General features: G+C 58.2%; 56 protein-coding genes, 1 tRNA gene, 1 pseudogene and 1 riboswitch (1 of these 59 only partly in view). Of the genes and pseudogenes, 41 read left to right on the forward strand and 17 right to left on the reverse strand.

The window, feature by feature from the left end:
* The first annotated feature begins 135 nt into the window (after positions 1-135).
* Positions 136-1134 carry a methyltransferase gene (locus QRN50_RS23865; protein ID WP_096126450.1) on the forward strand — a complete coding sequence of 333 codons (999 nt, stop codon included), beginning with the start codon at positions 136-138 and terminating at the stop codon, positions 1132-1134.
* A gap of 38 nt (positions 1135-1172) precedes the next feature.
* Positions 1173-1311: riboswitch (yybP-ykoY riboswitch) on the forward strand.
* Positions 1312-1380: 69 nt separating this feature from the next.
* Positions 1381-1965 carry a TMEM165/GDT1 family protein gene (locus QRN50_RS23870; RefSeq protein ID WP_024641248.1) on the forward strand — a complete coding sequence of 195 codons (585 nt, stop codon included), beginning with the start codon at positions 1381-1383 and terminating at the stop codon, positions 1963-1965.
* Between the two features lie 54 nt (positions 1966-2019).
* Here QRN50_RS23870 and QRN50_RS23875 read toward each other — a convergent pair whose 3' ends face one another.
* From QRN50_RS23875 to QRN50_RS23890, 4 genes are all read right to left on the reverse strand, one after another.
* Positions 2020-2838, reverse strand: coding sequence for a M48 family metallopeptidase (locus tag QRN50_RS23875; RefSeq protein WP_004406896.1), 819 nt, complete (start codon positions 2836-2838; stop codon positions 2020-2022).
* Positions 2839-3022: 184 nt separating this feature from the next.
* Entirely contained in the window at positions 3023-3652 is a 630-nt protein-coding gene (locus QRN50_RS23880; RefSeq protein WP_004406897.1) for an SOS response-associated peptidase, read from the reverse strand.
* 29 nt (positions 3653-3681) lie between these two features.
* The gene (locus QRN50_RS23885) at positions 3682-3942 is read right to left on the reverse strand and encodes a putative signal transducing protein (RefSeq protein ID WP_003318203.1); all 261 of its coding nucleotides are present in this window, start codon (positions 3940-3942) and stop codon (positions 3682-3684) included.
* A complete protein-coding gene (locus QRN50_RS23890) occupies positions 3942-4124 on the reverse strand; it encodes a CPXCG motif-containing cysteine-rich protein (RefSeq protein ID WP_004406898.1) in 183 nt (60 codons plus the stop codon). Before QRN50_RS23890 ends, QRN50_RS23885 begins: the two co-directional genes overlap by 1 nt.
* A gap of 103 nt (positions 4125-4227) precedes the next feature.
* On the opposite strand from QRN50_RS23890, the gene QRN50_RS23895 reads away from it, so the two are divergent.
* Both QRN50_RS23895 and QRN50_RS23900 read left to right on the forward strand, forming a co-directional pair.
* On the forward strand, positions 4228-5394 hold the full coding sequence (locus QRN50_RS23895; protein WP_003421706.1) for a 1-acyl-sn-glycerol-3-phosphate acyltransferase: 1167 nt from the start codon (positions 4228-4230) through the stop codon (positions 5392-5394).
* A 260-nt stretch (positions 5395-5654) separates the two neighbouring features.
* The gene (locus tag QRN50_RS23900; RefSeq protein WP_003346138.1) at positions 5655-5861 is read left to right on the forward strand and encodes a hypothetical protein; all 207 of its coding nucleotides are present in this window, start codon (positions 5655-5657) and stop codon (positions 5859-5861) included.
* Between the two features lie 75 nt (positions 5862-5936).
* On the opposite strand, the gene QRN50_RS23905 is transcribed toward QRN50_RS23900, so the two are convergent.
* Positions 5937-6518, reverse strand: coding sequence for a YajG family lipoprotein (locus QRN50_RS23905; protein ID WP_004406899.1), 582 nt, complete (start codon positions 6516-6518; stop codon positions 5937-5939).
* Between the two features lie 228 nt (positions 6519-6746).
* Between QRN50_RS23905 and QRN50_RS23910 the strand changes: the two genes are divergently transcribed.
* On the forward strand, positions 6747-6980 hold the full coding sequence (locus tag QRN50_RS23910; protein WP_004406900.1) for a hypothetical protein: 234 nt from the start codon (positions 6747-6749) through the stop codon (positions 6978-6980).
* A gap of 721 nt (positions 6981-7701) precedes the next feature.
* Entirely contained in the window at positions 7702-9210 is a 1509-nt protein-coding gene (gene mqo / locus QRN50_RS23915) for a malate dehydrogenase (quinone) (RefSeq protein ID WP_004406901.1), read from the forward strand.
* An 85-nt stretch (positions 9211-9295) separates the two neighbouring features.
* Here the strand turns inward: mqo and QRN50_RS23920 are convergent, their stop codons facing one another.
* Entirely contained in the window at positions 9296-10192 is an 897-nt protein-coding gene (locus tag QRN50_RS23920; RefSeq protein ID WP_058398340.1) for a homocysteine S-methyltransferase family protein, read from the reverse strand.
* A gap of 110 nt (positions 10193-10302) precedes the next feature.
* On the opposite strand from QRN50_RS23920, the gene QRN50_RS23925 reads away from it, so the two are divergent.
* Both QRN50_RS23925 and QRN50_RS23930 read left to right on the forward strand, forming a co-directional pair.
* Positions 10303-11124, forward strand: a complete 822-nt coding sequence (locus QRN50_RS23925; protein ID WP_054091882.1) for an ABC transporter substrate-binding protein — start codon at positions 10303-10305, stop codon at positions 11122-11124.
* Positions 11121-11954, forward strand: coding sequence for an amino acid ABC transporter permease (locus tag QRN50_RS23930; protein ID WP_024640145.1), 834 nt, complete (start codon positions 11121-11123; stop codon positions 11952-11954). The genes QRN50_RS23925 and QRN50_RS23930 overlap by 4 nt, the downstream gene beginning before the upstream one ends.
* Positions 11955-12253: 299 nt before the next feature.
* Here QRN50_RS23930 and QRN50_RS23935 read toward each other — a convergent pair whose 3' ends face one another.
* The 3 genes and pseudogenes from QRN50_RS23935 to QRN50_RS23945 form a co-directional block, all read right to left on the reverse strand.
* Positions 12254-12541, reverse strand: a complete 288-nt coding sequence (locus tag QRN50_RS23935) for a PA4642 family protein (RefSeq protein ID WP_004406914.1) — start codon at positions 12539-12541, stop codon at positions 12254-12256.
* A gap of 66 nt (positions 12542-12607) precedes the next feature.
* A pseudogene (locus QRN50_RS23940) lies at positions 12608-13110 on the reverse strand (hypothetical protein).
* 66 nt (positions 13111-13176) lie between these two features.
* Positions 13177-13734: a hypoxanthine-guanine phosphoribosyltransferase gene (locus QRN50_RS23945; RefSeq protein WP_003318214.1), complete on the reverse strand. Its 558-nt coding sequence runs from the start codon at positions 13732-13734 to the stop codon at positions 13177-13179.
* Between the two features lie 207 nt (positions 13735-13941).
* Here QRN50_RS23945 and upp point away from each other — a divergent pair, with 207 nt between their 5' ends.
* Together upp and QRN50_RS23955 are read left to right on the forward strand one after the other, a co-directional pair.
* The gene (upp, locus tag QRN50_RS23950; RefSeq protein WP_024642275.1) at positions 13942-14580 is read left to right on the forward strand and encodes a uracil phosphoribosyltransferase; all 639 of its coding nucleotides are present in this window, start codon (positions 13942-13944) and stop codon (positions 14578-14580) included.
* 4 nt (positions 14581-14584) lie between these two features.
* Positions 14585-15862 carry a uracil-xanthine permease family protein gene (locus QRN50_RS23955; protein ID WP_011266747.1) on the forward strand — a complete coding sequence of 426 codons (1278 nt, stop codon included), beginning with the start codon at positions 14585-14587 and terminating at the stop codon, positions 15860-15862.
* Between the two features lie 177 nt (positions 15863-16039).
* On the opposite strand, the gene hemH is transcribed toward QRN50_RS23955, so the two are convergent.
* Both hemH and QRN50_RS23965 read right to left on the reverse strand, forming a co-directional pair.
* Positions 16040-17062 (reverse strand): ferrochelatase, encoded by a 1023-nt coding sequence (gene hemH / locus QRN50_RS23960; protein WP_004406934.1) that lies wholly within the window; start codon positions 17060-17062, stop codon positions 16040-16042.
* Between the two features lie 27 nt (positions 17063-17089).
* On the reverse strand, positions 17090-17992 hold the full coding sequence (locus tag QRN50_RS23965) for a TIGR01777 family oxidoreductase (protein WP_024642389.1): 903 nt from the start codon (positions 17990-17992) through the stop codon (positions 17090-17092).
* 288 nt (positions 17993-18280) lie between these two features.
* On the opposite strand from QRN50_RS23965, the gene QRN50_RS23970 reads away from it, so the two are divergent.
* From QRN50_RS23970 to QRN50_RS24025, 12 genes are all read left to right on the forward strand, one after another.
* Positions 18281-19267 (forward strand): NAD(P)/FAD-dependent oxidoreductase, encoded by a 987-nt coding sequence (locus QRN50_RS23970; RefSeq protein WP_011266745.1) that lies wholly within the window; start codon positions 18281-18283, stop codon positions 19265-19267.
* Complete coding sequence (locus QRN50_RS23975; RefSeq protein WP_004406940.1) at positions 19264-19479, forward strand: TIGR02450 family Trp-rich protein; 216 nt, start codon at positions 19264-19266, stop codon at positions 19477-19479. The genes QRN50_RS23970 and QRN50_RS23975 overlap by 4 nt, the downstream gene beginning before the upstream one ends.
* A gap of 117 nt (positions 19480-19596) precedes the next feature.
* Positions 19597-20559 (forward strand): YbgA family protein, encoded by a 963-nt coding sequence (locus tag QRN50_RS23980; RefSeq protein WP_024640149.1) that lies wholly within the window; start codon positions 19597-19599, stop codon positions 20557-20559.
* Positions 20560-20562: 3 nt separating this feature from the next.
* Positions 20563-21465: a MerR family transcriptional regulator gene (locus tag QRN50_RS23985; RefSeq protein WP_096126451.1), complete on the forward strand. Its 903-nt coding sequence runs from the start codon at positions 20563-20565 to the stop codon at positions 21463-21465.
* A 9-nt stretch (positions 21466-21474) separates the two neighbouring features.
* Positions 21475-22923 (forward strand): deoxyribodipyrimidine photo-lyase, encoded by a 1449-nt coding sequence (gene phrB, locus QRN50_RS23990; RefSeq protein ID WP_004406945.1) that lies wholly within the window; start codon positions 21475-21477, stop codon positions 22921-22923.
* Complete coding sequence (locus tag QRN50_RS23995) at positions 22916-23338, forward strand: nuclear transport factor 2 family protein (protein ID WP_003433711.1); 423 nt, start codon at positions 22916-22918, stop codon at positions 23336-23338. Before phrB ends, QRN50_RS23995 begins: the two co-directional genes overlap by 8 nt.
* On the forward strand, positions 23335-24123 hold the full coding sequence (locus QRN50_RS24000) for an SDR family NAD(P)-dependent oxidoreductase (protein ID WP_004406947.1): 789 nt from the start codon (positions 23335-23337) through the stop codon (positions 24121-24123). Before QRN50_RS23995 ends, QRN50_RS24000 begins: the two co-directional genes overlap by 4 nt.
* A complete protein-coding gene (locus tag QRN50_RS24005; protein WP_024641570.1) occupies positions 24120-25367 on the forward strand; it encodes an NAD(P)/FAD-dependent oxidoreductase in 1248 nt (415 codons plus the stop codon). The genes QRN50_RS24000 and QRN50_RS24005 overlap by 4 nt, the downstream gene beginning before the upstream one ends.
* Positions 25364-26164: a DUF1365 domain-containing protein gene (locus QRN50_RS24010; RefSeq protein ID WP_004406949.1), complete on the forward strand. Its 801-nt coding sequence runs from the start codon at positions 25364-25366 to the stop codon at positions 26162-26164. The genes QRN50_RS24005 and QRN50_RS24010 overlap by 4 nt, the downstream gene beginning before the upstream one ends.
* Complete coding sequence (locus tag QRN50_RS24015) at positions 26151-27419, forward strand: SAM-dependent methyltransferase (RefSeq protein WP_024652616.1); 1269 nt, start codon at positions 26151-26153, stop codon at positions 27417-27419. The genes QRN50_RS24010 and QRN50_RS24015 overlap by 14 nt, the downstream gene beginning before the upstream one ends.
* Positions 27412-27921, forward strand: coding sequence for a DUF2878 domain-containing protein (locus QRN50_RS24020; protein WP_024641569.1), 510 nt, complete (start codon positions 27412-27414; stop codon positions 27919-27921). The genes QRN50_RS24015 and QRN50_RS24020 overlap by 8 nt, the downstream gene beginning before the upstream one ends.
* Positions 27876-28232, forward strand: coding sequence for a YkgJ family cysteine cluster protein (locus tag QRN50_RS24025; protein ID WP_046722219.1), 357 nt, complete (start codon positions 27876-27878; stop codon positions 28230-28232). Before QRN50_RS24020 ends, QRN50_RS24025 begins: the two co-directional genes overlap by 46 nt.
* 302 nt (positions 28233-28534) lie before the next feature.
* Here QRN50_RS24025 and QRN50_RS24030 read toward each other — a convergent pair whose 3' ends face one another.
* The 6 genes from QRN50_RS24030 to hemA all read right to left on the reverse strand — a co-directional run bounded on the left by QRN50_RS24030 (position 28535) and on the right by hemA (position 33934).
* Positions 28535-29053, reverse strand: a complete 519-nt coding sequence (locus tag QRN50_RS24030; RefSeq protein ID WP_002552154.1) for an acyloxyacyl hydrolase — start codon at positions 29051-29053, stop codon at positions 28535-28537.
* Between the two features lie 118 nt (positions 29054-29171).
* Positions 29172-29987, reverse strand: a complete 816-nt coding sequence (murI, locus tag QRN50_RS24035) for a glutamate racemase (RefSeq protein ID WP_054091877.1) — start codon at positions 29985-29987, stop codon at positions 29172-29174.
* Positions 29980-30750 (reverse strand): molybdopterin-synthase adenylyltransferase MoeB, encoded by a 771-nt coding sequence (locus QRN50_RS24040; RefSeq protein WP_162492729.1) that lies wholly within the window; start codon positions 30748-30750, stop codon positions 29980-29982. The genes murI and QRN50_RS24040 overlap by 8 nt, the downstream gene beginning before the upstream one ends.
* Complete coding sequence (gene prmC / locus QRN50_RS24045) at positions 30744-31577, reverse strand: peptide chain release factor N(5)-glutamine methyltransferase (protein ID WP_096126452.1); 834 nt, start codon at positions 31575-31577, stop codon at positions 30744-30746. The genes QRN50_RS24040 and prmC overlap by 7 nt, the downstream gene beginning before the upstream one ends.
* On the reverse strand, positions 31578-32660 hold the full coding sequence (gene prfA, locus QRN50_RS24050) for a peptide chain release factor 1 (RefSeq protein WP_003404940.1): 1083 nt from the start codon (positions 32658-32660) through the stop codon (positions 31578-31580). It lies immediately after the preceding gene.
* Positions 32657-33934 carry a glutamyl-tRNA reductase gene (hemA, locus tag QRN50_RS24055; protein WP_003404937.1) on the reverse strand — a complete coding sequence of 426 codons (1278 nt, stop codon included), beginning with the start codon at positions 33932-33934 and terminating at the stop codon, positions 32657-32659. Before hemA ends, prfA begins: the two co-directional genes overlap by 4 nt.
* Positions 33935-34160: 226 nt before the next feature.
* On the opposite strand from hemA, the gene QRN50_RS24060 reads away from it, so the two are divergent.
* The 19 genes from QRN50_RS24060 to QRN50_RS24150 form a co-directional block, all read left to right on the forward strand.
* The gene (locus tag QRN50_RS24060) at positions 34161-35888 is read left to right on the forward strand and encodes a tetratricopeptide repeat protein (protein ID WP_079998079.1); all 1728 of its coding nucleotides are present in this window, start codon (positions 34161-34163) and stop codon (positions 35886-35888) included.
* 4 nt (positions 35889-35892) lie between these two features.
* Positions 35893-36510, forward strand: a complete 618-nt coding sequence (gene lolB / locus QRN50_RS24065) for a lipoprotein insertase outer membrane protein LolB (protein WP_003365627.1) — start codon at positions 35893-35895, stop codon at positions 36508-36510.
* 2 nt (positions 36511-36512) lie between these two features.
* Positions 36513-37361, forward strand: coding sequence for a 4-(cytidine 5'-diphospho)-2-C-methyl-D-erythritol kinase (gene ispE, locus QRN50_RS24070; protein ID WP_096126453.1), 849 nt, complete (start codon positions 36513-36515; stop codon positions 37359-37361).
* 37 nt (positions 37362-37398) lie between these two features.
* Positions 37399-37473 (forward strand) — tRNA-Gln (locus QRN50_RS24075).
* 45 nt (positions 37474-37518) lie between these two features.
* The gene (locus QRN50_RS24080) at positions 37519-38460 is read left to right on the forward strand and encodes a ribose-phosphate pyrophosphokinase (protein ID WP_003317125.1); all 942 of its coding nucleotides are present in this window, start codon (positions 37519-37521) and stop codon (positions 38458-38460) included.
* A 124-nt stretch (positions 38461-38584) separates the two neighbouring features.
* Positions 38585-39199 carry a 50S ribosomal protein L25/general stress protein Ctc gene (locus QRN50_RS24085; RefSeq protein ID WP_003317126.1) on the forward strand — a complete coding sequence of 205 codons (615 nt, stop codon included), beginning with the start codon at positions 38585-38587 and terminating at the stop codon, positions 39197-39199.
* Between the two features lie 164 nt (positions 39200-39363).
* The gene (pth, locus tag QRN50_RS24090; protein ID WP_003317127.1) at positions 39364-39948 is read left to right on the forward strand and encodes an aminoacyl-tRNA hydrolase; all 585 of its coding nucleotides are present in this window, start codon (positions 39364-39366) and stop codon (positions 39946-39948) included.
* A 21-nt stretch (positions 39949-39969) separates the two neighbouring features.
* Positions 39970-41070: a redox-regulated ATPase YchF gene (ychF, locus tag QRN50_RS24095; protein WP_003404927.1), complete on the forward strand. Its 1101-nt coding sequence runs from the start codon at positions 39970-39972 to the stop codon at positions 41068-41070.
* Positions 41071-41376: 306 nt separating this feature from the next.
* On the forward strand, positions 41377-42450 hold the full coding sequence (rfbB, locus tag QRN50_RS24100) for a dTDP-glucose 4,6-dehydratase (RefSeq protein WP_096126454.1): 1074 nt from the start codon (positions 41377-41379) through the stop codon (positions 42448-42450).
* The gene (gene rfbD / locus QRN50_RS24105; protein WP_096126455.1) at positions 42450-43355 is read left to right on the forward strand and encodes a dTDP-4-dehydrorhamnose reductase; all 906 of its coding nucleotides are present in this window, start codon (positions 42450-42452) and stop codon (positions 43353-43355) included. The genes rfbB and rfbD overlap by 1 nt, the downstream gene beginning before the upstream one ends.
* On the forward strand, positions 43352-44242 hold the full coding sequence (rfbA, locus tag QRN50_RS24110) for a glucose-1-phosphate thymidylyltransferase RfbA (protein ID WP_096126456.1): 891 nt from the start codon (positions 43352-43354) through the stop codon (positions 44240-44242). The genes rfbD and rfbA overlap by 4 nt, the downstream gene beginning before the upstream one ends.
* A gap of 41 nt (positions 44243-44283) precedes the next feature.
* Complete coding sequence (locus QRN50_RS24115) at positions 44284-45195, forward strand: glycosyltransferase family 2 protein (protein WP_096126457.1); 912 nt, start codon at positions 44284-44286, stop codon at positions 45193-45195.
* Between the two features lie 691 nt (positions 45196-45886).
* Positions 45887-46432, forward strand: a complete 546-nt coding sequence (gene rfbC / locus QRN50_RS24120; protein ID WP_024652611.1) for a dTDP-4-dehydrorhamnose 3,5-epimerase — start codon at positions 45887-45889, stop codon at positions 46430-46432.
* Entirely contained in the window at positions 46432-47259 is an 828-nt protein-coding gene (locus QRN50_RS24125) for an ABC transporter permease (RefSeq protein WP_003404908.1), read from the forward strand. The genes rfbC and QRN50_RS24125 overlap by 1 nt, the downstream gene beginning before the upstream one ends.
* On the forward strand, positions 47249-48613 hold the full coding sequence (locus QRN50_RS24130) for an ABC transporter ATP-binding protein (RefSeq protein ID WP_003404905.1): 1365 nt from the start codon (positions 47249-47251) through the stop codon (positions 48611-48613). The genes QRN50_RS24125 and QRN50_RS24130 overlap by 11 nt, the downstream gene beginning before the upstream one ends.
* Positions 48606-53321, forward strand: a complete 4716-nt coding sequence (locus QRN50_RS24135; protein WP_024660557.1) for a glycosyltransferase — start codon at positions 48606-48608, stop codon at positions 53319-53321. The genes QRN50_RS24130 and QRN50_RS24135 overlap by 8 nt, the downstream gene beginning before the upstream one ends.
* A 63-nt stretch (positions 53322-53384) precedes the next feature.
* Entirely contained in the window at positions 53385-55262 is a 1878-nt protein-coding gene (locus QRN50_RS24140) for a glycosyltransferase family protein (protein ID WP_096126458.1), read from the forward strand.
* 14 nt (positions 55263-55276) lie between these two features.
* The gene (locus QRN50_RS24145; RefSeq protein WP_024652607.1) at positions 55277-56380 is read left to right on the forward strand and encodes a DegT/DnrJ/EryC1/StrS family aminotransferase; all 1104 of its coding nucleotides are present in this window, start codon (positions 55277-55279) and stop codon (positions 56378-56380) included.
* A protein-coding gene (locus QRN50_RS24150; RefSeq protein ID WP_024652606.1) for a glycosyltransferase family 2 protein crosses the window boundary here: on the forward strand, positions 56377-56883 show its 5' portion. Its footprint extends 444 nt past the window's final position; only the first 507 of its 951 coding nucleotides appear in the window; its start codon is at positions 56377-56379; its stop codon lies beyond the right edge, outside the window. Before QRN50_RS24145 ends, QRN50_RS24150 begins: the two co-directional genes overlap by 4 nt.

The raw sequence follows: 56883 nt of genomic DNA on the forward strand, positions 1-56883 counted from the left end.
AAAATGGCGGCGTAGCTTCTATAACTGTGTCCGGAATCAGTTGACCAGATCATCCGCGTCGCATGCTGTTCCGGACGCTCCGCGTCCTCCCGGCCCATATCCTGTTAGACTGCGCGCTTTTTCAGGAGCCATTCCATGGACCCGCGCAGTGAAGTGTTACTCCGTCAGGCCGAGCTGTTTCAGGGCTCGCTGTTGTTGGTCGGGCTGCCCGCCGATGACCTGCTCGGAAAACTGCCGGACGCACGTGGTTGGTGCTGGCACGCCGGTGATCAAGCGGCCCTGGATGCGCGTTTTGAAGGACGCGTGGATTTCGGCGTCGAGGCGCCACAGACTGACTTCGAAGCCGCCGTGCTGTTCCTGCCCAAGGCACGTGATCTGACCGACTACCTGCTCAATGCACTGGCCTCGCGACTGGCCGGACGCGAGCTGTTTCTGGTCGGCGAGAAACGTGGTGGCATCGAAGCGGCTGCCAAGCAACTGAGCCCGTTCGGCCGCGCGCGCAAGCTGGACAGCGCCCGCCACTGCCAACTGTGGCAGGTCACCGTCGAGCACGCACCGCAAGCCGTCAGCCTGGAAAGCCTCGCCAGGCCCTACCAGATCGAATTGCAGGACGGCCCGCTCACCGTCGTCAGCCTGCCCGGTGTGTTCAGCCATGGCCGGCTCGACCGTGGTTCAGCCCTGTTGCTGGAAAACATCGACAAGCTGCCCAGCGGCAATCTGCTCGATTTCGGTTGCGGCGCCGGAGTGCTGGGCGCGGCGATCAAGCGTCGTTACCCGCACAACGAAATCATCATGCTTGATGTCGATGCCTTCGCCACCGCCAGTTCGCGCCTGACCCTTGCCGCCAATGGCCTGCAAGCCCAGGTGCTGACCGGTGACGGCATCGACGCAGCCCCGATGGGCTTGAACACGATTCTGAGCAATCCGCCGTTCCACGTCGGGGTTCATACCGATTACATGGCAACGGAAAACCTGCTGAGAAAAGCACGCCAACATCTTAAATCAGGTGGCGAACTGCGCCTGGTCGCGAATAACTTCCTGCGTTATCAGCCGCTGATCGAGGAGCAGGTCGGGCAGTGCGAAGTCAGGGCTCAGGGCAACGGTTTCAAAATCTACAGCGCCAAACGCCCCTGAAATAAGCACTTGCCGAAACGTTTTCGCGGAGGCAGAATCCGCTCCGTCCTAGGGGAGTAGTCTCCCACGAGCGCCATGCTCGTCCGGCACGTATCAACATACTTGGTCCTCAGGCCATGGTACGTGCGACCCGGAATCCGCTCAGACGGATCGGTGGTTTGACAAGACCTATGACACGAACACCTTACCCGGGGCGGGGAGGTCGTACGTGTCATAGCCGTGTCGACCCGCCCCTCAGGAAGCCTGATGCTGGAATCATTCTTAATCCCCACCGCAGTGGTCGCGCTCGCCGAAATCGGTGACAAGACGCAGTTGCTCGCGCTCGTTCTCGCCGCGCGCTTTCGCAAGCCATGGCCGATCATTGCCGGCATCGTTGCCGCAACCCTCGCCAACCATGCAGCCGCCGGCGCAGTGGGTGCGTGGTTCAGCAGTTATCTGTCAGACGCAGTGCTGCACTGGATCCTCGCCGCCAGCTTTACCGCCACGGCGCTGTGGACACTGGTTCCGGACAAGATGGACGACGACGAAGCCAGCACGGCACGCAAGTTCGGCCCGTTCATGACCACGCTGATCACGTTCTTCATCGCCGAAATCGGTGACAAGACGCAGATCGCCACGGTGATGCTGGCGGCGCAGTATTCCTATCTGTGGCTGGTCATTCTGGGCACCACGGTGGGCATGCTGCTGGCCAACGTGCCGGTGGTGCTGGCGGGCAATTTCGCCGCCGAGAAGCTGCCGCTGACCCTGATCCGCCGACTGGCTGCCTGCGCGTTCTTCGTGCTGGCGCTGGTGGCGGTTTACAAGGCAATGCAGGTCAGCGGCTGGGTGTAATGCCGGCCCGTAGCGTTGCGAAAACACTCGCAACGCTACGGGCGACTCATCCACTCAGGATTTAGCGGCTTTCTGGTACAGCGGCATGACTTTCGGTATCGCAGCCTGCAACGAGGCGATGCGACTTTCCGAGGCCGGGTGAGTGCTCATGAACTCAGGCTGCGAACCGCCGGAGTTCTGGGTCATTTTCTGCCACAGGGTGATCGCTGCATTAGGGTTGTAACCGGCGCGTGCGGCCAGTTCCAGACCGAGCAGATCAGCTTCGTTCTCGTTACTGCGGCTGTTGGGCAGCGTCAGGCTGTAGTTGACCACGGTATCTGCCAACGCCAGGCTGTCCTGACCCAATCCCAGCAAGGCGCCTGCGCCCTGCTTGGCCATCGAAACACCGTACGCCTTGGACATCGCTTCACGCCCGTGCTCGCGCAACGCATGGGCGATCTCGTGGCCCATGACTGCAGCGATTTCATCGTCGGTCAGTTTGAGGGTGTCGATCAGGCCACTGTAGACAATGATCTTGCCGCCAGGACCACAGTTGGCGTTCAGCTCGTCGCTCTTGATCAGGTTGACTTCCCACTGCCACTGGGCCGAATCAGGTCGCAATTTGGGCGCCTGGGCAATCAGTCGATCGGCGATTGCATGGACCCGCCTGGCATTTGCGCTAGTGGTGTCCAGTACCCCTTTGCTGGTCGCCTCGCCAACGGTCTGCTGGTAGGACTGGGCGTACATTTTGTTGACTTCATCCGTCGAGAGCATGCTGAACATGTACTGTTTGCGCTCCACACCGACCGAGTCGCCACTCGTGGTATTGACTGCCTGACACCCGCCGAGCAGCAACGCAGCGCTCAAGGCACAGAAGGCAAATGAAGGACGCATGGTGTATCTCCTAGTGTATGAAACGGTCATTCCCGGGGCAGACCTCTGCGCCAGATACCGGCCAGCTGGCATCTTGGTCTTTGCACAGGGGCTGATGGTTCCCGCAGGTGTGTCCAGTTTGTATCAGATGTACTTCAACGCGGATATCGGATTTGTCCGATTCGGCGTTTTTTGCCTGGCCCGACTAGCTCAGAGGCGTAAGGCACTCAGGGGCATTGAGCTTGGGATCATTGACCAGATTGGCCAGTGGCCGCTCGCGCAGCGCCGTCTGCGGGGCAGCCAGCAACGCTTGCAGGGTCGGCAGCGGCGTGTCGGCGGCCAGCCAGTCTTTCTGGCCCTTGGCGTCCAGAATCAATGGCCGGCGCTGGGTTGCCGCGGCCTGGGTAACCACTGCGACGCTCAGGTACGTATGCCCCTGCACCGGATAGGCTTCCCAGATCGCGGCGAAAAACAGCGCGGCGCCCTCCCCCGGCGTCAGCCAGAACGGGCGTTTGCGCACCGTGCCGCGCCATTCGTAAAAGCCGTTGGCGGGGAGCAGACAGCGGCGATGGGTGAAGGCATCGCGAAACATCGGCTGCTCGGCCACCGTTTCAGCGCGGGCATGGGCAGGCGTTTTCGACAGGTCAGTGAGCCAGGCCGGCGTCAGGCCCCAGCGCGCGCGCACCAGCTCGATGCCCTCCGCGTTGTCGGCGGCACGCATGATCAACACCCAGTCGGCTGGCGAAATATTCCATTGCGCCTGCTGATCGGCAGGAAAACCGGGCAAGGCGGCAAAGGCAGGGGTCCAGCGAAACAGGGCGTAGCGTCCACACATGGGGGCTAATCAGACTCGTTTGAAGGTGCTCAGCACACCAGCACATCGGGGAAGTCGTCCGGCTCATCGCCAGACAGGGGCGAGGCGCTATTGTACGCAGTGATCAACGCTCGTGCGCGAGCGACCTGCGCATCTTCGACCTTGAGGGCCAGAAGCCCCAGCCCCGGCAGCTCGCCCATCGCCCCAAGCAGATCACGACCGGCCAGATGCGCGTTGATGCCTTCGCTGGCAAGCATTGCCAGCAGCAACTCGGCCTCCATCAGGTTCTCGGGCTCGTAGATCTTCTGCATCACTCGTTCTCGCTGCGAACATCCAGATTCCAGTCTTCGCCGTCGGTCTGCAGGTCGAAAACGATCGGGCGGCAACAGACCGGACAGTCTTCAATGTACTGTTGATCGCCGCCGGAAATATCCAGTACGGCTTCGACAGGTTCGCCGCAATAAGGGCAGTCGTAACTCTGTAATTCCTGCATCACGGTCTCCGGGATCAGTTATGCGTATAATTGACCCATTCTTCAGAAGGCAGTTTTAACAAATCCGTCTTCTTTTTACCCTATTCGATTCAAACAAGAGAGCATGATGGGCGAATTTGATGCCATCCGACCTTACAACGATGCAGAAGTCCCCGCCGTATTGGCACGTCTGCTGAGCGACAAAGCCTTTCTCGCCATTCTGACCCGGTTCCGCTTTCCCCGCCTGGCGGGCGCATTCGGCTGGCTGCTGCAGCCAACCCTGGCACGCAAGCTGCGCCGCGAATTTGCCGGTATCGACTCGGTCGCCACGCTGCAGGACAAGGTTGAATATTATGTCGACCACACCATCGAACGCGCCACCGACGGGGTCACCTACACTGGCGTCGAACAGCTGAAGTCCGGTTGCGCCTACCTGTTTCTGGCCAACCATCGCGATATCGTCATGGACCCGGCGTTCGTCAACTATGCCGTGTACCACGCAGGCCTGCCCACTCCGCGCATCGCAATCGGCGACAACCTGCTGCAAAAGCCATTCGTCAGCGACCTGATGCGCCTGAACAAGAGCTTCATCGTGCATCGCTCGATCACCGGGCGGCGCGAGAAGATGGCGGCTTATCAATTGCTGTCGGCGTACATCAATCACTCGATCACCCAGGACTGCCAGTCGATCTGGATCGCTCAGGCCGAAGGCCGCGCCAAGGACGGTGACGACCGTACCGAGTCGGCGATCCTCAAGATGTTCCACATGAGCCGCAAGGATGAGCCGTTTGGCGACGTGATTCGTTCGCTGAACCTGATCCCGGTGTCGATCAGCTATGAATATGATCCGTGCGACAGCGCCAAGGCCCGCGAGCTGTACATTCGTGCGACAACCGGCGCCTACACCAAGACGCCAGGCGAAGACGACGTGAGCATTGCTCTGGGGATCACCGGCTATAAAGGCCGTGTGCATGTGAACTTTGCACCGCCGATCACCGAGCACTTCGAGGACACCAAGCAACTGGCCATCGAGATGGACCGGCAGATTCTCGGCGGCTATCGGCTGTTCCCGGTGCATTACCTGGCGTACGCGCAGTGGAGCGATGCCGATCCGGCGCTTGAAGTGCCGAAGGCTGAAGCCCTGTTCCCGGCCGATGAACTCGAACGTGCCAGGGAGGAGTGGGAAAGTCGTCTGGCAGGCACGCCGATCGAGCACCGCCCTTACATGATTCAGCAATACGCGACTCCGGTGCGCAACCAGTACCGCGTCAAGGCAGGGCTGGCGCTTTAAGACCTGCGCCAGAATGCCTACCGTACCCATGCTCCGCGTGGGTACGCCGTTCCGGGCGCTTTGCGTCCGGTCGTGGGTGCGTCAGCGTGAGGAACGATAGGTGTACGGGAGAGCACGCATCCTGCTCAGGCTCCGCGTGGTCATACGCCCCCCCGAAACATCCTGCATGACAATTCTCTGCCGCTGTCACCCCAGCGTCATACTTCGCCTGCATTGTGTGGCTCCTCGAGAAACGGACTTCCCTCTCTTTGGAGCTTGTCATGCTGCATGCAAAAAATCAGGATCGCCTTTATCTCATTGCCCCAAGCGATGAGCAGCAGGAGTTGATCGATGGCCTGGCCTTCAATGTTCAGGACCGCCACTGGCTGGTCTACTGCGCACTGGGCGGGCATGTTCATCATGATTTGCCGGATCTGGATCAGGATACGGGGTTGAGTTTCCTCGACTTCTACCAGCAGGCAGCCTGATAGCAAACCCTGAACAGCAAAAAGCCCGGCCCCTTCAACAAGGGCCGGGCTTTTTTTATCGCGACGGTTAGAGGCTTACTGCGACAGGGTCGAACCGATGGTCGGGTCCTGGAAGACGCGAGTCAGCGCGTCGCTCAACACGTCGCTCACCAGCTTGGTGTTGGTTTCCTGGTTCGGCGCCATACCGAAACGCTGGTCCAGCGATGCGGCGTAACGACCACTGTAGGTGCGACCGTTATTGCGCACGTCAGCGCGGAACGTCGAGCTGATGGTGGCTTCAGTGACGTACAGACCTTCCTTCGGCGACTGGTACTTCAAGTCTGCCAGGGTCACGGTCAGCTGTGGAGCGTTGCCGCTCTGGGTTGGCGTAAAGCCCAGCAGGCGCACGGCCGCTTCAGCCTGAGCCTGAAGCTTGGGAACGATATCAGCACCGTTGACGCTGATTGCGCTGGTTTCCGGGTACATGCCACCGCGCGTACCCAGCGTCGGCCCAGGACGGCCGTCGACGACACGCACCACCACAGGCTGACCACGCCCTACGGCCGCCAGCTGCGCGTTGAGCTTGGGCGTGGGGCTGAGTTGTTGCGGACTGTGGGCACAGCCCACCAGGGTCAAACTGCTTACAGCAAGCAAACCGAACAAAATGCGACGCAGCATGCTCATTTCTCCATGGGCCAGACACTGAATGTGCCGCAGTATAGCGGCCTGTAACAGCCGCTAACCAGAGGCCACTGACCGTTAAGCCTCGGACATTCGACACGCATCGGGGTTCACGCAGCAACGCAGGGCAAGATTCATCCAGCACGGTGTAATCAGGGCGTCACATCCACGCGGCAGACTCGCCTCCATCGCCCAGACGCTCATTAAAGTCACAGGAGCTGCGCCATGAATCTGTTCCGGTCTCTGTTCACTGCACGCCCCCAGCATCGCCACTACGCGCGTATCGATCAGGCAGGCGTCTGCCGTGCGTTCAAACACTGCGCGCAACGTCCGACCGGCGTGGAATGGGTCGAAGTGACCGAGCAACGGCTCAGCTGGCTGAATCAGCCCCTGCCCGCCAGCGCCCGCGTGACGCAGCGTAGCGAACGCTCACCGCGCGGCCAGTTGCTCACCGCCTGACCGGGGAGCGAATAAAAGTCATTTAAAGCGATCAATTCCTGCCATTTCATCGCTATAATCTCCCCCCGATTATAAGGACGTCTCCTGATCGGGCCTCGCAGCACTGCTAATCGCCGTATTAGCGCCTTCGTAATGCCCACAGAGAGCCGCCCACACAGGTCATTTGCGCACGAGTGTGCTCGATGAAAGGTGAAGAATGCTCGAATCGTATCGAACCTTTCTCGCCGGCCAGCGCCTCACTCTTTATGCGCCTGACCTGCCAGCGCTGTCATCGCAGCCATTTCGAGGTTTGGTTCGCGTTCCCAAAAGGACGTGAAAAACGGGTTTCACTACTTCACAAGAGTGTGGCGAGCAAATGAATAGGTACGCGTTTGTAAATGCACCATCAGCGTCTGAACCGGCTCTCTTGAACAGGACTGACCGCAGCCGCGCCTCCATGACCGGAGCCTGACGCCATCGACAGGAGCCCGTTGCACAAGGGGCTCCCTGACGATGGTCGAATGGCCTCGCGGGCCTGGAAATGCGTTCATGAAGCATTGATGAACCATGACCGGGCCTGACCGGGACCTGCGCTTTGGATGCGAAAAATTGCGAAGAATCGGTCAGGCGATCCTGGCCAGGCAAGCGAGGGTAGAGAGTTGATCCAGCCCGCGAACACCTGGCAACCAGCCTCAGGATCGTATGCCGTCAATTTGGTGCTGCAGATTTTGGAGACGCGTTAATGGCGCATAACGAAGCAGTCGATGTAGTACTGGTCGGAGCGGGCATCATGAGTGCCACTCTGGCGGTATTGCTAAAAGAGCTCGACCCCGGCATCACGCTGGAAGTCGTTGAGCTGATGGATTCCGGTGCTGCGGAGAGTTCCAACCCGTGGAACAACGCCGGCACCGGCCACGCCGGTCTGTGCGAGCTGAACTACACGCCGCCTGCGGCTGATGGCTCCATCGACATCAAGAAAGCGGTGCACATCAATACCCAGTTCGAAGTCTCGAAACAGTTCTGGGCCTACCTGGCACGCAAGGGCACCTTCGGTTCAGCCCGCTCATTCATCAACCCGGTTCCGCACCTGAGCTTCGTGCAGGGCGAAAAAGGCGTCTCGTTCCTCAAGACCCGTTTTGCAGCCATGAGCAAGCATCACGCCTTCTCCTCGATGGAATACACCGAGGACAAGGCAAAGCTGGCCGAGTGGATGCCACTGATGATGCCTGGCCGGCCTGCGGACGAAAAAATTGCCGCAACGCGCATGATGAACGGCACCGACGTCAATTTTGGCGCGCTGACCAATCAACTCCTCGGCCACCTCACCAGCGCTCCAGGCACGCAGATCAAGTACCGCAGCCGTGTGACCAACCTGACCCGCAACGGCGCCGGCTGGACCGTCAGCGTCAAGGACGTGAATGGCGGCGGCACGCGTGAGATAGATGCCAAGTTCGTGTTCCTCGGTGCCGGTGGCGCAGCGTTGCCGCTGTTGCAGTTGTCGGGCATCGAAGAAAGCAAGGGCTTTGGCGGCTTCCCGGTCAGCGGCCAGTGGCTGCGTTGCGACAACCCGGAAGTGGTCAAGCACCACCAGGCCAAGGTCTACAGCCAGGCCGCCGTGGGCTCGCCGCCGATGTCGGTGCCGCACCTGGACACCCGCGTGGTCGATGGCAAGAAATCCCTGCTGTTCGGACCTTATGCCGGTTTCACCACCAAGTTCCTGAAACACGGCTCGTACCTCGACCTGCCGCTCTCGGTACGCGTGGCCAACATCAAACCGATGCTGGCGGTGGCGCGCGACAACATGGACCTGACCAAGTACCTGGTCAGCGAAGTGATGCAGTCGATGGAGCAACGCCTGGAATCGCTGCGCCGCTTCTACCCGGAAGCGAAAGCCGAAGACTGGCGTCTCGAAATCGCCGGTCAGCGCGTGCAGATCATCAAGAAAGATGCGAAAAAAGGCGGCGTCCTGCAATTCGGCACCGAGCTGGTGTCTGCACAGGATGGCTCGCTGGCCGCACTGCTCGGCGCTTCGCCAGGCGCTTCGGTGACTGTGTCGATCATGCTGGAGCTGCTCGAGCGCTGCTTCCCGGAGAAAACCCGCACGGAATGGGCGACCAAGCTCGAAGAGATTTTCCCGGCCCGGGAGAAGATCCTCGAAACCGATGCGCCGCTCTACGAGCGTATCAGCGCGCAGAACGACGAGGCGCTGGAACTGGTCGAGAAAAGCAGCCAGGAACACAGCTTCGCCTGATCCGGTCGCTGCTGTGCTGTAACAAAAAGCCCCGTGAGCCTTTACCAGCCACGGGGCTTTTTATTGCGTTTATTGCAGGTGACGGTCAGAGGCTTCTGGACAGTACGGCAATGTGCTCGGGGCCAATCCCGCAGCAGCCGCCAATGTGCGTGGCGCCGCGCTTGACCCAGTCTGCCGCCCACTGCTGATAGCCCTGCGGGTCAAGGTCTTCACGCAGCTCATCCAGACCGTCGTTGGCGGTGGCGTCCTTGGGTTGCGGCGGGAAGGCGTTGGCATAGGCGCCGATGGCAATGTCGACGTTCAGCGACGTGAACACCTCACGCGCTGCATCGATTGCGCCACCGATCACCTCTGGCTGACTGCAGTTGAACAGCAGCGTGGCGACACCCATTGCTGCGGCAGCCCTGGCGGCGTCGGCGACCGGCTCACCTGAGCGCAGGCGCGGGACCTCGTCAGTATCTTCATCCTGCAGGGTGAACGACAGCCAGAACGGTTTGCCGTCATTGGGCAGCCCGGCGCGGATGGTCTGCGCTTCGAGAATGCAGCTCTGGGTTTCGGCCAGCCACAGATCGACATACGGCGACAGCCCGGCAATCAGTGGTTTCAGAACGTCGGCAGCCAGTTGCGGCTGATAGAGATCAGGGCGATAGGAACCGAACAGCGGCGGAATGGAGCCCGCTACCCGGGCGCGTCCGCCAGAAGCATCGGCCGACTCGCGCGCCAGTTGCCCGGCCAGCGCTGCCAATGCCTGACCTTCACGGGCAAAACGCTCTTCGCCAATATGAAACGGCACGACGGCGTAGCTGTTACTGGTGATGACCTGAGCACCACTTTCGATATAAGCGGCGTGTACCGCACTCACCGCTTCGGGTGCTTCACTCAATGCCAGAGCCGACCATTCAGGCTGGCGAAACGGGGCTCCGCGACGCTGCAGTTCACGGCCCATGCCGCCATCGAGAATTACAGTTGTGCCTTGCGTCATATGTGATCTGCTTATATGTATATGAAAAAAACTCATTATGAGTCAGTCTTGTATAACGTATTTAATACGGCCCTTTCATCAAACTACAAACACTTTTTCAGGGGATATCTGTGAATTATCGCGCTCTGCTGGGCATCGGCCTGGTCACTCTGGCAGCCTCCACGCAAGTTCTGGCCGGCGCCACGCTGGATCGCGTGCAGAAAAACAAAGAGCTGGTCAACGTCCTCATGGAAAGTTACCCGCCCTTCTCTTTCCTGAATGACAAGAATGAACTGGACGGCTTCGATGTCGACGTCGCCAAGGCCGTGGCGCAGAAACTGGGCGTCAAGCTGCGCCTCGAAACACCGTCCTGGGACGTGATCGCCGCGGGCCACTGGAGCGGACGTTATGACATCTGCGTCTGCTCGATGACACCGAGCAAGGCCCGCGCCGAAGTGTTCAACTTCCCGGTCGAGTACTACGCCTCGCCTGCAGTGATCGTGGTCAACGCCTCGGATGATCGTATCCATTCGGCCAAGGACCTGAGCGGCAAGAAAGTCGGCCTGACCAGCGCCTCCAGCTACGAAAGTTACCTGAACAAGAACCTGGTCATCGATGGCGCCGAAGACAAGCCCCTGCAGTACCCGTTCGAAGACGTACAGATCGCCCCGTACGACAACGACAACGTGGCCTTTCAAGACCTTGGGCTGGGCGCTGGCAAGCGGCTGGACGCGATACTGACCAATCTGGTGACCGCAAAACCGCGTCTGGATCAGGACAAGCGCTTCAAACTGGCGGGCGAGCCGCTGTATGAAGAACCCAACTCCGTGGCCATCGAAAAAGACGATCCGGAATGGGACGCCAAGGTTCGCGAAGTCTTCGCCGAACTCAAGAGCGACGGCACCCTGAGCAAGCTGTCGCAAAAGTGGATCGGTGCTGACATCAGCAAATGACTTCCTTTCAGCCCCAGCGCCCACCCGAGCAGGCCGAGCAGAGCCTGCTCAAGCGAGTTTTCGGCTTCCGTACGCGGCTTTACCTGACCTGGCTGGTCATGTTCGTGCTGTTCGCCGGCTTCTTCCTGAGCTTCGATCTGAAGCTGTCGATCATCCTCGACAAGCTGCCGAACCTGATCGGGCTGCATATGGCCCCCAACGGCTTTCTGCAGGGAGCGGCGCTGACATTGTTCGTGTCAGTGTGCTCGATCGTGGTCTCGGTCGTGCTTGGCTTTGTCACGGCACTCGCACGGCTCTCCAGCAGCGCAGTGGCGTTTGGCATCGCCAGCTTCTACGCCTCGTTCTTTCGTGGCACGCCGCTGCTGATCCAGATCCTGTTGATCTATCTCGGTCTGCCACAACTTGGCATCGTGCCCGGAGCCATCACGGCAGGAGTGATCGCGCTGTCGCTCAACTACGGGGCGTACCTGAGCGAGATTTTCCGTGCCGGTATCATCGGTGTCTCCGTCGGGCAGCGTGAAGCCGCACTGGCCCTGGCGCTGCGCCCGACGCAGATCTTCTGGCGCGTCACCCTGCCCCAGGCCATGCGCACGATCATTCCGCCGACCACCAACCAGTTCATCTCCATGCTCAAGGACTCTTCCCTGATTTCAGTGATGGGCGTCTGGGAAGTGATGTTTCTCGCGCAGTCTTACGGCCGCTCCAGCTATCGATACATCGAAATGCTGACCACCGCAGCGGTGCTGTACTGGATCATGTCGATCGGGCTGGAGTTGTTGCAGTCACGACTGGAGCGGCATTACGGCAAGGCGTATCAGGCACGCAAGTGACTGCAGCGTTCGTCCTCACGCTTTGCGCTCAGTGTTATACGCAAGTCTGTTTTTGATTCTGGCCGAAGGCCGTGGGAGCGAACTTGTTCGCGAAGGGGGTCGTATAATCGCCGAAAATGCATCGCCTAAAACACCGTCTTCGCGAACAAGTTCGCTCCCACGCCCTCTGGGCAGAAGCTCGGAAGCCCGTTATTCCGGGCGCTCTAGGACGTGTGTATAACGACTGAGAGCTCCGCGTGGGAATGCAGTTCCGGACGCTCTGCGTCCAGCTCTGGCAATGCGGAGCATTGGCACGACAGTCAACTGCGGGCTTTTTCGATCAGTTCGATGTATTCGTCAGCATTGCGCTGATCCTTGATCAGGGCGATGAAGTCGTTGCCGTGCTCGTCCTTGCCATCGAAGTCATGGCCCGCTTCCTTGAAGAACACCAGAAAGCGTTCGAAATCGTTGATGCGCAGCCCACGATAAGCCTTGATCAACTTGTGCAGCGACGGCGAGGTAGCATCATACGGCTCGAAGTCGAGGAACAGTTTGATCTGCTCATCGCCGATCTCATCGCCAATCAACTGCTTCTTATCTTTACGCATTACAGGCTCCAGCAGGTCGCAGACACTTTCACGGGCGGGCAGTTTACCCTCCGGCGAGCGCCGCGCTCAACGCGCACGTGCAGAGGTGGTGTGCAGATCAGCCCAGATGTGTCCGTTGGCATAACTGAGGAACTGGCAATAGACCTTCTCGTTGCGCAGCAAGTCCACCAGCACGCGGTACTGGGACAGCGGGTAATACAGCGTCAACGTGCGCGACGGCTCATCATAGGTCGGCTTTTAAGGCTTTTGCTATCACCGCCATCGAAGTGCACGAGCACCTGGGAGATGGATGCGCCCTTGTTCAGCGACTTGCCCTTGAGGCGCAGCGACAAGGGCGAGGTGACCGGAATCGGCTGCTGACTCGATTGCCGCTGGTTACCGGCAACGATGGTGTACTCGGTGACCCGCATCAACTGTTGCTGCTCGGGCACACCATCGCGCAGGCTCAGGTCGTCAGGCGGCAGGTATTGATCGTGCATGGGGCTGGCCGATACCGGCGCAGCAGGTGCGGCAACGGCCAGACCAGACAACAGCACCAACGCTACGGCGCCGGTAATCAGTAGCTTCATTGAGGGTTTCCATATAATTGCCAATCGACGACCGCCCCTGTTCGCAGAAGCGGCCGTCAGAATGCCTTACATCCCTTTGACCGCATAGATACCGGCAGCATTACGCCAGTAACCTTTGTAGTCCATACCGAAGCCGAAGATATAACGGTCGATGCACGGCAGGCCGACGTAATCGGCTTTCAGGTCCGGGCGAGCCTTGCGGTCGTGGTCCTTGTCGATCAGCACGGCCGTGTGCACAGCGCGGGCACCGGCGTGTTTACAGAAGTCGATGATGGCGCCCAGGGTGTGGCCTTCATCGAGGATGTCGTCGATGATCAGCACGTCACGGTCCATGAACGAGACTTCCGGCTTGGCTTTCCAGAACAGATCGCCGCCGGTGGTTTCGTTGCGATAACGCGTCGCGTGCAGGTAGGACGCTTCCAGCGGAAAGTTCAGATGGGTGAGCAGCTTGCCGGAGAAAATCAGGCCGCCATTCATGACGCAGAACACGACAGGATTGCGCTCGGCCAGTTCGGCATTGATCTGCGCGCCGACGCGGGCAATGGCCGCATCCACTTCGGCCTCGGTGTACAGGCAGTCAGCTTCGCGCATGACTTGACGGATATGCTCGAGATCAGCGGACATGACGCTCTCCAGGTAAGGCAGTTTGAGAAAAGCGGGCAAAGGTACGCATCCGTTCAAGCCAGAGCAAGTGATTCTGGACTAACGTTGCGAGTGTCTTGCAAAAGCCGCGAACGTCGAAGCTTCGAGACGATACTGCACGCGCTTTAAGACAGTAACAGCTGAATAGATTAACCTAGACCGATTTTTGCCCCGCTGGAGCCTTTCCCCATGCCCATTCGTGAGATCCGTCACCCACTGATCCGCCACAAGCTCGGCCTTATGCGCCGCGCCGACATCAGCACCAAGAATTTCCGCGAGCTGGCTCAGGAAGTCGGCGCGCTGCTGACCTATGAAGCCACCGCCGACCTGACGCTGGAAAACTACGACATTCAAGGCTGGGCCGGTACGGTGTCAGTCGAGAAGATCGCGGGCAAGAAAATCACTGTCGTGCCGATTCTGCGCGCCGGTATCGGCATGCTGGACGGCGTGCTCAGTCTGATCCCGGGCGCCAAGGTCAGCGCGGTCGGCGTGGCTCGCAACGAAGAAACCCTGCAGGCGCACACCTACCTGGAAAAACTGGTCCCGGAAATCGACGAGCGCCTGGCAATGATCATCGACCCGATGCTGGCCACCGGCAGCTCGATGGTCGCCACCATTGATCTGCTGAAAAAGGCCGGCTGCAAGGAAATCCGCGCCATGGTTCTGGTCGCGGCGCCCGAAGGCATCGCTGCCGTAGAGAAGGCGCACCCGGACGTGATGATCTACACCGCTTCCGTCGACGAGCGTCTAAACGAACACGGCTACATCATTCCGGGCCTGGGCGATGCCGGTGACAAGATTTTCGGCACCAAACAGAAGGACGCGTAACCCGATGACGCAGCAGGAGTTCAACGATCCACTGTGGCGCACGATCCTGTCCGGCGCACAAATGCTCTTCGTGGCCTTTGGCGCGCTGGTGCTGATGCCGCTGATCACCGGGCTCGATCCGAACGTGGCGCTGTTCACCGCAGGCCTGGGCACGCTGCTGTTCCAGATCGTCACCGGGCGTCAGGTGCCGGTCTTTCTGGCCTCGAGCTTTGCCTTCATCACCCCGATCATCCTCGCCAAGGGCCAGTTCGGTCTGGCCGCGACCATGGGCGGCGTCATGGCGGCAGGCTTTGTGTATACCTTTCTCGGTCTGGCGGTGAAGATCAAGGGCACCGGTTTCATTGATCGCCTGCTGCCTCCCGTGGTGATCGGGCCGGTCATCATCTCGATCGGCCTGGCCATGGCCCCGATTGCAGCCAACATGGCGATGGGCAAGTCCGGCGATGGCGTGCAGTTGATTCCCTATCAGACCGCCATGCTGATTTCGATGCCGGCCTTGCTGACCACGCTGATCGTGGCGGTGTTCGGCAAAGGCATTTTCCGTCTGGTGCCGATCATCTCCGGCGTGCTGGTGGGCTTCGCGCTGTCGTTCTACTTTGGTGTGGTCGATACCAAAAAAATCGCTGACGCCGCCTGGCTGGCCTTGCCGCACTTCACCGCACCGGAATTCAACTGGCAGGCGATACTGTTCATTGTTCCGGTGGCCCTGGCCCCGGCCATCGAGCACATCGGCGGCGTGATTGCAGTCGGCAGTGTGACCGGACGCGATTACCTGAAAAAGCCGGGCCTGCACCGCACGCTGTTTGGCGACGGCATCGCCACCACCGCGGCTGGTCTGTTCGGCGGCCCGCCCAATACCACTTACGCCGAAGTGACTGGCGCGGTGATGCTGACCAAGAATTACAACCCGCAGATCATGATCTGGGCGTCGTTCTTTGCGATCACACTGGCGTTCATCGGCAAGTTCGGCGCGCTGCTGCAGAGCATTCCGGTGCCGGTGATGGGCGGCATTCTATGTCTGCTGTTCGGTTCGATTGCCGCGGTGGGCATGAACACCCTGATCCGCCACAAGATCGACCTGGCCGAAGCGCGCAATCTGGTGATTGTCTCGGTCACCCTGGTATTCGGGATCGGCGGCGTATTGATCGGCACCGGCAACGGCCCGAACGATTTCGGCCTGAAGGGCATTGCCCTGTGCGCCGTGACCGCCATCGCCCTGAACCTGATCCTGCCGGGCAATGACAGCTGGAAGAACAAGCAACTGGATGATCAGTTGCCGTAATCCTGCCCGGAGTGGGCTTGACCATCGTGCCAACGCTCCGCGTTGGCATGCAGTTCTGGACGCTCTGCGTCCGATCCTGAATGTGCGGTGCAGCGCAGATTTGCGACGCGGAGCGTCACGAAATGCATTCCTACGCGGAGCGTAGGAACGATCATCACCACCCTGGCGTTCGCAGCACTACAACATCAACGGCGCACGCTCGCACAGTCTGTTCAGCTCTTTCGCCCAGTTGGGGTCGTCGTTCAGGCAAGGGATCAGGATCAGTTCCTCTCCCCCCGCTTCCTTGAACTGCTCGGCACCGCGATCACCGATCTCTTCCAGCGTCTCGATGCAATCAGCCACGAACGCCGGACACATGACCAGCAGCTTCTTCACACCTTTCGCCGCCAGTTCGTCCAGATGCGCTTCGGTGTAGGGTTCGATCCACTTGGCACGCCCCAGACGTGACTGGAACGACACCGACCATTTGCCGTCAGCAATGCCCATACGTTTGGCGAATGCCGCCGCCGACTGTATGCACTGCGCGCGATAGCAGGTGGCGAGCACTTCGGCGGGGGCGGTCATGCAGCAGTCGTCCTTCAGGCAATGCTTGCCGGTCGGGTCGAGCTTGTGCAGATGCCGCTCGGGAAGACCGTGAAAGCTCAGCAGCAAATGGTCGTAAGGCTGCTCCAGATGCGGCCGCACGCTTTCCACCAGCGCACTCAGGTACTCGGGCTGATCGTAGAACGGCTGCAGCACCGAGAACTGCATTTTCAACGATTTGGCGCGCACCACACGTTTGGCTTCTTCAATGACCGTGGTCACCGTGCTGTCGGCGAACTGCGGATACAGCGGCGCCAGGGTGACCTTCTTGAAGCCCTGCTCTGCCAGGCGCGTCAGCACGGTTTCGATGGACGGCTCGCCATAACGCATGGCCAGCTCGACCGGCCCGTGCGACCACTCCTTTTTCATCGCCTGCTGCAGACGCTTGCTCAGCACCACCAGAGGCGAACCTTCATCCCACCAGATGGACGCATAGGCGTGTGCGGACTGCTCTGGCCGTTTGATCAGAATCAGCGAGACCAACAGCCTGCGCACTGGCCACGGCAGGTCGATCACATAAGGATCCATCAGGAACTGGTTCAGATAGCTGCGCACGTCTGCCACTTGAGTAGAAGCAGGCGAACCCAGATTGACCAGCAACAAAGCGTGATCGGTCATGCAACATCCTATTCATTTCAACAGCGTTCAGTGGCGACCCAGCAAATCCTGCAGGGCGGTGTCGAGTTCGGTGTACTTGAATGTAAAACCAGCTTCCTGCAAACGCTCCGGCCGCGCACGCTGACCACCGAGCAGCAATACCGAAAGCTCACCCAGCAATACCTTCAGGGCCAGCGCAGGCATGGGCATGAACGCCGGTCGGTGCAGAATGCCGGCCAGGGTCTTGGCAAACTGACGATTGCGCACCGGTGAAGGCGCGCAAACATTATAAGGACCCTTTGCTTCATTCAGATTTAACAAAAAATCAATTGCGGCGATTTGATCCTGGATGTGAACCCACGGCATCCACTGCCTGCCGTTACCGATCGGCCCGCCCATGCCGAATTTGAAAGGGGGCAACAGACGCTGCAGAAAACCGGCACGATCGGACAGCACCAGCCCCGTGCGTATCAGCACCACCCGCACCCCCAGCGCCTCGGCACGTTGCGCGGTTTCTTCCCAGGCATTGCACAGCTGGCTGGCAAAGTCTTCCTTGGCAGGCAGCGAGGTTTCGTCGATTTCGCGCTCGCCACTGTCGCCGTACCAACCGACTGCGGAACCGGAAATCATCAGCGCAGGTTTTTGCGCGCGAGTGCCCAGCCATTTCAGCAGTTGCTCGGTCAGGCCGACGCGACTCTCCCACAGCAACAGACGGCGCTTGCGGGTCCAGGGACGATCCGCAATGGGCGCGCCTGCCAGATTGATGATTGCATCCACCGGCTGCGTGCCCAGCTCATCAAGGCTGGCAATGCCACGCACTGAGGGGCCGCACAGCTCGACGACATCGGCGGGTGTTCGGCTCCATACCGTCAATTCATGGCCTTGAGCAGACCAGAAACGGCAGAGCGCTCGTCCTATCAAACCAGTACCACCGGTCAGCAATATGTGCATGGCAGATAACCTCGCGTGGTGTAGGTGACAATTGAGTAGTCTTATTTTTACCAGTGACGCTGTCCGTGACGTTGGTCCGGAAAACGAAACTGTCAGCTGAACCATAGGCCACAGCAGAATGAAGCGCAGCCTCGAGGCCTTCGCCCGAGTCGCTGAACCGTTCGACCTTGCCAGTGGCAGTGTGACTCAATCGCTAAATTGCAAAACCACTGCAAGTTATACCAAACAAGAAGATTGTACAGGTTTTAACTACGGCGTAGTCTGTACAGACAAGGTAACGAGGCCCCTATGACTGTCCCTATCGCAATCATCGGTACCGGTATCGCCGGACTCTCAGCAGCCCAGGCGCTTACAGCCGCCGGGCATCAGGTGCACCTTTTCGACAAGAGCCGCGGCAGCGGCGGTCGTATGTCCAGCAAGCGCAGCGACGCAGGTTCGCTGGACATGGGCGCACAGTATTTCACCGCCCGTGACCGGCGCTTTGCCACTGCAGTCAAGCAGTGGCAAACCCAGGGCCACGTCGCCGAGTGGACACCCTCGCTCTACAACTTTCATGGCGGCAGACTCAGCCCTTCACCGGATGAGCAAGTGCGCTGGGTGGGTACGCCTGGCATGAGCGCTATTACCCGGGCGATGCGCGGCGATCTGCCAGTGTCGTTCTCGTGCCGGATCACTGAAGTGTTTCGCGGCGAACAACACTGGAACCTGCTTGATGCCGAAGGCGAAAGCCACGGCCCTTTCAGCCATGTGATCATCGCCACCCCGGCCCCTCAGGCCACTGCCCTGCTGGCTGCCGCGCCAAAACTGGCAAGCGTCGTGGCAGGCGTGAAGATGGACCCGACCTGGGCTGTGGCGCTGGCCTTCGAAACCCCATTGCAGACGCCCATGCAGGGTTGCTTCGTGCAGGACAGCCCGCTGGACTGGCTGGCCCGCAACCGCAGCAAACCCGGGCGCGACGCCACGCTCGATACTTGGGTACTGCACGCCACCAGCCAGTGGAGCCAGCAGAATATCGACGCCTCCAGAGAACAGGTCACCGAACAGTTGCACGGCGCCTTCGCGGAATTGATCGATTGCACCATGCCCGCGCCAGTGTTCAGCCTCGCGCATCGCTGGCTGTATGCACGGCCTGCCGGCTCTCACGAATGGGGCGCTCTGTCGGATGCCGATCTGGGCATTTACGTGTGCGGCGACTGGTGCCTGTCCGGACGCGTGGAAGGCGCATGGCTGAGTGGGCAGGAAGCCGCGCGTCGATTGCTGGAACACGTGCAATGAATCAGATCAACCCGCGCAAGCTGCTGCTGTCGAAATGGACAGCAGCCACCCCGCTCAACCGGGAAAAACACTTTCTGGTCACCGAGCTGTTCAAGGACGAAGAAGGCACCGTCCTGGAAATAGAGCTGCAGGCCGTGCTGACCCAGCGCAGCGAGCGACTGCCGTGGCAAGTGCTGCAACAGTCAGATACATGGCGGATGGGCTGGAAGTAGCTGGAATCAGCCCTTACCGCCCTCTACAAAGAATTTGACTTGTACAATTACACCCCTATGATGAAGACAAGTTGTACAGCACGAACTATCTGTACAAGTCTTCTGTAGAGGTGACTGATGGCGGCGTCCGCAATCGAAAAACCCAAACTCGGCATCAGTGCCTGCCTGATGGGTGCCGAGGTTCGCTTCAATGGCGGACACAAGGAATCTCATCTGTGTACGCAGGCGTTGAGCAAGTACTTCGATTTCGTCCAGGCGTGTCCTGAAGTTGCTATCGGCATGGGCATCCCACGCGAGCCGATCAGGCTGGTGGGCGACGCAGAAAATCCCAAGGCGCTTGGTACGGTCAATCGTGACCTGGACGTTACCCAGGCCTTGGCGGATTACGGCATACAGATGGCCGCTGAGCTGGGCGATATCTGCGGCTACATCTTCATGCAGAAATCCCCTTCATGCGGCCTGGAGCGGGTCAAGGTCTACCGCGAAAACGGCGCCCCGGTCGATGGCGGCGGTCGCGGGATCTATGCGCAGGCCTTTTGCGAACGTCACCCCGATCTGCCCGTCGAGGAAGACGGCCGGCTCAACGATGCCGTGCTGCGCGAAAACTTCGTCACCCGCGTGTTTGCCTACGCGGCCTGGCAACAGTTGCTGAAAGAAGGCGTCACCCGGCGCGCCCTGACCGAATTCCACTCGCGCTACAAATACCAGCTGATGGCCAACGACCCGGTGCAATACAAGGCGTTGGGCAAGATGCTCGGCAGCATGGGCCGCACCGACCCGAACGAAATCGCGCCGCTGTACTTCAGCCAATTGATGGCAGCCTTGAAAAAGTGCGCCACGCGCAGCACTCACACCAACGTCCTGCAGCACCTGTGTGGTTATTTGAAACAAACCATTACCAGTGAAGACAAGCAGGAAATCCAGCAGGTCATCGCCCAGTATCACCAGGGCATCGTGCCCCTGATCGTGCCGCTGACGCTGCTCAAGCATCATTTTCGCCAACATCCGGACCCGTATGTGGCGCTGCAGGTGTACATGCAGCCCCACCCGGAAAACCTCAGCCTGCGCAATGCGATTTGACTCATGAATGAAACAGACACAGAGGTGCCGGGCGACTGGTTGCCGATCCGCGAGGTTGCACGGCAGACAGGCGTCAACGCCGTCACCCTGCGAGCCTGGGAGCGTCGTTACGGGCTGATCGTCCCGCACCGCACCGCCAAAGGTCATCGGCTGTATTCGGACGCGCATGTGCAGCGCGTCATGAAGATTCTGACCTGGCTTAACCGCGGTGTGTCCGTCAGTCAGGTCAAGGGGCTGATCGATGACAATCGCAAGGACGCCCTGCCGCCGACCAACGACTGGGACGCATTGCGTCAGACCTTGCTGGTCGCGATCGGCGAGCTGGCCGAACGCCGGGTCGATGACGTGTTCAATCAGGCGATGTCGCTGTACCCGCCGCGCACGCTGTGTGAGCAGTTGCTGCTGCCGCTGCTGGCCGAGCTGGAACAGCGCTGGCAAGGCAAGTTCGGCGCACAACTGGAGCGCACGTTTTTCTACTCCTGGCTGCGCAGCAAGTTTGGCGCACGCATCTACCACAACAACCGTCAGCTCAATGGCAGCCCGTTGCTGCTGGTCAATCAGTCCGATCTGCCGCTGGAACCGCACCTGTGGCTGGCGGCCTGGCTGGTGAGCAGCGCCGATTGCCCGGTCGAGGTGTTCGACTGGCCGTTGCCGGTCGGCGAGCTGGCGCTGGCAGCCGAATACCTGAAGCCACGCGGCATATTGCTGTATTCCAGCAAGTCGCTGAACGTGCCCCATCTGCCCCGATTGCTGGCCAATATCACCTGCCCTGTCGTGCTGGGCGGACCAACGGTGCAGATCCATAATGCCGAGTTGCTCGTACAGGCCAAGGAGATATCTGGACTGACCCTTGCCCACGACGTACTCAGCGCTCAGATCGAGCTGGGCAAGCTCGGACTTATCTAAGGACTTCTCATGCAACTGATCTGGCTGCGCAGCGACCTGCGCGCTCAAGACAACACTGCCCTGACCGCCGCCATGGAGCGCGGTCCGACGCTGGCGGTCTACCTGCTCAGTCCTGCGCAGTGGCGCAGCCATGACGATGCCGACTGCAAGGTAGACTTCTGGCTGCGCAATCTGGTCGAGCTCGAGAAGGCGCTGGGCGAGTTGAACGTTCCTTTGCTGATCCGCGAGGCGGACACCTGGGATCAGGCGCCTGAAGTGCTGGCAACACTGTGCACACAGTTCAAGGTCGAGGGCCTGCACCTCAATCAGGAATACGGCATCAACGAAACCCGCCGCGACCAGGCGGTGCAGAAGGCAATGGAAAAAGCCGGTGTGCACTTCAACAGCTACCTCGATCAGCTGTTATTCAAGCCTGGCAGCATCCTGACCAAGACCGGCAACTATTTTCAGGTATTCACCCAGTTCAAGAAGGTCTGCTACACCCGACTGCACGAGGCCATGCCGCACCCGGTGCGCACCCCGCAAGCGCAGGCGGCACAGTCGATGAAAAGCGATGCGGTTCCCGAGCAGGTCAAGGGCTTTGCCACGCCCTCGAAAGCCTTGCGTGACCTGTGGCCGGCCGGTGAGGCCGAAGCCAGACGGCGCATGGACGCCTTCGCCGACGAGCAGATCAGCTACTACAAGACCGAACGCGACTTTCCGGCCAAGCCCGGCACCAGCCAGTTGTCGGCCTATCTGGCGGCCGGGGTGATTTCGCCGCGCCAGTGCCTGCACGCGGCACTGGCCAGTAATCAGGGCGAGTTCGAGACTGGCGACGTGGGCACCGTGACCTGGATCAACGAGCTATTATGGCGAGAGTTCTATAAACACACGCTGGTCGGCTACCCACGCGTCTCGCGTCATCGCGCCTTTCGCCCGGAAACCGAGGCGTTGAAGTGGCGCGATGCACCTGAAGAACTGCGCGCCTGGCAAGAAGCGCGTACCGGGCTGCCAATCATTGACGCAGCGATGCGCCAGTTGCTGGAAACCGGATGGATGCACAATCGGCTAAGGATGGTCGTTGCGATGTTTCTCACCAAAAATCTTCTGATCGACTGGCGTGAGGGCGAGCGCTTTTTCATGCGCCACCTGATCGACGGTGATCTGGCATCCAACAACGGCGGCTGGCAGTGGAGCTCGTCCACTGGTACCGACTCGGCGCCCTACTTCCGTATTTTCAATCCGCTGTCGCAGTCGGAACGCTTCGACCCCGAGGGCGTGTTCATCAAGCGCTGGCTGCCGGAACTGGCGGATATGAATAAAAAGCAGATTCACGACCCGTCGTTAATCGGTGACCTGTTTGGCGCTGCCGACTACCCGAAACCCATCGTCGACCTGAGCAAGAGCCGCGCCCGCGCCCTGGCAGCGTTCAAGGCGCTCCCGGCTCGACAGCCGGCCGCAGGAGTCGAACATGGCTGATTTCCTGCATCGCTTCGCCGAGGGTTTTGCCGCGCTGAACAAGGACAACCTTGATCAGGTTGCCGAGCTGTACAGCGAAGACGTGTCGTTCAGCGACCCGATGCACGATATCCACGGCCTTGCCGCCATGCGCCGCTATTTCGGCGAGCTGTACGCCAACGTCCAGGACCTGCATTTCGACTTCCACGCCTTCGACGAGGTGCGCCCCGGCGAGGGCTATCTGGTCTGGACCATGAGTTATTCGCACCCGCGTCTGGCCGCCGGCCGGACAATTCAGGTAGAAGGCTGTTCGCACCTGAAGTGGCGCGACAAGGTTTATCGACACCGGGACTACTTCGATGCCGGTGCATTGCTCTACGAACATCTGCCCATCATGGGTCGAGTCATCCATTGGTTGAAGAAGAGGTTGGGATGAGCACTCCTGTTGCACGACGCATCTGGTTGACCGGAGCAAGCAGCGGCATTGGCCTGGCACTGGCCAAAGAACTGCTCAACGCCGGTCACCGGCTCGCGCTGACCGCCCGCACGCTTGAGCCATTGCAGAACCTTGCGAACGTTTATCCCACGCAGGTGCTGCTGGTGACCGGTGACATCACCGACCCCGAGCAAGTCAAGGCGATTGCCGACGACATCGCCCGGCAATGGGGAGCCCTGGACACGGCCATCTTCAACGCGGGCACCTGCGAATACATCGACGCCCGACAGTTTGAAGCGGCCATGGTCGAACGCGTGGTACGCACCAACCTGCTGGCCAGCAGTTACTGCATCGAGCACGCGTTGCCGCTGCTGCGCAAAGGTCATCAGCCGCACCTGGTCGGCGTGGCCAGTGCGGTGACCTACCTGGCCCTGCCCCGCGCCGAAGCCTACGGCGCGTCGAAAGCCGGCCTGCGTTATCTGCTCGAAGCGCTGCGGCTGGACCTGGCCAGCGAAAACATCGACGTGACAGTGGTCAGCCCCGGGTTCGTCGACACACCGCTGACGCAGAAAAATGATTTCCCCATGCCCATGCGCTGGCCTGTCGAGAAGGCAGCCAAACATATCGCCAGCAAGCTGGGGCGCAACAAACGTCCACTGGATATCGCCTTTCCGGCGCTGTTCATCTTCAGCATGAGCTTGCTGGCCCTGCTCCCGGCACGCGCCCGACTGGCCCTCGGCAAACGCATGGCGCGCAGCGAATCGTCGAATAAGGACGCGCAATGAAGATCGCAGTCATTGGCAGCGGGATTTCTGGCCTGACCAGTGCCTACCTGCTCAACCGCGCGCATGAGGTGACCGTGTTCGAGTCTTCGGACTGGATCGGCGGGCATACTCACACGGTGGATGTGCAGGTCGAAGGCCGCGCCTACGCGATCGACACCGGTTTCATTGTCTTCAACGACTGGACCTACCCCAATTTCATTCGCCTGCTAGGCCAGCTGGGTGTCGGCTTCCAGCCTGCGGAAATGAGTTTTTCGGTACATGATCCGCGTACTGGCGTGGAATATAACGGCAACAACCTCAACAGCCTGTTCGCCCAGCGCAGCAACCTGCTGTCGCCGCGGTTCTGGGGCATGCTGCGCGATATCCTGCGCTTCAATCGTCAATCGGTCGATGATCTGGAAAACCAGCGCATCGCGGCAGACACCACGCTGGGCGAGTACCTGAAGAACGGCGGTTATGGCCAGCGCTTCATCGATCATTACATCGTGCCCATGGGCGCGGCGATCTGGTCGATGTCGCTGGCCGACATGCTCGGCTTCCCGCTGCAGTTCTTCGTGCGCTTTTTCAAGAATCACGGCCTGCTCTCGGTCACTCATCGGCCGCAATGGTGCGTGATCGAAGGCGGTTCCAGAAGTTATGTGGAACCGCTGACAGCCTCGTTCCGCGAGCGCATTCGTCTGTCCTGCCCGGTCACACGTGTCGAGCGTGACAGCGAAGGTGTGACGCTGCACAGCGCCATGGGCAGCGAACGTTTCGACAAGGTGGTGTTTGCCTGTCACAGCGATCAGGCCCTGGCCCTGCTGGCACAGCCATCGAGTGCCGAGCAGTCGATTCTCGGCGCGCTGCGCTATGCCGAAAACGATGTGGTGCTGCACACCGACACGCGACTGCTGCCCAAGCGCAAACTGGCCTGGGCGAGCTGGAACTATCGCCTGGGCGGCGGCGAACAGCAGTCGGCCGCCGTCACCTATGACATGAACATTCTGCAAGGGATCGAGAGCGACACGACGTTCTGCGTCAGCCTCAACCAGACTGCGGCCATCGACCCGGCCAAAATCCTTGGCCGCTACCGCTATGCCCATCCGCAATACAGCCTCGATGCGATCACTGCACAGGCGCGCTGGGAGGAAATCAACGGTGTCGACCACACCTGGTACTGCGGCGCCTACTGGGCCAATGGCTTTCACGAAGACGGCGTGGTCAGCGGCCTGCGTGTCGCCCAGGCCTTTGGTGAAACGCTGTGAACAGCGCCCTCTACAGTGGCTGGATCAGCCACCGGCGGTTTGCACCGCGCGCCCATGAGTTCACCTATCGGATAGGCCTGCTCTATCTGGATCTGGATGAACAGGACAGCGTACTGGGGCTCTCCCCACTGGCAGGCCGGGGGCGTTTTGCGCCGTTCTCGTTTCGTGAGCGAGACTATCTGCCAGAGCTGACCGGGCAAGGACTGACGCTCATCGAGGCGGTCCGCGAGCGGGTCGGCAAAGCGTTGGGGCGCATCCCGTCTGGCCGCGTCTGCCTGCTGACGCAGGCGCGCAGTTGGGGGCTGTCGTTCAACCCGGTGAGTTTTTTCTACTGCCACGAAGCTGACGGCACACTGGCCGGCATTCTGTGTGAAGTGACCAATACCCCGTGGGGCGAGCGCTACAGCTATGTGCTGCCCGCCACCGGCGAAGGCCATCAGCATTTCGCCGTGGCCAAGGCCTTTCATGTTTCACCGTTTCTGCCACGTGATCTCGAGTACCGCATGAGCTTCAGCCAGCCCGCCGAACGGATCGGTGTACACATGGCTGACTGGCAAGGCGAACTGAAGATGTTTGACGCCACGCTCAATCTGACCCGCCAGAGTCTCAACCGCAAGACGCTGCATCGCTATCTGATCGCTTATCCATGGATGACCGCGAAAACCTGTCTGGCCATTTATTGGCAGGCCATGCGCCTGTTGGTCAAACGCATACCCATCTTTTCCCATCAGGCCGCTGACGGCGAGTACCGTGCTGCCGCCGCGCAATCCAAGGACTCACTCCATGAAAAGCAGTAGCAGTAGTTTTTCTGCCAATCTGGGCACTAATGGTTTGACTGCCAACCTCCTGCGCCGAGGCGTGCTGCGGCAACTCGCCGGACTGCGCAACGGCCAGTTGGTGATTGTCGAACGGGGTGAGCGCCATGTGTTCGGCAAGAACGGCGCGCTGATTCAGGCTGAAATCCACCTTCTCGATTCGGCAGCCTGGGGCATGGTCGCCAGTAACGGTTCCATCGGTGCGGGCGAGGCCTTCATTCATGGCTACTGGACGACACCAGACCTGACGGCGGTGATCAGGGTGTTTGTCAGCAATCTGGATGTGCTGGATGCAATGGAGGGCGGAATGGCGCGCCTGACCCGCCCGCTGATTCACGCGTTGCACTGGCTCAACCGCAATACACGCGAAGGCTCGCAGAAAAATATCGCGGCCCACTACGACCTGGGCAACACGCTGTTCGAGCAGTTTCTCGACCCGACCATGATGTATTCAGCCGCACAGTTCCTCAGCGAAGACGACACGCTGGAACAGGCGCAGTTGAACAAGCTCGAGCGCATCTGTCAGAAACTCGCCCTGAAGCCCACCGATCACTTGCTGGAAATCGGCACCGGCTGGGGCAGCATGGCTATTTACGCGGCGCAGCACTACGGCTGCCAGGTGACCACTACGACCCTGTCCAAGGAGCAGTTCGCCTACACCGAGCGACGACTGATCGAACTGGGCCTGCAGGATCGCGTGACGTTGCTGCTGACCGACTACCGGGACCTGACCGGTGAGTACGACAAGCTGGTGTCCATCGAGATGATCGAAGCGGTCGGCCATCGCTTTCTGCCCACCTACTTCAAGCAATGCGCGAACCTGCTGAAAAGCAACGGCATGATGCTGCTGCAGGCGATCACCATCCGCGAACAGCGTTACGCACAGGCCAAGCGCACTGTGGACTTCATCCAGCGTTACATTTTCCCCGGTGGCGCCCTGCCCTCGGTGGCGAAGATGCTCGACATCGTCGGCAGCGATACCGACATGAACCTGCTGCACATGGAAGATTTCGGCTTGCACTACGCGCGCACCCTGCGCCTGTGGCACGACAACTTCAAAAACGCCCACGGCAAACTCGCCGAGCTGGGTTACGACGAGCATTTCCTGCGCCTGTGGGAGTTTTACCTGTGCTACTGCGAAGGCGGCTTCCTGGAGCGGACCATCGGCACCGCGCAACTGCTGCTCGCCAAGCCCGAAGCGCTGCGCGAACCGCTGCTTGGGCGCTTCAATGCTTAAATCCATTGCCAACGCGCTGTTGTTTCAGATCGGCTGGTTCGCCTGCGTACTGGGCGGCAACAGCTTCTGGCTGCTGATCGCCGTGGGCGTGCTGGCGGTGCATTTTCTGTGGATCAGCTCATGGGCAGCGGAAGGCCGGCTGATTCTGACGGTGACCTTGATCGGTATCGTGCTGGACAGTACCTTGATGACACTCGGCGTTTTTGATTTCGGCACGGGCGGCTACCTCTTGCCGTTGTGGCTGGCGCTGTTGTGGGCGGTGCTGGGCACCACGCTCAATCATTGCCTGGCCTGGACGGCGAAGCCGCTATGGCGTGCAGTCGTGCTGGGCGCTATTGGCGGCCCGATGTCGTACTATGCCGGCTCGCAACTGGCCCAGGTCCACCTTCCCCTCGGAGTGTGGCCAGGCATGCTGGTGCTGGGGCTGGTCTGGGCGGGTATATTTCCCCTGCTGCAATGGCTGGCAGCCCGCGCCGCCAGACACTCGGGAGAAACGCTCTGAACGCTACACTCATTCCGCTCGCCGAGGTCCACGGCGAACCGGCAGTCACTTGTTCGACCTGCGCAGCCTGCTGCTGCCAACTGGAAGTGATGCTGATCACCGACACGGGCGTGCCTGAGCGTTACATCGATACCGATGAGTGGGGTGGCGAGGTCATGTTGCGCCTGGATGACGGCTGGTGCGCTGCGCTGGATCGCAACACGATGATGTGCACGATCTACGAGAAACGCCCGTTGATCTGTCGTGAATTCGAAGCGGGTGCGGAAGACTGCCTGAACGAACGCAAAGGGATTGCGACGGCTTATCTTTGATTCATCACTATCGTCCCCACGCGCTGTGCTAAGCGTTATACACAAATCTGTTCTTGATTCTGGCCGAAGGCCGTAGGAGCGGACCGGGCGACGCTTCGCTTGTTCGCGAAGGCGTCAGTTCAGACGAAGTATTTTCGGTGAATATACCGGCCCTTTCGCGAACAAGTTCGCTCCTACGCCCTGCGGGCAGAAGCCTGAAAGCGCCGTCACCCGGGCTCTTCTGCGGGGGGGGGATGGTCCGGAGCGGAGCGTCACGAAATGCATGCCAACGCGGGGCGCTGGCATGAGAGGCAGCTGTTTTATCAGAACGGCATCTTGTAGTGCAGTGCGTAGCTCTCTATACCGTCGTTCGGCTCTTTGATGCCGGCGTTGGAGTAGTGGGTCGCACGGATACCGACTTCATGCCCGCCCGCGAAGCGCAGACCGAAACCGATACGGTCTTCGAAGTTGAAGGCAGAACCGAACTTGCGGTCTTCGACCTGGGTGTTGGAGAACACCGAGACGCCGATACCGGCTTCTACGTATGGCTTGACGTTGCCGTTGCCGAACTCGTAGACCAGAACCGGGGAGAACGACAGGCTGTGGTTATCCTTGTAGTCCTTGCCATCCCAGTAGGTGTAAGCGCCATCCCAGTAGCCGGTCAGACGACCGATGTCGCTTTGCAGCCAGGTTTTATCCCAATCAAACTGCACGCCCAGACGATAAGTCATGGTCGACTCGCCGGTCTGACCGACCGAAAACTCAACACCATCAGCCTGCGCGATTGAAGCTTGCCCTGCCAAAGCGGCCGCAATCACGGCCAGGCAAAAGAGTCTCTTCATGAGAAACGTCCTAAATATATTAAATTGTACGAAAAGTGTTGGAATTCATCAGCCGCTTTTATAGAAGCCGCGGAGGCGACGTAAGTTCACCCCAAAAGCGCTTTTTTTCACGTTTTTTTTACAAACGGAAGCTTCTCACATTGCCGACGTTTTGCGACAAAAAAGGTAGGATTTTTCTGAAATTGTCCGGTATGTCACTAGACCAATACACAGTGTCTCGGGCGACACCACTGGCAAGCAGGCCGGACCGCGCCAAAAGACGCTGCAGCTGCCGCGCCACTGCGGCTCCGGTATCGATCAGGGTGACCGATTCGGGGAGCATTTCGCGCAGCAATGGCTTGAGAAACGGGTAATGAGTACAGCCCAGAATGATCGTGTCACAGCGCGCTGCCAGCAATGGCTCGACATAGTGCTGCAGCAGCTGACGGATTTGCGGACTGACCAGGTCGCCGGTTTCGATCAGCTCGACCAGCCCGGGGCACGGCTGGGTCACGACCCGCACATCGTTGGCAAAACGGTCCAGCAAGGCCGCAAAGCGGGCGCTTTGCAGCGTTCCGGTAGTCGCCAGCACACCGACAACGCCGCTGCGGGTCGCCTCGGCAGCCGGTTTGACCGCTGGCTCCATACCGACAATCGGCCAGTCCGGGTAGCGCTGACGTAGGTGCGACACACCTGCGGCAGTAGCCGTGTTGCAGGCGACGACCAGCGCCTTGGCCCCCTGCTCGCGGAAAAACCCGGCAATCGTCAGGCATCGCTCGATGATGAATTCGGGAGTCTTTTCACCGTAGGGAATGTGCCCGCAGTCCGCCAGATACAGCAGCGACTCGCTGGGCAACAGCTGGCGGATTTCATTGAGCACCGACAGACCACCGACCCCGGAATCGAAGATTCCGACCGGTGCATCGCTGCCATGGCTCATATGCACGTCACGCATGCTCGCGCTGCACACTGGCCGGACCACAGACGCTGCACGCCGGGTCACGCTTGACCTTCAGTTCACGGAAACGCGTGCTCAAGGCGTCGATCAATAACAGTCGACCGACCATGGGTTCGCCAAAGCCGGCCAGCAGTTTCAACGCCTCCAGCGCTTGCAGGCTGCCAACCAGACCGACCAGCGGGCCGATGACACCGGCCTCGCTGCAGGTCAGTTCGGCTTCGCTGCCATGCCCGTACAGACAATGGTAACAAGGGCTGTCCGCACGACGCGGGTCGAACACCGACAACTGCCCTTCAAGCCGAATGGCCGCACCACTGACCAACGGCTTGCCGGCAGCGACACAGGCGGCGTTGACCGCTTCGCGAGTGGCGAAATTATCCGAGCAATCGAGCACCAGATCGACAGCCTGTACCGCCGCATCCAGTGAGTCGGTATCCAGCGCTGCACGATGAGCGACAAGGGTGATCTCGGGATTGATCGCATTGAGCCGGGTGATGGCCGAATCTACCTTGGCCTGCCCGATGCTCTGAGTGTCGTGGATGATCTGGCGTTGCAGGTTGGTCAGGTCGACGTGATCGAAATCCGCCAGATGCAGCTCACCAACCCCAGCGGCGGCCAGATACAGGGCCACCGGCGAGCCAAGCCCGCCGACGCCCACGACCAGCGCACGACTTTGTTTGAGTCTTAGCTGGCCATTGATATCAACATGTTGCAGCAGAATCTGGCGACTGTAGCGCAGCAGCTCCTGATCACTCAGCACAGCTTGCATCCGAACGTGATGCGCTCATGCTCGCCCAGATCACGGCGCGTCTGAATACGCTCGAAGCCCTGGCGAATCAGCAGCTCACGCACCGCAGGTCCCTGATCGTAGCCGTGCTCCAGCAGCAGCCAGCCATCCGCATTTAGATGTGCAGGCGCCTGTTCGATGATCGTGCGCAAGTCATCCAGCCCGTCGGAACCGGCCACCAGCGCACTGCTCGGCTCAAAACGCACGTCGCCAGCCGACAGATGCGGATCTGCGTCAGAGATGTACGGCGGGTTGCTGATGATCAGGTCGAACTGTCGACCTTGCAGGCCACCGAACCAGTGGCTTTCAAAGACTTCGGCGTTGTTCAGTTGCAAGCGCTGCCGGTTACGCTCAGCCAAGGCGACGGCCTCTGGCACACGGTCAACCGCGGTGACCTTCCATTGCTGGCGTTCGTTGGCCAGCGCCAGCGCAATTGCGCCGGTGCCGGTGCCGAGGTCCAGCACCTGAGCGGGTGCGAAGGCAGGCACCAGTTCCAGTGCCGCCTCGACCAGCATTTCGGTTTCGGGCCGCGGGATCAACGTGTGCGGGGCGACTTCCAGATCCAGCTTCCAGAAGCCCTGCTGGCCGAGGATGTAAGCGACCGGCTCGCCTTTGCGGCGGCGCTCCATGTAGCCGGCGAATGCCACGGCGGCTTCGGTGCTGACGATGCGCTCGGGCCAGGTGTGCAGGAAACTGCGTGGTTTGCCCAGCGCCGCCGCCAGCAGCAGCTCGGCATCAAGCCGTGCAGTCGGTGAATCGGGAAGCTCGGCGCTTCTGAGTACACTTGCGATGATGGTCATTTACTCACCCAGTGCCGCAAGTTGATCAGCCTGATATTCAGCGAGTAGCGGCTCTATCACTGCATCGACTCCGCCCGCCAGAACTTCATCCAGCGAATACAAAGTCAGGTTCACGCGGTGATCCGTCACTCGCCCCTGAGGGAAGTTATACGTACGTATGCGCTCGGACCGATCGCCCGAGCCGACCAGCAGCTTGCGCTCGCTGGCAATGGCATTGGCCGCCGCGCTGGTCTGCTGATCATTCAGTTTGGCAGATAGCCAGGACATTGCCCGGGCTCTGTTCTTGTGCTGCGAACGCTCTTCCTGGCACTCGACGACAATACCCGACGGCAAGTGGGTAATGCGGATCGCCGAGTCGGTTTTGTTGACGTGCTGTCCACCAGCGCCCGAAGAGCGGTAGGTATCGACCCGCAGGTCGGCAGGGTTGATCTCGATCGCCTGCTGCTCGTCAGGCTCCGGCAATACCGCAACCGTACAGGCTGAGGTATGGATACGGCCCTGGGACTCGGTCTCCGGAACACGCTGCACACGGTGCGCACCGGACTCGAATTTCAGCTTGCCGTAGACGCTGTCACCCTCGACGCGCGCAATGACTTCCTTGTAGCCGCCATGCTCGCCTTCGTTTTCGGAAAGAATCTCGACGCGCCAGCCACGCCGCTCGGCGTAACGCGAATACATGCGGAACAGGTCGCCGGAGAAGATCGCCGCTTCATCACCACCGGTGCCTGCGCGGATTTCCAGAAACACGTTACGACCGTCGTTCGGGTCCTTGGGCAACAGCATGCGCTGCAATTGCGCTTCCAGCTCGACCAGTTGCTGTTTGGTTTCGCGAACTTCCTCGACGGCCATTTCGCGCATGTCCGGATCGCTGTCCTTGAGCAGCGCCTGTGCGCCCTCCAGGTCGCCCTGCACCCTGAGCAACTGCGCGTAGAGCGCAACCACTGGCTCCACTTCAGCGTATTCACGGGAATAGGCGCGAAAGCGTGTCTGGTCGCTGATGACTTCCGCGTCGCCGAGCAGCGCGGTCAGTTCCTCGAAACGGTCGCTGAGCACATCCAGCTTATTGAGCAGTGAAGCTTTCATTGCGGGGGTTTATCCGTCGAGCCCTCACCGAGGGCAAAAAGTTCCTGGGCCATGGCCAGCGCATCGACGCGACCTTCGGCAGACAGCTTCTTGAGCTGCACGCTGGGTGCATGCAGCAATTTGTTGGTCAGACCACGTGCCAGCTGGATCAGTACGTCCTCGGCATTGCTGCCGTTGGCCAGCATACGTTGCGCCTTGCTCAGCTCTTCGTCACGCAGCCGTTCGCTTTGCTGACGATAGGCACGCAGCACGTCGACTGCGGCCAGTTCGCGCAGGCGCGACATGAAGTCCTCGGCACCCACGCTGACCAGTTGCTCGGCGGCCAGCGCCGCGCCCTGACGGCTCTTGAGATTCTCTGCCACCACTTCATGCAGGTCATCAACGCTGTACAGGTAAACATCGTCCAGCTCGCCGACTTCAGGCTCGATATCCCGCGGTACAGCGATATCGACCATGAAAATCGGTTTGTGCTTGCGCAGCTTCAACGCACTTTCCACGGCGCCCTTGCCCAGAATCGGCAACTGGCTGGCGGTGGAGCTGATCACGATATCGCTGTTGACCAGTTCCGCCGGGATGTCCGACAACAGCACCGCGTGCGCACCGAACTCGGCGGCAAGCATGCTGGCGCGTTCCAGCGTGCGGTTGGCGACCACGATACGCTTGACGCCCAGATCATGCAGATGCCGGGCGACCAGAGTAATGGTCTCGCCTGCACCGATCAACAAGGCCTGGCTGCGTTGCAGATCACTGAAAATCTGTTTCGCCAGGCTGACTGCAGCAAAGGCCACAGAGACCGGGTTTTCGCCAATGGCAGTGTCGGTACGTACCTGTTTGGCAGCGCTGAACGTCGCCTGAAACAGACGACCGAGCAACGGCCCGACCGTGCCGGCTTCGCGGGCAACCGCGTAGGCGGACTTCATCTGGCCGAGAATCTGCGGCTCGCCGAGCACCAGCGAATCGAGCCCCGAGGCGACACGCATCATGTGCCGCACGGCAGCGTCATCTTCGTGCACGTAAGCACTGGCACGCAATTCTTCAAGACTGAGGTGATGATAATTGGCCAGCCAGGCAAGAATACTGTCCGCGCCAAGGTGCTCGTGTTCGATGTACAACTCGCTGCGGTTGCAGGTCGAAAGGATCGCAGCCTCGCGGCTTTCCGTCAGTTGGCAGAGCTGCTGCAATGCCTCGACCAGCTGTTCCGGGGTAAATGCCACACGCTCGCGAACGTCGACCGAGGCGGTCTTATGGTTGATACCGAGTGCAAGGAAGGCCATTCAGGGTCGCAGGTGGTGACGTGAAGCCGGTAATTGTCCTACTTCGATAAGCTCAGAACAACCACCACATATTATTGTCCCACTACAATCGCTCGTCGCAGACCGTGCTTTCGGCTCCGCGACACTGCAAACACACGCATTGCATCAGTTTTTCCGACGGCTGTGGGTTTTGCCAACAGCCTTGTGTCATGATGCTCCCACCGCAGGTAAGCCGCCCTTCTTATATATGAATAGATCCTCCGCGTTGTTCCTTGCTCTCGCCTTTCTGGGTGGCTGTCAGTCCATGACTCCCGCCTCGTCACAGCCTGTGCCCGCTCAAAAGGACGCCCCGCCCGCGCCTGAAGCCAAGCCGCAGGTCTATGGCTCGTTCACTCAGGACACCCTGGTCAGCCTGTTGAGTGCGGAGCTGGCTGGCCAGCGCAACCGCTTCGACATCGCCCTGGACAACTATGTGACCCAGGCGATCAAGACTCAGGATCCGGGGGTCTCGGAGCGCGCTTATCAGATCGCCGAGTACATGGGTGCCGATCAATCGGCGCTGGATACCGCGCTGATCTGGGCGAGGAACGCGCCGGGCAATCTTGAAGCGCAACGAGCTGCCGCCATCCAACTGGCGCGCGCCGGGCGTTACGACGATTCCCTTGTGTACATGGAGAGAGTCCTGCAAGGCCAGGGCGACACGCACTTCGATTTTCTGGCCCTGTCGGCGGCCGAAACAGATCCGGATACCCGCAATGGTCTGCTCAAGAGCTTTGACCGACTGCTGGGCAAATACCCGAACAACGGCCAGCTGATTTTCGGCAAGGCGCTGTTGCTGCAGCAGAACGGCGATTCCGAACAATCGCTGAAACTGCTTGAAGACAACCCGCCGAAAGAAGGTGAAATCGCGCCGATCCTGCTGCATGCCCGCCTGCTGCAAAGCATGAATCGAGGCAAGGAAGCGGTGCCCCTGCTGGAAAAAAGCATCAAGAAATACCCCGACGACAAGCGCCTGCGCCTGACCTATGCGCGCATGCTCGTCGAGCAGAACCGCATGGAAGACGCCAAAGTGCAGTTTTCCGCACTCTTGCAGCAGTATCCGGATGACGACGAGCTGCGCTTTTCGCTGGCCCTGGTGTGCCTTGAAGCCAAGGCCTGGGACGAAGCAGCGGGCTATCTGGAAGAGCTGATCGCCCGTGGCGCGCATGTCGATTCGGCGCATTTGAATCTGGGCCGCATCCACGAAGAGCGCGATGACCCGCAAAGCGCGCTCAACGAATACGCTCAGGTCGGTCCCGGCCCGGACTTCCTGGCGGCGCAATTGCGCCAGGCCGATATTCTGGTCAGCAACGGTAACGGTGCCGAAGCCGCCAAACGGCTGTCCGAAGCGCGCGCCGAAGAGCCCGATTATGCAATCCAGCTGTACCTGATCGAAGCCGAAACCCTGACCAGCAATGATCAACTGGACCGTGGCTGGCAGGTGCTGAATCAGGCGCTCAAGCAATACCCGGACGACGCCAACCTGCTGTACACCCGCGCCATGCTGGCTGAAAAACGCAATGATCTGGCGCAGATGGAAAAAGACCTGCGCACCATCATCAAGCGCGAACCGGAAAACGCCATGGCGCTGAATGCGCTGGGCTACACCCTTTCCGATCGCACGACGCGTTATAGCGAGGCACGCGACCTGATCGAAAAAGCCCACAAGATCAGCCCCGACGATCCGGCAGTGCTCGACAGCCTTGGCTGGGTGAACTACCGCCTGGGCAATCTGGACGATGCCGAGCGCTACCTGCGTCAGGCACTCGAACGCTTCCCCGACCACGAAGTGGCCGCCCACCTGGGCGAAGTACTCTGGGCCAAGGGCGAGCAGCGCGAAGCCAAAAAAGTCTGGGCCAAGGCCCTTGAACAACAACCCGACAGCACCGTCCTGCGCAGCACATTGCGACGCTTGACCGGATCAGAGACCCTTTGACGTTATGTTTTTGCGCCACGTAATCGTATTCAGCCTCATCGCCCTGCTCACCGGCTGCGCCGGCCTCACCTCCCGCGAAGCCGTTCAGGGCAAGGGTGACCCCGCGCAATGGCGCGAGCACAAACAGCAACTGAGCAGCCTCGATGGCTGGCAGATCAATGGCAAGGTCGGTATCCGCGCGCCGAAAGACTCCGGCAGCGGTACCCTGTTCTGGCTGCAGCGCCAGGATTACTACGACATCCGCCTGTCCGGCCCGCTCGGTCGTGGTGCAGCGCGGCTGACCGGCAGGCCCGGCGCCGTGGTGCTCGAAGTTGCCAATCAGGGCCGCTACGAAGCCACCTCGCCAGAATCACTGCTGCAGGATCAACTGGGCTGGAAACTGCCCGTGTCGCACCTTGTATGGTGGGTACGCGGTCTACCGGCACCGGACAGCAAAAGCAACGTGACACTCGATGGCGACAGCCGACTGGCCAGCCTTGAACAGGATGGCTGGCAGGTGGAATACCTCAGCTACGTCGAGCAGAACGGCTATTGGCTGCCAGAGCGCGTCAAGCTGCACGGGCAGGATCTGGATGTCACGCTGGTCATCAAGGACTGGCAGCCTCGCAAACTGGGGCAATGACCATGAGCACGCCACAACTGGTTTTGCCTGCCCCGGCAAAACTCAACCTCATGCTGCACATTCTCGGACGTCGTCCTGACGGTTATCACGAACTGCAGACGCTGTTTCAGTTTCTCGATTACGGCGACGAACTGGGTTTTACCGTTCGCGAGGACGGCGAGATTCACCTGCAGACCGACGTTCCCGGTGTCCCGCATGACAGTAACCTGATCGTCAAAGCCGCCCGTGCCCTGCAGAAACAGTCCGGCTGCACACTGGGCATGGACATCTGGCTGGAAAAACGCCTGCCCATGGGTGGCGGTATCGGCGGCGGCAGCTCGGATGCAGCGACCACCCTGCTCGCCCTGAATCATTTATGGCAGCTCGGCTGGGATGAGGATCGTCTGGCGCAACTGGGGCTGACACTGGGCGCCGATGTACCGGTTTTCGTACGTGGACATGCCGCTTTTGCTGAGGGCGTCGGCGAAATTCTCACCCCGGTGGACCCGGAAGAACCCTGGTATTTGGTGCTCGTCCCGCAAGTATCTGTAAGTACAGCAGAAATTTTTTCAGATCCGTTGTTGACACGCGACACGCCGCCCATTAAAGTGCGCCCCGTTCCCAAGGGAAACAGTCGAAATGACTGTAAGGCGGTTGTAGAGAGGCGTTACCCAGAAGTACGTAACGCTTTGAATTTGTTAGGTAAATTTACCGAAGCAAAATTAACCGGAACTGGAAGTTGTGTGTTTGGGGCCTTCCCAAACAAAGCTGAAGCTGATAAAGTCTCGGCCCTTCTTACAGAGACCCTTACGGGGTTCGTAGCGAAAGGAAGCAACATCTCGATGTTGCATCGCAAGCTGCAAATTCTGTAGCAGGAATTGAGTGCCAGGCACTCGATTGATTCAATACAGGGGCGTCGCCAAGCGGTAAGGCAGCAGGTTTTGATCCTGCCATGCGTTGGTTCGAATCCAGCCGCCCCTGCCATTTTCTATACTCATCCAGGTTACCCTCAGCCTCTAGGTACTGCGCGTGTCCAAGATGATGGTCTTTACGGGGAATGCCAACCCCGATCTCGCTCGGCGTGTAGTACGTCAGCTGCATATCCCACTGGGTGATGTTTCTGTTGGAAAATTCTCCGACGGCGAAATCAGCACTGAGATTAATGAAAACGTCCGCGGTAAAGACGTCTTTATCATTCAGCCGACCTGCGCACCCACGAACGACAACCTGATGGAACTCGTCGTGATGGCTGATGCCTTCCGTCGCTCCTCAGCGTCCCGAATCACTGCTGTGATTCCCTACTTTGGTTATGCCCGCCAGGATCGCCGTCCGCGTTCCGCACGTGTTGCCATCAGCGCAAAAGTTGTCGCTGATATGCTGACCGTAGTGGGAATCGACCGTGTGCTCACGGTTGATCTTCATGCTGACCAGATTCAGGGCTTCTTCGACATTCCGGTAGATAACATCTACGGCTCCCCCGTTCTGGTGGATGACATCGAAGATCAGCGCTTCGAAAACCTGATGATCGTTTCCCCGGACATCGGTGGTGTCGTGCGTGCACGTGCTGTCGCCAAATCCCTGGGTGTCGATCTCGGTATCATCGACAAACGCCGTGAGAAAGCCAATCACTCCGAAGTGATGCATATCATTGGTGATGTCGAAGGGCGTACCTGCATTCTGGTCGATGACATGGTCGATACCGCCGGCACGCTGTGCCACGCGGCCAAGGCCCTGAAAGAGCATGGTGCTGCCAAGGTCTTCGCCTACTGCACACACCCTGTGCTGTCGGGTCGGGCGATCGAAAACATTGAAAATTCCGTGCTGGACGAACTGGTGGTGACCAACACCATCCCGTTGTCCGCCGCTGCTCAAGCCTGTGGCCGTATCCGTCAACTGGATATTGCCCCGGTAGTCGCCGAAGCGGTTCGCCGCATCAGCAACGAAGAATCGATCAGCGCGATGTTCCGTTAACTGACATCACGCAGACGAAAAGCGCCCCGCCCTGACATCCGGTCAGGGCGGGGCTTTTTTGCCCATACCATCCGAGCGCTGGTCGCAAACGCAACGGTGGATGTGGTTAATTTGGAGATACAACATGAACGAATTTACCCTGAATGCAGAACAGCGTTCCGACCTGGGGAAAGGTGCGAGCCGCCGCCTGCGTCGTCTCGCTAGCCTGGTTCCAGCCGTCGTCTACGGTGGCGACAAAGCCCCCGAGTCCATCAGCATGCTGGCCAAGGAAGTTGCCAAACTGCTGGAAAACGATGCGGCCTACAGCCACATCATCGAGCTGAACGTTGGTGGCAAGAAGCAAAACGTCATCATCAAGGCGCTGCAACGTCACCCGGCCAAAGGCCACGTGATGCACGCTGACTTCGTGCGCGTTATTGCCGGCCAGAAACTGACCGCAATCGTGCCGATCCACTTCCTGAACGAAGAAGCTCCGGTCAAGAAAGGCGGCGAGATCTCGCACACTACCACTGAACTGGAAGTGACCTGCCTGCCGAAAGACCTGCCTGAGTTCATCGAAGTCGATCTGGGCGCGCTGGAAGTAGGTGACAACGTTCACCTGTCCGAACTGAAAGCCCCTAAAGGCGTTGAGTTCGTCGCTTTGGCACACGGTACTGACCTGGCAATCGCCAACGTCCACGCACCGCGTATCGTCAAAGACGAAGAAGAAGGTGAAGCTGAAGAAGGCGCTGCCGAGTAATTCATTACTTGGTAACGTCGGAGTTGCTCAGGAGACATCGCGAGCGATAGCAGGCAAAGCGGGCGAGATCGCTGAGTTTACATCATGGTAAATGAGCAGTTTTCGTCCACATTGCCGCTGTCGTCAGCGGTTCAACCCTCAACTCCAAAGGAAGAGCCCCTGTCGTGACCGCCATACAACTGATCGTGGGCTTGGGAAATCCAGGCGCCGAATACGAACAGACCCGGCATAACGCAGGGGCTTTTTTTGTTGAGCGTATTGCTGCGGCGCAACGAGTTAACCTCGTTCCCGAGCGCAAATTCTTTGGCCTGACCGGGCGCTTCACGCACCAGGGTCAGGATGTTCGTCTGCTGATTCCCACCACTTACATGAACCGCAGCGGCCAGGCTGTCGCGGCACTCGCGGGCTTTTATCGCATCCCGGTCGAGTCGATTCTGGTGGCGCATGACGAACTGGACCTGCCTCCGGGCGTTGCCAAACTCAAAGTGGGTGGCGGCCATGGCGGTCATAACGGGCTGCGCGACATCATTGCGCAGCTCGGCAACCAGAACACATTCCATCGCTTGCGGCTTGGCATTGGCCACCCGGGCGATGCCAGCAAGGTATCCGGCTTTGTCCTGGGTCGAGCGCCACGCGCCGAACAGGAAAAACTGGACGCCAGTATCGACTTTGCCCTCGGCGTGCTGCCGGATATCTTCGCCGGTGAATGGAACCGGGCGATGAAAAACCTGCACAGCCAGAAGGCCTGACATCACTCGAGGGGAAACACCATGGGATTCAATTGCGGCATCGTCGGCCTGCCTAACGTCGGCAAGTCCACCCTGTTCAACGCCCTGACCAAATCTGGTATCGCGGCCGAGAACTTCCCCTTCTGCACCATCGAGCCGAACAGCGGTATCGTGCCGATGCCCGACCCGCGTCTGGCGGCCCTGGCTGCCATCGTCAACCCGAAACGCATCCTGCCGACCACCATGGAGTTCGTCGACATCGCCGGCCTCGTGGCAGGCGCTTCGAAGGGCGAAGGCCTGGGCAACAAGTTTCTCGCCAACATCCGCGAGACCGATGCCATCGCCCACGTGGTGCGCTGCTTTGAAGACGAGAACGTGATTCACGTTTCCAACAGCGTCGACCCCAAGCGCGACATCGAGATCATCGATCTGGAACTGATCTTCGCCGACCTCGACAGCTGCGAGAAGCAACTGCAAAAGGTCACCCGCAACGCCAAAGGCGGCGACAAGGACGCAGTGGTCCAGAAAGGCCTGCTGGAACAGTTGATTGCACACTTCAGCGAAGGCAAGCCTGCACGCAGCCTGATGAAGAGCATGAGCAACGACGAGAAAGCCACCATCCGTGGCTTCCACCTGCTGACCACCAAGCCGGTCATGTACATCGCCAACGTCGCCGAAGACGGTTTCGAGAACAACCCGTTGCTGGACGTGGTCCGCGCCATCGCCGAGGAAGAAGGCGCAATGCTGGTGCCGGTCTGCAACAAGATCGAAGCCGAAATCGCCGAGCTTGATGACGGCGAAGAGAAGGACATGTTCCTCGAAGCCCTGGGCCTCGAAGAACCCGGCCTGAACCGCGTGATCCGCGCTGGCTACGAAATGCTCCACCTGCAGACCTACTTCACCGCAGGCGTCGAAGAAGTCCGTGCCTGGACCGTCCGCGTCGGTGCCACCGCACCCCAAGCCGCAGGCGTGATCCACACCGACTTCGAAAAAGGCTTCATCCGCGCCGAAGTGGTGGCATATGACGACTTCATCCAGTTCAAGGGTGAGTCAGGTGCCAAGGAAGCCGGCAAGTGGCGTCTGGAAGGCAAGGAATACATCGTCAAGGACGGTGATGTGATGCATTTCCGGTTTAACGTGTAAGCATCACGCATACCCAGAGGGCGCTCGACAAGAGCGCGCTCCGATCACAGCGAAAGCCCCATTATCCGGGGCTTTCGCGTTTTTATGCACCGCCATGCTCAAGCGCTCCACACTATCGCCGACACCCTCAAATTTTTGATGGGGATGTCTGTTTTTATATGTAAAATGTCGTTTTTTAACCATCGCTCATCCACGTCATTTAAACATTCATGTTTAACGCAGCAGATGTCTGAAAGACGAAGGCCGATCAGCGATTGTTTCCACGGACCGGGCAGAGCCTTGTCACAACCCAAGGTAGATACTCTTTTGAAGATCTTAGTAACAGGCGGTGCTGGCTTCATCGGTTCGGCGGTCATCAGGCACATCATTGCCAACACAACCGATTCCGTCGTTAACGTCGACAAGCTGACCTATGCAGGCAACCTCGAGTCGCTGCAGTCAGCCGATCAAAGCGAGCGCTATGCGTTTGAGCATGTCGATATCTGCAACCGTGATGACGTGGATCGGGTTTTCAAAGAACATCAGCCCGATGCCGTGATGCACCTGGCGGCCGAATCGCATGTCGATCGCTCGATCACAGGCCCTTCGGAGTTTATCCAGACCAACATCATCGGCACCTATACGCTGCTTGAAGCTGCGCGTGGCTACTGGAGCCAACTGGACGAAGCACGCAAGGCCAACTTCCGCTTTCATCATATTTCCACCGATGAAGTGTATGGCGACCTGGAAGGCCCGGAAGATCTCTTCACCGAGACCACCCCTTACCAGCCAAGCTCACCCTACTCGGCCAGCAAGGCCAGCTCTGACCACCTGGTACGCGCCTGGAGCCGTACCTACGGCCTGCCTACTCTGGTGACCAACTGCTCCAACAATTACGGCCCGTGCCATTTCCCCGAGAAGCTGATCCCGCTGATCATTCTCAATGCGCTTGAAGGCAAACCGCTGCCTATCTACGGCAAAGGTGATCAGGTTCGTGACTGGCTCTACGTAGAAGACCACGCCCGCGCATTGTACAAAGTCGTCACCGAAGGCGAGATCGGCGAAACCTATAACATCGGTGGTCACAACGAGAAGCAGAACCTCGAAGTGGTCAACACTGTCTGCGCCCTGCTCGACCAACTGCGTCCGGACTCAGCCCATCGCCCGCATGCCAGCCTGATCACTTATGTGCAGGACCGCCCGGGCCATGATCTGCGCTACGCGATTGATGCCAGCAAGATTCAGCGTGAGCTGGGCTGGGTGCCGGAAGAAAGCTTCGAATCCGGCATCCGCAAGACGGTGCAATGGTATCTCGATAACCCGGAGTGGGTTGCTCACGTGAAGAGCGGAAGCTACCAGCAATGGATCGACAAGAACTACAGAGCGCGCGCCGATAAATGATGAAAATTCTTCTGCTGGGCAAAAACGGCCAAGTGGGTTGGGAGTTGCAACGTTCACTCGCTGTAGTAGGTGAAGTTGTCGCTCTTGACCGCCATAGCGTATCGACGGCTTATGGCGAGCTTTCTGGCGATCTTTCTGATCTGGATGGCTTGCGCAATACCATTCGCTGCGTCAAACCTCAGGTTATCGTCAACGCCGCAGCCTATACCGCTGTCGACAAGGCCGAAACCGAGCGTGAGCTCGCGCACAGGGTCAATGCCTTGGCCAGTCAGGTCCTGGCAGAAGAAGCGCGCATGCTGGACGCGCTATTGGTTCATTACTCGACCGACTATGTGTTCGACGGTTCGGGCAACACCGCATGGAAAGAAAGCGATGTCGTGTCGCCGGTCAACTATTACGGCGCGACCAAACTTGAAGGCGAGCAACTTATCGCTGCCTCAGGCTGCAAGCACCTGATCTTCCGTACCAGCTGGGTTTACGCGGCACGCGGCAACAACTTTGCCAAAACCATGTTGCGCCTTGCAAAAGATCGCCCGGCGCTCAATGTGATTGCCGATCAGATTGGAGCGCCTACAGGAGCCGAGTTGCTGGCCGACATAGCGACTGCAGCCCTGCTTCAAACGCTGGCGAAGCCGGAGCTGTGTGGCATCTACAACCTGGCACCTGCCGGCGAAGTGTCATGGCATGCCTACGCGCAGTATGTAATTGATTTCGCCCGGGCCAACGGGGAACCCCTGGCGGTGCAAACGATCAATCCCATCGGCACCATCGAATATCCGACACCCGCGCAACGCCCTCTGAATTCGCGTCTGAACACAGAAAAGCTGCGCCACAATTTTTCTCTGCACCTGCCTGACTGGCAAAGTGGTGTAGCCCGAATGCTCATGGAAACTCTGAATAAATGACCACCATCAATCGCAAAGGCATCATCCTGGCCGGCGGCTCGGGCACTCGTCTGCACCCGCTCACCCTTGGCGTATCCAAGCAGATGCTGCCTATCTACGACAAGCCGATGATTTTTTACCCTCTTTCAGTGCTGATGCTGGCGGGGATGCGTGAAGTCCTGATCATCTCCACACCAGAAGATCTGCCAAGCTTCCGCAAACTGCTGGGAGATGGCAGCCAGTACGGTATTCAGCTTACTTATGCTGAACAACCTACGCCTGACGGCCTGGCACAGGCGTTCATCATCGGCGAAGAGTTCATCGGTGAAGATCCTTGCTGCCTGATCCTGGGCGACAACATCTTTTACGGCCAGCACTTCTCCGACAACCTGCGCTCGGCCAGCCAGCAGACCCACGGTGCGACCGTCTTCGGTTACCACGTTTCTGACCCAGAGCGCTTTGGTGTTGTCGAGTTCGACGAAACCGGCCGCGCCTTGAGCATCGAAGAAAAGCCTGCAGCACCGAAGTCGAGCTATGCAGTCACCGGTCTGTACTTCTACGACAATCAGGTCGTCGAAATCGCGAAGAATATCAAGCCTTCCGAGCGCGGCGAGCTGGAAATCACTGATGTAAACCGTGCTTACCTCGAGCAGAAGAGCCTGACCGTAGAAATTCTCGGTCGTGGCTTTGCGTGGCTGGACACGGGCACTCATGAGTCGCTGCTTGAAGCGAGCCATTTCGTGCACACCATCGAGCAGCGTCAGGGCTGGAAAGTTGCCTGCCTGGAAGAGATCGCCTACACCAACGGCTGGATCACCGCCGCTCAGTTGGGTGAACAGGCTCAGAAGCTGAAGAAGACTGGCTACGGCCAGTATCTGCAGAAGCTGCTGGATCTGGGCTCGTTCTAAGACTGCAAACCTCTATCCCATACCGCAAGGCTGCGAACAGTATGTCATCTGTTTTTCCCAAGGTAGCCGTGCTATTGGCAGCCTATAACGGTATGGCTTGGATAGAGGCGCAACTTGATTCAATCCTGACGCAGACAAACGTCTGCGTCAGCGTGTTCATCAGTGTCGATACCTCCACGGACGGCACTGAAGCATGGTGTGCCGACTACGCTCAGCACCATGCGAGTATCTCCCTGCTGTCGCCTGCCGGACGATTTGGCGGAGCGTCACGCAACTTCTTTCGCTTGATCCGGGATGTCGACTTCTCGACATTCGATTACGTTGCTTTCTCCGATCAAGATGATATCTGGCATCCGGACAAGCTTCAGCGCGCCGTAGCGGCTTTGGCGCTGGGTCATCATGATGCCTATTCCAGCAATGTCACCGCATTCTGGCCGGATGGTCGGCGTGTACTGCTGGACAAGGCTCAGCCTCAGGTCCAGTGGGACTATCTGTTCGAAGCTGCAGGCCCAGGCTGCACCTATGTGATGAATCGCCGGCTTGCAGATGCCTTCAAGTCATCCCTCCTTTCCCACTGGGATGCAGCTCAGGCCGTCAGCCTGCACGACTGGTACTGTTACGCATTTGCTCGCAGTCACGGCTTTCGATGGCTTATCGATCCGGTTCCCGGCATGGACTACCGTCAACACGCCAACAATCAGGTTGGCGCCAACACCGGGCTTGCCTCACTCATCAGTCGACTGAAAAAGATTGCTGACGGTTGGTGGGCCGGGCAGGTAGTGCTGATTGGCCAGTTGATCGGAGACAGCCAACTGCATCCTGCGGGGAAACACGTGAGTACGCGGCTGTCGTTCCTGAAGCTCGCGTTCAAGGCAGCGCAATGCCGCAGGAGACCGAGAGACAAGATCTTCTTCATTATTGCCTGCCTTACAGCAATGCTAAGCAAGCGTTGACTGCCAGATAGCCACTCGCGCCCTTCTGGCCCAGCCACAGCGATGCTGCCTGATTAAACCGATGTTCAGGCATCGCAACCTTCTGAAAATACGGGTTTTCAACATCTGCGCCCAAAGCCAGAGAGAACTTTAGCCACCGCATGGCCGGGCATCGGTCACAGTACCGAAACCGCTTAATTTCGCAGGGCACCGAATGTTCTCCGGCGGCGGCTTATGTTAATGTGCAGGCCTTTGTTTTCGGTATCAAAAGCGCAAAGAAGCCTGTGTAAACGGGGTGAACGGAACCAGCCTCGGAAGGAGGGGTCACTTGTACCGCCCAACCAAGGATGACAGAGTTTGAGTCACCCATACGGCCATGAGCTCAGATACCGGACACGCTTCAATTCGTAAAACCGTCCTGCAATGAAGACCTTGTGTTGCTCATCGTCGGAACCTACGTCGGAAAACTACAAATAGACGATGCATGCCCCGCGCCCCACAGTCATAACAGAACTACCCCCTTATCCAGCGCAGACATTTTCCGCCCAGGTGGACAGCCTATGGCGCACCCGACGCCCATGAGCCTCGATATCGTAAAACGCGTTTTAATGGCGCAATCAAATTCCATGGCGCAGGCTTTTTTCAACACATGCCTGCCCCTGCCAGGGCCTTATGAGCAGACCCTGATGAGCATCCCGGAGATACGTTACCTATGAATGCAACACGCCTCGCCATTCCAGACGTCATCGTATTCGAGCCCAAGACCTTCGGCGACGATCGCGGTTTTTTCTTTGAAAGCTTCAACCAGAAGGCATTCGAAGAGGTCGTTGGACGGCCTGTAACGTTCGTTCAGGACAACCACTCGCGTTCGGTGAAAGGCGTTCTTCGCGGCTTGCATTACCAAATTCAACAGCCACAGGGCAAGCTTGTCCGAGTCACCGTCGGAGAAGTCTTTGACGTTGCGGTCGACCTGCGCAAGAGCTCCCCGACCTTCGGCAAATGGGTGGGACTGCATCTCACCGCCGAAAACAAAAAACAACTGTGGATTCCGGAAGGCTTTGCGCACGGCTTCGTTGTGCTGTCCGAAAGCGCCGAGTTCCTTTACAAGACCACCGATTACTGGGCACCGGAACATGAACGCAGCCTTGCCTGGAACGACGCCACCGTGGGCATCGACTGGCCATTCGGCGAAGCACCTTCCCTGTCCGCCAAAGATCAGAAAGCCGTCGTATTCGAAGACGCCGAGGTGTTCGCTTAATGAACCCTCATAAAACCCCCTCGGCGGGCCCTTTGCGGCTCGTCAGCAGCCTGTGGACCAACCGCTCATTGATCTCGCAAATGACCAAGCGAGAAGTCATCGGGCGCTACCGTGGCTCGGTGATGGGCCTGGCGTGGTCATTCTTCAACCCGGTGTTGATGCTGGCGGTATATACCTTCGTGTTCTCTGAAATCTTCAGCGCGCGTTGGGTCGGAGTCGACACTGGCAAAGGCGGCTTCGCTATTCTGCTGTTCGTCGGGATGATCGTGCATGGCTTGTTTGCAGAGTGTGCCAACAGAGCACCTTCGCTGGTGATGAGTAATAGCAATTACGTCAAGAAGGTGGTGTTTCCTCTGGAGATTCTGCCGGTTATCACTTTGGGTTCGGCGCTCTTCCACAGTTGCATCAGCCTGATAGTGCTGGTGATCGCACAGTTGCTGATCTCGCATACGCTTTTCTGGACGGCGCTGTTGTTCCCGCTGATTCTGGTGCCGCTGATTTTGGGCACACTGGGTATCAGCTGGTTTCTCGCATCCCTGGGCGTCTACTTACGCGATGTCGGCCATGTCATCACGGTTCTGACCACTGTCCTGCTGTTTCTGTCGCCGGTTCTTTACCCGGTGGCGGCGCTTCCTGAGGTCTATCGCCCTTGGCTGCAGATGAACCCGCTTACCTACATTATCGAAGAGAGCCGTAGCGTACTGCTGTTCGGCAACCTCCCGCACTGGGACAGCCTGGGTATCGCCATTGTGATTGGCGCAGTCATTGCTGCCATGGGGTTCTGGTTCTTCCAAAAAACACGTAAAGGATTCGCTGATGTCATCTGATCAACCGGTTATCAGCGTACAAAACGTCTCGAAGTGTTTTTACACGTACGACAAGCCCCACGACCGCTTGAAACAAGCCTTGGTGCCTAGAATTCAGCGCTGGTCAGGACAGCCGACCACTACTTATGGCAAGGAGTTCTGGGCCCTGCGCGACGTCAGCTTCGACGTCGGCAAAGGCGAAACAGTCGGCATCGTGGGCCGCAATGGTTCAGGCAAGTCAACCTTGCTGCAGATCATCTGCGGAACATTGAACCCGACTGTCGGCGAGATTCACACACGTGGCCGGGTAGCGGCCTTGCTGGAGCTGGGGTCTGGCTTCAACCCCGAGTTTACCGGCCGCGAAAACGTTTATCTGAACGCAGCTGTGCTTGGGCTGACGCGTGACGAAGTGGACGAGCGCTTTGACGCGATCGCCGGCTTTGCCGACATTGGCGAATTCCTCGATCAGCCGGTCAAGTCCTACTCTAGCGGCATGGCCGTACGCCTGGCGTTTGCAGTCCAGGCCCAGGTCGATCCGGAAATCCTTGTCGTGGATGAGGCACTGTCCGTTGGCGACGCACGATTCCAGGCCAAGTGCTTCGAACGCCTCAGGCAGCTAAAAGAAAATGGCACCAGCATCCTGCTGGTCACGCACTCCAGCGAACAAGTGGTCACCCACTGTAATCGCGCGATTTTGCTGGAAAAGAGCAGGATCGAAATGATTGGCGAATCACGCCCGGTCATCAACCGCTACACGGACCTTCTGTTCGGGCGTGAGAAGAGCGCTCTCACCGACAAGAGCCTGGACCTCGCCGAAGCAGAGCGAGTGGAAACCGCCCCAGTCGAAACCGACAAGATAGCGCTGCGTTTTGATGAAGACGTATACGCCAGCAGGCCTGGTTATAACCCCCATGAGTACCGCTGGGGGGATGGCGCTGCGACACTGCTCGACTTCCACATGAATGCATCGGGAAGGGAGTTTCCCAACAGCGTTGAATCGGGAGAGGAAATCGTTCTTGATCTGGCCCTGCAATTCAATCGCACTGTGGTCAACCCGATTATCGGCTTTACGATCAAGACCAAAGAGGGTGTCACCGTATACGGCACCAACTCTTACATGCAGGATTGCGAGGGCACAGGCCTGATAGGCAGCGCTGGCAAACAGGCAAAAGCGCGAGTGAAATTCAGAAACGCGCTCGCGACCGGTGATTACTTCATTTCCATCGGTATCGCCTCTCGGCAAAGCGAAGACATCGTGCCTCACGACCGGCGCTATGATTCGATACATTTCGTCGTAGAACCTACTCCGAAGCTTCTGGGCTTGATAGACCTGGGCGCCTCCATGGAAATTGAACCGGTACTTGTTGATGTTTGAGCTTGATAAATACGGCTATAACCTGGATGCGGCCACAGGTGTCTGGGTGCGTTCCGATTACCAGGGCATCGCCTATAGCGATGGCGACAACTCCGAGAACGAACTGGCAAAAATCGTACGTGAGGCGAAGGACGTATCAGTCCTGTCCAGCGAGCTTCCGCAATATTGCACCGATTGGCCGAAGCTTTATCACCTGACCTCCAGCCGTGGAAATATCTTTCGCCCCTTCGAGAGCCTTATCAAAGGCAAATCGATTCTTGAAATAGGTGCCGGATGCGGCGCAATCAGCCGTTACCTCGGCGAAGCAGGCGCCACGGTTCTGTCTTTGGAGGGTAGCCCGCGCCGCGCCGCGATTGCTTCCAGCAGAACCAGAGATCTGGATAACGTTACGGTACTGGCTGAACGTTTTGACGATTTCAAGCTTGATCAGCAGTTCGACGTCGTAACACTCATCGGCGTTCTTGAATACGCCAGTATGTTCAGCGCAGATGCCGATCCAGCCTTCGGCATGTTGAATCGCGTTCGAAAACTGCTGAAGCCCGACGGCCATTTGTTTATCGCCATCGAAAATCAGCTGGGTCTGAAATATTTTGCAGGCGCGCCGGAAGATCATGTCGGCGTCGCCATGTATGGCATCGAAGGACGATATGTAGATCGGCAGCCGAAAACATTTGGCCGTAAAGAGCTACAAGCGCTTATTGCCCGCGCTGGGTTCATGGCGTCGGACTTTCTATCGCCCTACCCCGATTACAAGATTCCGAACTCGATCATTACTGAAAGCGGCTTCAGGTCTCAAGACTTCGACGCGGCTGCGCTGGCCTGCCAGAACACTCGTAAAGATCCACAACTGCCTGCGAACACGACGTTCAACCTGGAAAGAGCCTGGCCCGTTGTCATTGATAACCATCTGGGTATGGACCTCGCCAACTCTTTCCTCGTGGTCGCTTCATGCAAGCCGGAACAGGCAGTGCCAGGTAATACCCTTGCGTACCACTACAGCACAGGGCGCAATGCCGAATATTGTAAAGCGACCGTGTTCGTCGAGACGCCAGAAGGTATCGAGGTTCGCTACCACCGCCTTAGTGATAACCCGGTTCCGGAAAGCCCGGAAGATGCGCATCGGTTCATTCTGCCGGACGCTCATGGTTACGCCAAAGGCTCGCTGCTCAGCCTGAAATTCTATGAAGCTGCGTCAACTCACAACTGGGACGTGGCCACCTTCACACCGTACCTTTCACTGTATGTAAACAGCCTCAAACAGCTGCTTGCATCAGAAGGCCATGATCTTGCACTTGATCATGTAGACGAACGTCTGCCAGGCCACTATATCGATGCCGTTGCACAGAACATCATCCTTGACAGCGAAGGCCAGCCGCACCTGATCGACATCGAATGGGAAATGGTCGAAGGTGTGGAGCTGGGGCATTTGCTGATGCGTGGTTTGCTGCTGCTGATTGCCAGCGCAGTTCCGTTCCATCCCACAGCAACCATGATCAGCAGGCGCGACTTCATCATTCAATTGATGGCCAGCGTCGGCCTTACTGTGACGGATCAAGACCTCAATCGCTTTGCCGCGCTGGAAGCCCTCTTCCAGGAAAGGGTCACCGGTCGTGAGGCCGCCAGCTTTCTGAACTGGGCGCCCGATGCGACGATCCAGAAAACCGGTTCTCAACTAAACGAAACGCCTAAAATGGCAACGCTTTATCTGGGCGATACCGAAGGCGGATTTTCTGAGGACCGAACAAAAAACCAGCGTGTTCATGATGGTTTTCAGACGGTTATTTTCGACGTCCCCGCTTCAGCCCGGTGCGCCTCGTTACGTTTCGATCCAACGAACGTCAGACAGTCATTTTCGATCAGCGTCATCAAGGTCTACAGCGCGAACTCAGAACTGTGGGCGTGGCACGATAATACGCATGCCCCCCTTGCCGCCGCAGGTATCACAGCATTTTCCAGCGATGCCAATGGCACGTTGTTCATGGCGCTCAATGATGATCCGCACGTGATGTTACCTGCCGATCTCAATATGCTGATTACCGGTAAATCATTCAAAGTCCAGATATCGTTCACCTTGCTCACAGAAGGTCAGGTCGCTGAACGACTTCTTCAACAGGAAGAAGAGCTCAAACAGGCACTTGAAACGACGGCGGATCAGAACCTCAAGGAACACTCGGCGCTGGAAGCGATCGAGGCGGCAAATCTGGCCGAGCAAGAGAGCCATCGCCAGGCATTGGCTCACATAGAAAATGAAAACCTGTCCATTCAGGAAAGCCATCGCCTGGAAGTGATGGAGCTCGATGCCGCAAACGCGACGCTTCAGGAAAGTTATCGTCTGGCCGTCCAGGAACTCGAGGCTGCGAATGCTGCACTTCAGGAGAGTCATAGCCAGGTGCTGGCGACTCTTGAAGCTGAAAGGCTGGCTGCGCAAGAAGCTCACCAGCAAGAGCGGGAGGATCTGGAAGCTCAAAACCTCGCTCTGCAGGAAAATCTTCGATTCAAGTTAATCGAGGTCGAAGGCGAGCGTTTGGCAGCGCTGGACGCTCACCACACCGCGATCAGGGAGCTTGAAGCCGAAAATCTGTCCTTGAAAGAAAGCCATCACCTGGCACTGACAAGCCTTGAAACGGAAACGCTGGCTCTGAAACAGAACCAGCGCCGTGAACTGACGGGGCTTGAAAGCAAAAACCTGACGTTGTTGGAGAATCATCGGCTTGAGCTGGAAGCCAAAGATACTCATGTTCATAACCTGAATCTGAATATCATCTCTATGCAGTCCTCTTATAGCTGGCTGGTAACAGCGCCACTCAGGAAAGTGACAAGGACGCTTTACAGAGCGAAAAGCAACATCACCTCGCTACCGATGATCATTCGACGCGGTGGTGGTTTGCTCAGCACCGCCAGGAAAGCCTATCAGGTATGGCAGGTGCGGGGGGTTGCTGGCGTCATTGCTCAAGCACGATGGGCCAAAGGTGACGCAGCGCAAGCGTTGCACGGCAACAGGCATGATTACGTACTCTGGGTTCAGAAGTACGACACCCTGGACGATGCAAAAATCAGTCGTATCAACGACGACATCGTTGGTTGGGGTGGCGGGCCGGTTATCTCCATCATCATGCCCGTCTACAACCCGCCGCTGGAGTTACTGCGTGAAGCGGTAGAAAGTGTCTGCGCCCAGTTATATCCGCGTTGGGAGCTTTGCCTGGCTGACGACGCCTCGACTGATCAGGGCGTGATCGACTACCTGAAGTCTCTGAGCGCTCAGGATGAGCGGATCAAAGTCGTCTTCCGCGAACACAACGGACATATATCCGCGGCCAGCAACTCGGCCCTGGAGGTCGCCACGGGCGAATTCGTCGCGTTGATGGATAACGATGACTTGCTGCCAAGGCATGCGCTCTACTGGGTGGCACGCACCATTCGCGAGAATCCGGACGCGGGGCTCATCTACTCCGATGAAGACAAGATCAGCACAGACGGTACGCGCAGCTCGCCTCACTTCAAGTCAGACTGGAACGAATTCCTGTTCCGCTCACAGAATATGGTTTGCCACTTGGGCGCCTATCGTCGAGATCTTGTCAACGAAGTTGGGCAATTCCGGGTCGGCTTTGAAGGTGCACAGGATTATGACCTGGCATTGCGCTGCATAGAAAAGCTTGAGCGAAATCAGATTATTCATATCCCGCGCGTGCTCTACCATTGGCGGATACACGCCGGCAGCACCGCCATGGCAGGTGACGAAAAGCCTTATGCGGCACTGGCCGGGGTCAAGGCACTGGATGAGCACCTGCAACGTAAAGGGGACGTCGGCGTTGCCGAGCTCTCCTCTCTGGGCATGTACCGTGTTCACTACAAGCTCCCGGCTTCCCAGCCGCTGGTCAGCCTGGTAATCCCGACTCGAAATGCCCATGCACTGGTCAAACAGTGCATCGACAGTATCAAGCGACTCACTACGTACACGCATTACGAAATCATTCTGATCGACAACGGCTCTGACGAGCCAGAATCGCTTGAGTATTTTGCTCTGCTTGATCAGGAAGAGAACATTCGCGTCATGCGCGATGAAGGTCCATTCAATTACTCTGCACTCAATAATGCGGCCGTACGCATTGCGAATGGCGAACTGATCGGACTTATCAATAACGATATTGAGGTCATCTCGCCTGAGTGGTTGAGCGAGATGGTATCGATAGCACTGCAACCGGGTGTGGGCGCCGTGGGTGCGCGTCTTTGGTATCCAGATGACCGCTTGCAGCACGGTGGCGTTATCACAGGCCTGGGCGGGGTAGCAGGTCATTCCCACAAGAATCTGCCTAAAGGCGCACCTGGCTATTTTTGCAGGGCGGAGTTGATTCAGGAGCTATCAGCCGTAACAGCTGCCTGCCTGATTATCAGAAAATCGACTTTTGAACAGGTCGGTGGTCTGGAAGAGCAGCATTTGAAAATTGCCTTCAACGACGTGGACTTCTGCCTGAAAGTCAAAGAGGCAGGCTATGTAAACGTCTGGACGCCTTTTGCAGAGCTCTACCATCACGAGTCCGCCACGCGTGGGCTGGAAGACACACCGCAAAAACAGGCACGCTTCACGAAAGAAATCGAATACATCAAGTCGCGTTGGCCTGATATTCAAGCTGACTATGCCTATAGTCCGAACCTGACGCTGGATTATGAAGATTTTAGTATGGCGTGGCCTCCGAGGATCATTAATTGATCAACTTCAGGTGCACATTACTGAATCAAAAAACAAGGAAAACCAGAAGCCTAGGAGCTTTGCGTGCCTGAGAACACTATTCATCATAACGACACAGAAATATCAAAACCCCGCTACCAATTGATTTTAGCTGTCGTCTACTTTTTCGTCCTGATCCTATGGTCGATTGGTATCTCGTTCCACGGCGGACCTGATGAGTCAACGCACTTTTTTTTATTAGAATACCTCAAGACATTTCATGAGTTACCTAGCGCTGCGGAACCATTACAGCCATTTACCGGTAACCTTTCCGGTTATACATGGCACCCCGGAGAGTTCTGGTACCACGGCTTGCCCTTTCCTCATGTGATAGGCGCAATGATCAGCTCTTACGGACTAAGCTGGTTGCTACCAGATGATTTGGCATATCTTTCAGCACGGTGCTTCAACTGGATACTCGGCGCAGTATTTATCTGCGCATTGTACCGAATCGCGCACAGAGCTGGAATGACGGAAAAAAGTGCAGCTTTTTGCGCACTCATCATAGCCCTCATCCCTCAAGTATCTTTCGTATTCTCGTACTTCAATAGTGACGCCTATGGACTCACCAGTATTGCACTGCTTTTAAGCAGTCTTATGGGGTATGTAAAAAGGCCGACAAAGTACAGTGCGATTTGTTTCGGCATTGCACTCGGCCTGACGTTCCTGGCAAAACTTTACTTTCTTCCCGCCCTCGTTTTTGCTGGTGTTATGCTCATTGCCTATCGTTATAGCGGAGAGCGTAAAGTCACACAACTCCTTCCATTTGCGTCATTGATAGCTGTGCTTATCTCAGCCCCTATGCTTGTAATTACGTACATCAAGTACGGCGAAATTACCGGGATTTCAGGCCAATTAGAATTTGTCGCGATGCATAAGCTCAGCCCGGCACAAGGTTTTGGAACATGCTATATAAGGTGTCCGGATCACTTGTTCGACATGACGACGATCGTGCCATGGTTAAGCCTGGCTACGAAGAGTTATTTCTCGGTCACGGGCTGGATGAATGTATACATACCCGATTCCTATTACATGGGAGCTGCTTTCCTTCTGATATTAGTCACACTGACTGCAATCTTCCAGACGGCTCGCGCCTGCGCTTTGCCAGACAAGAAAAAACTTATACTGGACAAACTGCTTCCTCTGATCATGATTCTTGGCTTATTTCCATCAATCATAATCCTTAGCCTGATTGCCTCTCAAAACACCCTACCTCAGCCTCAGGGTCGATATCTCTTCGTCACCATACCTTTCCTCGCATTCATTATTGCGATCGCAACTACAACGCATACTAGCAACCTAACATCAGCCTCTTTAGCGCGAGCTGAAAAATCTCGTCAATTCCACATGAAGTGGCTGTTTTTAGTTACCGTATGGATGGCGTGGACTAATCTTGTTGCTTGGAGCGCAAATACCTTAAGCCAGCCTAATCTTCAGAAGTCAGCCATTGGTAGACCTTTGTCTGAAGCTGTACAAGAGACAAGCGGTTCAATCCATTCAACTGATGCTTTCATCAGGGCCCCCGAGTTGCCGAAACGTCTCTTTGTAGAGGGTGATGAGTTTTCTCTAAGAGCGCCTGTTTCGCCAGCGACTCCAAGGGGCAACATCGACGTTATACGCCAGACTTCAGACGGTTTGTTCATAAGAGGCTGGAGCTATATTGAACCCCATGATGGAGTACCTCTATATATAATCGCCGTAAAAGGAGGTAAAATTGCGGGTGCTCTCAATATTGAAGGTAAAAGGCAGGATGTCGCCGAAGCCATTGGGGATAAATCAGCGCTCCGTACCGGTTACGAAGGGATCATTCTGCCGCCATCTCCAGCCGACAAGTGCGACCTGAAGCTATACACTGTCAGCTCTTCATTTAAAATTTTCGCAATGCCTGATGTATGCGAGTTCATCAGCCGTTCGTCTCATTGATCATGGAACCCCCAATGGAAAATATTCCGCTTTTCTCGGCCATCAAAGCTAACGCAGGACTTGATTTCGCGACTCCGTTGAAGGCCGTGCTGGACAGCCACTGGTACGTTTTAGGTAACGAAGTGAAGCTGTTCGAGGAAGAGTTTGCCGCCTACGTAGGTGTGCAGCACTGCATCAGCGTGGCTAACGGTTCGGACGCATTGGAACTCGCCCTCAAAGGCCTGGACGTTGTTGTAGGCGACCGGGTTGTCGCCGTGGCAAATGCCGGCTTCTATGGCAGTACAGCGATCCACGCAGTAGGCGCAACGCCTGTTTATGCAGATGTCGATCCTGCAACATTGACCCTTTGCAAAAACTCTCTGGAAACTGTAATTGCCAAGGAAAAGCCGGCGGCCATCATCGTTACGCACTTGTACGGTCAACTGGCGAACATCGAAGAGATCGTTCAGATCGCTTCCGCAGCAGGCATTCCGGTTCTTGAAGATTGCGCGCAATCCCACGGCGCTCGACGCAATGGCAAGCAAGCAGGCAGCTTTGGCACCATCGCCTGCTTCAGCTTCTACCCGACTAAAAACCTGGGCGCTCTCGGTGACGGCGGCGCAGTGGTTACCGGTGATGACGCTCTGGCCTCACGTATCCGCCAGCTTCGGCAGTATGGCTGGGACCAGAAATATCGCGTTGCAATCCCGGGTGGCCGCAACAGCCGCCTGGACGAGATGCAAGCGGCAATTCTGCGTATCAAATTGCCGCATCTGGACACCTGGAACGAACAGCGCCGCTCCATCGCCAAGCGCTATAACGAAGCGTTCGCGGGACTGGATATCGAGCTTCCATCCTCGGTTTCGGATGATTACGTCGCCCATCTATATGTGATTCGCGCGAAAGATCGGGCGGCTCTGGCTGCGGCACTCAAAGAGAAGTCAGTCAGTACGGATATTCACTACCCCATCGCCGACCATAAACAACCAGCGTACTCATCTGCGCCGTCCGTCGCTCTGGACGTGACCGAGCGTACATGTGATACCGTCATCTCCCTTCCCTGCTTCCCGGGCCTGAGTGACGACGAGGTTGAACGCGTCATCGCAGCGGTCACTGCGCACTTTTCCAAGGAGATATGACTTTGCTGACGTTGGTCATTCCCGTCTATCGCAACGAGAGCAATCTTCCCGACTTGCTCGTCGCTGTGACGGCGCTTGATAAGCAGCTCGGACACGACCTGGAAGTTGTGTTCGTTGTGGATGGCAGCCCTGACCGCTGTTACGAACTACTCAGGGAACAACTACCGGCACAATCGTTCAAGTCCAAGCTGATCCTGCTGTCCAGAAACTTCGGATCATTCATGGCGATCCGCACGGGCTTACAGCATGGCACTGGCGACCGTTTTGCGGTAATGGCTGCAGATCTTCAAGAGCCGCCAGAACTGGTTCTGGAAATGAATACGGTACTGATGCGCGGCGATATCGACGTTGTGGTTGGTGTACGTGAAGGTCGTCAGGACCCATGGGCAACGCGGACTGCTTCAAAGATTTTCTGGGGCTTTTACCGTCGCTATGTCATCCCTGAAATACCGCCAGGCGGCGTTGATATGTTCGCCTGCAACAAGGCTTTTCGGGATACTCTG

Source organism: Pseudomonas sp. MEJ108, from assembly GCF_030208985.1.
Lineage (GTDB): Bacteria > Pseudomonadota > Gammaproteobacteria > Pseudomonadales > Pseudomonadaceae > Aquipseudomonas > Aquipseudomonas fragariae.

Coding starts and splice junctions, on each gene's coding strand:
- QRN50_RS23865 (WP_096126450.1), top strand. CDS start 136: ATGGACCCGCGCAGTGAAGTGTTACTCCGTCAGGCCGAGCTGTTTCAG.
- QRN50_RS23870 (WP_024641248.1), top strand. CDS start 1,381: ATGCTGGAATCATTCTTAATCCCCACCGCAGTGGTCGCGCTCGCCGAA.
- QRN50_RS23875 (WP_004406896.1), bottom strand. CDS start 2,838: ATGCGTCCTTCATTTGCCTTCTGTGCCTTGAGCGCTGCGTTGCTGCTC.
- QRN50_RS23880 (WP_004406897.1), bottom strand. CDS start 3,652: ATGTGTGGACGCTACGCCCTGTTTCGCTGGACCCCTGCCTTTGCCGCC.
- QRN50_RS23885 (WP_003318203.1), bottom strand. CDS start 3,942: ATGCAGAAGATCTACGAGCCCGAGAACCTGATGGAGGCCGAGTTGCTG.
- QRN50_RS23890 (WP_004406898.1), bottom strand. CDS start 4,124: ATGCAGGAATTACAGAGTTACGACTGCCCTTATTGCGGCGAACCTGTC.
- QRN50_RS23895 (WP_003421706.1), top strand. CDS start 4,228: ATGATGGGCGAATTTGATGCCATCCGACCTTACAACGATGCAGAAGTC.
- QRN50_RS23900 (WP_003346138.1), top strand. CDS start 5,655: ATGCTGCATGCAAAAAATCAGGATCGCCTTTATCTCATTGCCCCAAGC.
- QRN50_RS23905 (WP_004406899.1), bottom strand. CDS start 6,518: ATGCTGCGTCGCATTTTGTTCGGTTTGCTTGCTGTAAGCAGTTTGACC.
- QRN50_RS23910 (WP_004406900.1), top strand. CDS start 6,747: ATGAATCTGTTCCGGTCTCTGTTCACTGCACGCCCCCAGCATCGCCAC.
- mqo (WP_004406901.1), top strand. CDS start 7,702: ATGGCGCATAACGAAGCAGTCGATGTAGTACTGGTCGGAGCGGGCATC.
- QRN50_RS23920 (WP_058398340.1), bottom strand. CDS start 10,192: ATGACGCAAGGCACAACTGTAATTCTCGATGGCGGCATGGGCCGTGAA.
- QRN50_RS23930 (WP_024640145.1), top strand. CDS start 11,121: ATGACTTCCTTTCAGCCCCAGCGCCCACCCGAGCAGGCCGAGCAGAGC.
- QRN50_RS23935 (WP_004406914.1), bottom strand. CDS start 12,541: ATGCGTAAAGATAAGAAGCAGTTGATTGGCGATGAGATCGGCGATGAG.
- QRN50_RS23945 (WP_003318214.1), bottom strand. CDS start 13,734: ATGTCCGCTGATCTCGAGCATATCCGTCAAGTCATGCGCGAAGCTGAC.
- upp (WP_024642275.1), top strand. CDS start 13,942: ATGCCCATTCGTGAGATCCGTCACCCACTGATCCGCCACAAGCTCGGC.
- QRN50_RS23955 (WP_011266747.1), top strand. CDS start 14,585: ATGACGCAGCAGGAGTTCAACGATCCACTGTGGCGCACGATCCTGTCC.
- hemH (WP_004406934.1), bottom strand. CDS start 17,062: ATGACCGATCACGCTTTGTTGCTGGTCAATCTGGGTTCGCCTGCTTCT.
- QRN50_RS23965 (WP_024642389.1), bottom strand. CDS start 17,992: ATGCACATATTGCTGACCGGTGGTACTGGTTTGATAGGACGAGCGCTC.
- QRN50_RS23970 (WP_011266745.1), top strand. CDS start 18,281: ATGACTGTCCCTATCGCAATCATCGGTACCGGTATCGCCGGACTCTCA.
- QRN50_RS23975 (WP_004406940.1), top strand. CDS start 19,264: ATGAATCAGATCAACCCGCGCAAGCTGCTGCTGTCGAAATGGACAGCA.
- QRN50_RS23980 (WP_024640149.1), top strand. CDS start 19,597: ATGGCGGCGTCCGCAATCGAAAAACCCAAACTCGGCATCAGTGCCTGC.
- QRN50_RS23985 (WP_096126451.1), top strand. CDS start 20,563: ATGAATGAAACAGACACAGAGGTGCCGGGCGACTGGTTGCCGATCCGC.
- phrB (WP_004406945.1), top strand. CDS start 21,475: ATGCAACTGATCTGGCTGCGCAGCGACCTGCGCGCTCAAGACAACACT.
- QRN50_RS23995 (WP_003433711.1), top strand. CDS start 22,916: ATGGCTGATTTCCTGCATCGCTTCGCCGAGGGTTTTGCCGCGCTGAAC.
- QRN50_RS24000 (WP_004406947.1), top strand. CDS start 23,335: ATGAGCACTCCTGTTGCACGACGCATCTGGTTGACCGGAGCAAGCAGC.
- QRN50_RS24005 (WP_024641570.1), top strand. CDS start 24,120: ATGAAGATCGCAGTCATTGGCAGCGGGATTTCTGGCCTGACCAGTGCC.
- QRN50_RS24015 (WP_024652616.1), top strand. CDS start 26,151: ATGAAAAGCAGTAGCAGTAGTTTTTCTGCCAATCTGGGCACTAATGGT.
- QRN50_RS24020 (WP_024641569.1), top strand. CDS start 27,412: ATGCTTAAATCCATTGCCAACGCGCTGTTGTTTCAGATCGGCTGGTTC.
- QRN50_RS24025 (WP_046722219.1), top strand. CDS start 27,876: ATGGCTGGCAGCCCGCGCCGCCAGACACTCGGGAGAAACGCTCTGAAC.
- QRN50_RS24030 (WP_002552154.1), bottom strand. CDS start 29,053: ATGAAGAGACTCTTTTGCCTGGCCGTGATTGCGGCCGCTTTGGCAGGG.
- murI (WP_054091877.1), bottom strand. CDS start 29,987: ATGCGTGACGTGCATATGAGCCATGGCAGCGATGCACCGGTCGGAATC.
- prmC (WP_096126452.1), bottom strand. CDS start 31,577: ATGACCATCATCGCAAGTGTACTCAGAAGCGCCGAGCTTCCCGATTCA.
- prfA (WP_003404940.1), bottom strand. CDS start 32,660: ATGAAAGCTTCACTGCTCAATAAGCTGGATGTGCTCAGCGACCGTTTC.
- hemA (WP_003404937.1), bottom strand. CDS start 33,934: ATGGCCTTCCTTGCACTCGGTATCAACCATAAGACCGCCTCGGTCGAC.
- QRN50_RS24060 (WP_079998079.1), top strand. CDS start 34,161: ATGAATAGATCCTCCGCGTTGTTCCTTGCTCTCGCCTTTCTGGGTGGC.
- lolB (WP_003365627.1), top strand. CDS start 35,893: ATGTTTTTGCGCCACGTAATCGTATTCAGCCTCATCGCCCTGCTCACC.
- ispE (WP_096126453.1), top strand. CDS start 36,513: ATGAGCACGCCACAACTGGTTTTGCCTGCCCCGGCAAAACTCAACCTC.
- QRN50_RS24085 (WP_003317126.1), top strand. CDS start 38,585: ATGAACGAATTTACCCTGAATGCAGAACAGCGTTCCGACCTGGGGAAA.
- ychF (WP_003404927.1), top strand. CDS start 39,970: ATGGGATTCAATTGCGGCATCGTCGGCCTGCCTAACGTCGGCAAGTCC.
- rfbD (WP_096126455.1), top strand. CDS start 42,450: ATGAAAATTCTTCTGCTGGGCAAAAACGGCCAAGTGGGTTGGGAGTTG.
- rfbA (WP_096126456.1), top strand. CDS start 43,352: ATGACCACCATCAATCGCAAAGGCATCATCCTGGCCGGCGGCTCGGGC.
- QRN50_RS24115 (WP_096126457.1), top strand. CDS start 44,284: ATGTCATCTGTTTTTCCCAAGGTAGCCGTGCTATTGGCAGCCTATAAC.
- rfbC (WP_024652611.1), top strand. CDS start 45,887: ATGAATGCAACACGCCTCGCCATTCCAGACGTCATCGTATTCGAGCCC.
- QRN50_RS24125 (WP_003404908.1), top strand. CDS start 46,432: ATGAACCCTCATAAAACCCCCTCGGCGGGCCCTTTGCGGCTCGTCAGC.
- QRN50_RS24130 (WP_003404905.1), top strand. CDS start 47,249: ATGTCATCTGATCAACCGGTTATCAGCGTACAAAACGTCTCGAAGTGT.
- QRN50_RS24135 (WP_024660557.1), top strand. CDS start 48,606: ATGTTTGAGCTTGATAAATACGGCTATAACCTGGATGCGGCCACAGGT.
- QRN50_RS24145 (WP_024652607.1), top strand. CDS start 55,277: ATGGAAAATATTCCGCTTTTCTCGGCCATCAAAGCTAACGCAGGACTT.